The following is a 43147-nucleotide window of genomic DNA, read 5'->3' as shown; positions in this document are numbered from 1 at the left end:
CCGTCTTCCCCCCTCTTTTTCTCTTTGCTCTTCTTTTTCTTTTCTTTGTGTTGTCCCCTTTTTTGTCTCTCTCCCCTAGGGGCCGCACCCAAACTGCCCCCCCACAACGCCTCAGGGGCGGGCGTAGGCCGCCTGGGGGAGGCGGTAGGCGAGGTCGACGGCCACGTCGAGGGCCTCGTCCAGGTCCAGGCGGTGCTCCGCCACCAGCCGCGCCAGGTAGCCGGCATCGACGCGGCGGGCCAGGTCGTGCCGCGCGGGGATGGAGCAGAAGGCGCGGGTGTCGTCGACGAAGCCGCTCATGTTGCTGAAGCCGGCCGTCTCCGTGGCCGACTCGCGGAACCGCCGCATGGCGTCGGGGGCGTCGAGGAACCACCACGGCGCGCCGAGGCGCAGGGCCGGGTAGACGCCCGCCAGCGGCGCGAGCTCGCGCGAGTACACGTCCTCGTCCACGGTGAACGCGATGAGCCGCAGGCCCGGGTGGTGGCCGAACGCGTCGAGCACCGGGCGCAGCGAGCGCGTGAACTCGGTGACGACGGGGATGTCGTAGCCCTTGTCCGCGCCGAACGCGGCGAACGGACCGCTCGCGTGGTTGCGCAGCACGCCCGGGTGCAGCTGCATGACCAGGCCGTCCTCGGCCGACATCGCGGCCATCTGGAACAGCATGTGCCCGCTGAACGCCTGCGCCTCGGCGGCGGTGACCGTGCCGGCGAGCGCCTGGTCGAGGATGCGCCGCGCGTCGGCGTCGTCCAGGGGGGTGGTGTCGGCCGAGAGGTGGCCGTGGTCGGTGGCGCGCGCCCCCGCGGCGACGAAGCGCTCGCGCTGGGCGCGCAGCGCCTCGAGGTAGCGGTCGTACGACGTGACGTCGACGCCGGCCGCCTCGCCCAGGCGTGCGACGTCGTCGCGCCAGCCGGCGCGGTCGAGGTGCAGCAGCGGGTCGGGGCGGAACGTCGGCAGCACGCGGTCGCCGTAGCCGTCCGCGGCGAGCTTGGCGTGGGCGTCGAGCGTGGCCCAGGCGGGGTCGGTCGTGGCGATGGTCTCGATGCCGAACGCGTCCAGCAGGGCGCGGGGCCGGAAGTCCGGGTCGGCGATGCGCGCCGCGACCTGGTCGTAGAGCGCGTCGGCGGTCTCGGCCGACGGCCGCTGCGTGACGCCGAGGACCTCGACGAGCACGTGCTCCAGCCAGTAGCGCGTGGGCGTGCCGCGGAAGTGCTTCCAGCCGGCGCAGAAGCGGCGCCAGATCTCGCGCGGGTCGGTCTCGGCGTCCTCGTCGGCGGTGGACCCGACGCCGAGGCGGGGGAGCGTCTCGCCCTGGGAGACGAGCATGCGCGTGAGGTAGTGGTCGGGCACGACGACGAGCTGCGCGGGGTCGCCGAACGGCGCGTCGTCCGCGAACCACTCGACGGGCACGTGGCCGTGCATCGAGACGATCGGCAGGTCCTGCACCGCGGCGTAGATCTCGCGGGCCAGCGGCCGCGTGACCGGGTCGGCGGGCAGCGCCCGGTCGGGGTGCAGGGTCCAGGGCTCGTCCACGGGCGTCTCCCTCGTCGACATCATCGTTGGGATCGATTGCAGTCATCGTGCCGTGTTGGCCGTGCCCGGCGCAAGCCCTTGTGTCGAACGGGGGTTGACGCGTCCCGGGATCGTTTGCAGACTGACCCCGACGGGACGACGCACGAGGGAGTGACGATGGCGAACGCGCACGAGGTGGCCCGCGCGGCCGGTGTCTCCGTGTCGACCGTGTCGCGCGCGCTCACCGCGCCGGAGCAGGTCTCCGCCGCCACCCGCGAGCGGGTGCTCGAGGCCGCCGACCGCCTGGGCTACACGCCCAACCCCACTGCGCGCGGGCTGCGGCTGGGGCGCACGCACACCCTCGGCCTGCTGGTGCCGGACCTCGAGAACCCGTACTTCGCCTCGGTGACGAAGGGGGTGCAGGCCCGGGCGCGGGCGGCCGGCTACCCGGTGTTCGTCGCGGACTCCGAGGAGGACCCGTCGGCGGAGGCGGGGCTGCTCGCCCAGTTCGCGCAGCGGGTCGACGGCGTCGTCCTCGCGTCGCCGCGCTCCGACGACGAGGAGCTGCGCCGGGCCGTCGGCCAGCTCCCCGCCGTCCTCGTCAGCCGGGACCTGGCCGACCTGCCCTCGGTCGCGGTCGACGACGCGGACGGCATCGCGCAGGTGCTCGGCCACCTGCACGCGCTGGGCCACCGCCGCGTGGGCGTGGCGGCCGGGCCGACGACGTCCTGGTCGGGCGCGCGCCGGCTGGAGGGGCTGCGCGCGGCCGCCGAGCGGCTGGGCGACGTGACCCTCGTGGAGCTCGGCTCCTTCCGGCCCTACTTCTCCGGCGGCCTCGCCGCCGCCGACCACGCCGTCGCGCAGGGCGTCACCGCCGTCGCGACGTTCAACGACCTCATGGCCCTCGGCGTTCTCGACCGGCTGCGCGGCCGCGGGGTCCGGGTGCCCGAGGACATGTCCGTCGTCGGGTTCGACGACGTGGACGTCGCGACGCTCGTCTCGCCGGCGCTGACCACGGTGCGGGTGCCGCGCACCGGCCTCGGCCGCCGCGCCGTCGACCTCCTGCTCGGCCGGCTCGACGCCGGCCGCGCCGAGCCCCAGACCGTCGGGGGCGACCGGCACCGGTTGCCCGCCGAGCTCGTGATCCGCGACTCCACCGGCGTCCCGCCCGGATGATCGGTACCCCGCCGCACCGTCGACGACGCCGTCGACGCACCGTTCCCGGGCACCGTCGCCCGGGGGAAGGAAGGTAGTCATGCGACTCCACCGTTCCCACGCCGGCACCGTCGCCGTCGTCGGCGCCGCCGGCCTCGGGCTGCTGCTCGGCGCCTGCGCCCCGCCCGCCGCGGAGGGCGGCGGCGACGGCCCAGCCGTCACCGACGCGGCCGAGGTGCCCGACACGCCCTCGAAGCCCGTCGAGCTGCACATCCTCGACGTCGCGGGCAACCAGAAGCTCACCGAGCCGATGATCGACGCGTTCGTCGAGGAGCACCCGGACGTCATCTCGTCCGTCACCTGGGAGACCGGCGGCGCCCCTGACGTCACCGGCATCGTCAAGCCGCAGGTGGACTCCGGGAACCTGTCGGTGGACCTGGTCCTCACCGGCAACGACGGCCTGTCCGCCGGCATCTCGCAGGACCTGTGGGTGCCGCTGGTCGACGACTTCGGCGACCGCCTGTCCAACCAGCAGAACTACCTGGAGCCCGCCGCGGCGATGCAGGACCTGGCCGAGGGCTACGGCGTCGTCGTCACGTACTACCCGTCCGGCCCGCTGCTGCAGTTCGACCCGAAGGTCGTGACCGACCCGCCGTCGACGCCCGAGGAGCTGCTCGACTGGGCGAAGGCCAACCCCGGCAAGTTCGGGTACGCGCGCCCCGCGAACTCCGGCCCCGGCCGCACGTTCCTCATGGGCCTGCCGTACATCCTGGGCGACAAGGACCCGAAGGACCCGGAGAACGGCTGGGACAAGACCTGGGCGTACCTCAAGGAGCTGGGCGAGTACGTCGACAACTACCCGACCGGCACCGGGCAGGTCGTCACGAACATGGGCGACGGCACCTGGAGCATGATCCCGACGACCACCGGCTGGGAGATCGAGCCCCGCACCGACGGCCGGCTGCCGAACACGCTGGACGCCGCTCCGTTCGACGACTTCACCTGGGTGACGGACGCGCACTACGCGGCCATCCCGAAGGGCCAGTCCGCGGACAAGATCTCGGCGATCCTCCTGCTGCTGCAGGACATCCTCACGCCGGAGCAGAACGCCAAGGCGTACGACCACGGCTACTTCTACCCGGGCCCGGCGGTCGAGGGCGCGACGCTCGACAAGGCGCCGCAGGAGTCGCAGGACACGATCAAGGAGTACGGCCGCGACTGGTACGACGACCTCATCGAGTCGGCGCCGTCCACCACGCCGCTGGCGCCGGACGAGATGGTCAAGGCCTTCGACATCTGGGACCGCGAGATCGGTGCCGGCAAGTACACGGAGGAGTGAGACCGCGATGGCGATCACTGCCGGCACGTTCGAGTCGCTGGAGCTGCGCGACGTCGGGCGCAGCTTCGGCGGCCACCAGGCCCTGGCGGGCCTGGACCTGACGGTCCGGGCGGGCGAGTTCATCGCCCTGCTCGGCCCGTCGGGCTGCGGCAAGTCGACGGCGCTCAACTGCCTCGCGGGCCTGCTCCCGCTCACGCACGGGCAGATCCTGCTCGACGGGCGCCGCGTGGACACCGTGCCGAGCGAGAAGCGCGGGTTCGGCATGGTGTTCCAGAGCTACGCGCTGTTCCCGCACCTCACGGTGGAGAAGAACGTCGCGTTCGGGCTGCAGATGCGCGGCCTGCCCCGCGCCGAGATCTCGCGGCGGGTCGCGGAGGCGATCGCGCTGGTGAAGCTGGAGCAGCACGCGAAGAAGCTGCCCGGCCAGCTGTCGGGCGGCCAGCAGCAGCGCGTCGCGATCGCCCGCGCCGTGGTGCTGGAGCCGTCGCTGGTGCTCATGGACGAGCCGCTGTCGAACCTCGACGCCAAGCTGCGGCTCGACATGCGCACCGAGATCCGCCGCCTGCACCAGGAGCTGGGCCTCACCACGATCTACGTGACCCACGACCAGGAGGAGGCGCTGTCGCTGGCCGACCGTCTCGTCGTGCTGCGCGAGGGCCGGGTGCAGCAGATCGGCACCCCCGACGAGCTGTACGACCACCCCGGCAACTGGCACGTCGCCGACTTCATGGGCTACCGCAACATCCTCGCGGGCACCCTCGGCGACGGAGCGTCCGACGGGACGACGGTGCGCGTGGGCGGCGTGGCCCTGCACGGCCGCGCGGTCGGCGGCGTGTCCGCGGGAGACGAGGTGCGCGTGGCGGTGCGCCCGGACGACCTCACCGTCGTCGGGCCCGGGGGCGAGCCGCGCGACGGCAACGACCTGCGCGGCGAGGTCGCGGTCGTCGAGTACCACGGGCGGGAGTTCGCCGTCGTCGTGCAGACGCCGGACGGGACGATGCTGCACGTGCGCACCCCCGTGGCCCCCGCCGTGGGTGAGGCGGTGCGCCTCACCGCGCCGGCCGACCGGGTGCTCGTCTTCCCGGCCGAGCTGTCGGCCGCGCGGGCGGACGCCCGGGCGGAGGCGGTGACGGCGGCATGACCGCCGTCGCCGCCCGCCCGGCGCGCAGCACCGCCAGCCTGCGGCACCGGCTGGCGGAGCGGGGCATCGACTCGTCGTTGTGGCTCATGGTGCCCGCGCTGGTGTTCGCGCTCGCGCTGTTCGTGTACCCGTTCTCGTACGGGATCGGGCTGACGTTCCAGCCGAGCCTCGCCACCCAGCAGCAGTGGGGCGGCGGGGTCCTGGCGAACTACGTGGCGTTCTTCCGCGACCCGTTCGTCTTCGACTCGGTGTGGATCACGATGCGGCTCGCGCTGCCGGCGGCGCTGTTCAACGTGCTGGCGTCCATCCCGGTGGCGATGGTGCTGCGCCGCAAGTTCCGCTTCAAGCGGTTCATGACGTCGGTGCTGGTGCTGCCGATCACGCTCGGCACGGTCCTCACCGCGCAGGGCCTGCTGATCTTCGCCGGCCGGCAGGGGTGGCTCAACCGGTTCCTGCTCGCCACGGGCGTCGTGGACCAGCCGCTGGCCCTCGTGAACAACTACACCGGCGTGATGTTCTCGCTGATCATCACGGGCTTCCCGTTCGCGTTCCTGCTCGTCTCGTCGTACCTGTCGGGCATCGACCCGTCCCTGGACTCGGCGGCGCGGACCCTCGGCGCGGGCTGGTGGCAGCGGTTCCGGCGCATCACGCTGCCGCTGCTGGCGCCCGGCCTCGCCACCACGTTCATCCTCACGTTCGTGCTGGCGTTCTCGGTGTTCCCGTCCGCCCGCCTCGTCGGCGACGCGATGGGCTCCACCCGCGTGATGTCGCTGATGGCGTTCCGCGCGTTCGGCGAGCAGAACGACTACCCGATGGCCTCGACCATCGCCCTCATGATGGGCGTCGTCGAGCTGCTCGTCGTCGCGATCGTGCTCGCCTGGCGGTCGCTGCTCTACAAGGGATCGACGGGAGGCAAGGGATGAGCGCGCTGGACAGCCCGACGACGACGTCGGACGCGCCGCAGGACACACCGCCCCGCGCGACGGGTGCGGCGGGGCGGCCCCCGGGCGAGCGGTCGCTGGCCGCCTCGCCGTCCACCTGGTTCGTCTGGGCCGGCATGGCCGCGTTCCTGGTGTTCCTGCTGGGCATCATCGTGGCGGTGGTCGTCGACTCGTTCGGCCGGTCGTGGTTCGACAGCTGGCTGCCCGCCGAGTGGACCACCGACTGGTACGCGAGCTCCTGGGACCGGTTCGACCTGACGCACGTGGTGGGCGTGACGGTGGGCGTCGCGATCGCCGTCGTGGTGCTGTCCGTGCTGATCGGCGTGCCCGCGGCGTACCTGCTGGCCCGGCGGAACTTCCCCGGCAAGCGGCTGGTGAACGTGCTGTTCCTGCTGCCGATCCTCATGCCGCCCATCACCTTCGGCATCCCGCTCGCCACGGTGATGTACGCGTTCGGTCTGGGCCGCACGGTGGTCGCGGTGATCCTGGTGAACCTGGTGCCGTCCGTGCCGTTCGTCATCCTGACGATGACGCCGTTCATCGAGCAGATCAACCCGGCGATCGAGTCCGCCGCGCGCATGTGCGGCGCCGGCCTGCGCCAGGTGTTCACGCGCATCCTGGCGCCGCTGCTGGTGCCCGGCATCCTCGCGGCGTCGATCCTCGTCCTCGTGCGCACGGTCGGGATGTTCGAGCTGACGTTCCTCGTGTCCGGCCCGCAGTCCGACACGCTCGTCGTGGCGATCTACCGCGCCATGACGTCGGCGGGCGGCGGCGAGGCCCGCCAGCTCGTCTCCGCCATGGCGGTCATGTACACGACGACGATGCTCGTCATGCTCGTGGTCGCCCTGAGGTTCGTGAACCCCACCCAGCTGGTCGCCCAAGTGAAGGAAGCCCGTGACGACTGACCGACTCCACCGCTCCGCCCTGCCCGCGCACCTCGAGCCGCCGGCGGACCCCGAGCAGGTGGGCATCGTGCACCTGGGGATCGGCGCGTTCCACCGGGCCCACCAGGCGGTGTTCACCGAGCTGGCCGCGCGCGCCACCGGCGACCGCCGCTGGGGGATCCTCGGCGTGACGCAGCGCTCGGCGTCGGTGCGCGACCAGCTGCGGCCGCAGGGCGGGGTGTACGCGGTGCTCACGGCGGGCACGCACGAGAGCCGGCTCGACCTCGTGGGGTCCGTGCTCGACGTCGCGTGGCCCGCCGAGGAGACCGCGCGGGTGCTGGCGGCGGTCGCGGCGCCCACGACCCACGTCGTGACGCTCACCGTCACCGAGAAGGGGTACGCCCGTGCCGCCGACGGCGGGCTCGACGTCGAGCGCGTGCGCCCCGACCTCGACGCGCTCGCGGCCGAATCGGTCGGTGCGGGGCCGTCGGGCGCCGGGTCGGCCGCCGACCAGGTGGTTGTGCACGGAAAGACGCCCGAGAACGTGCAGAACCGCCTGGTCGGCGGGGACGTGGTGCCCGGGACGACGGCGGTCGGCCTGCTGGTGCGGGGCCTGGCGGCCCGGTGGCGGGCGGCGCGGGCGGCGGGCGAGCGGCACCCGATCACGGTGCTGACCTGCGACAACATGGTGGACAACGGACGCGTGCTCGAGCGGCTGGTGGGCGCGGCGGTGGACGCCGCGCTGCCGGGGGCGGACGGGGACGGGCTGCGGTCGTGGCTCGCGTCGGACGTCGCGTTCCCGTGCTCGATGGTGGACCGGATCGTGCCGGCCACCACGGCGGCCCACCGCGACGCGGTGGAGCGCGAGCTCGGCGCCCGCGACGAGGGCCTCGTGGTGGGCGAGCCGTTCCGCCAGTGGGTGATCGAGGACCGGTTCGCCGGGCCGCGCCCCGCGTGGGAGCGGGCGGGCGCCACCCTCACCTCCGACGTCGCGCCGTGGGAGCAGGCCAAGCTGCGGATGCTCAACGGCACCCACTCGCTGCTCGCGTACGCCGGGCGGCTGGCCGGGCACGCGACGCTCGCGGAGGCCGTCACCGACCCGGCGCTGCGCGAGCGGGCGCGCGCGTTCATGCTCGACGACGCCCTCCCCACGCTGACGCCGCCCGACGGCGCGGACCTGCGCGCGTACGGGGAGTCCCTGCTGGAGCGGTTCGCGAACCCCGCCACGGGGCACACCACGCTGCAGGTGTCGATGGACGGCACGCAGAAGATCCCCATCCGCTGGGGCGGGATCGTGGCCGACCGGCTCGCCGCCGGCGCCGTGCCGTCGGGAGCGGCGTTCGCGCTGGCCGCGTGGAGCGAGGTGGTGCGCCGGGAGGCGGCCGCCGGGCGGCTCGTCGACGACCCGCGCGCCGCCGAGCTCGCCGCCGTCGTCGCGCGGGCGGGCGACGGTGACCCCGCCGCGGCCGCGCCGGCGGACGTCGCCCGGGCGCTGCTCGCGCTGCCGGGGCTCCTGCCTGACGATGCCGGGTCCGACCCCCGCCTGACGGGTGCGGTCGTCGACCTGGCCGACGAGCTCGATCGCCGACGTCGTCCGAGCTGGTCGGACGCCTAGAGGAGGGACTGACGATGCTGCCATCGCGACAACGAGGTCGAGCAGCGCAGCAAGCGATTCACGACGGGAGTCGGGGGCGCCCACGATGGCCGGCGGTGCTCGCGGCGGGCGCCCTGGTGGCCGCGGCGCTCGCGCCCGTGGCCACCGTGGGGGCCGCTCAGGCGGCGCCGTCCGGATTCACCGTCTACGACGGGCGGGAGGCCGCGCCGATCCTGATGGACGCGCCCCCGTCGGGCGACGAGGGTCGACGGGACTATCAACAGGTGCGCCGCGCGACCCAGGACCTGCGCCAGGACGTCGGCATGGCGACCGGCGCGATCGACCAGCGCGAGGTCCAGGGCCTCCTCGTCGACGACGAGGAGGCGAAGGAGGCCAGGCTCGACGCCGGGGGTCGTGGCGTCCCCGAGCTGCGCACCGACGGGTCGGGCGCCCGGGCCGCCATCATCGTGGGCCAGGTCGGCCAGAGCGAGCTCGTCGACCAGATCGTCGACGACGGCAAGCTGGACGAGGCCGCGACGATCGCGGGCCGGTGGGAGGCCTACGTGACCAAGTGGGTCAAGGACCCGCTGCCGGGGGTGGACGAGGCCCTCGTGGTCGCCGGGAGCGACGCCCGCGGCACCATCTACGGCATCTACTCGGTCTCGGAGGAGATCGGCGTCTCGCCCTGGTACTGGTTCAGCGACGTGCCGGTGAAGGTGCGGGACGCGATCGTGGTCGGCACCGACGCGCGGGTGGACGACGGACCCGACGTGAAGTACCGCGGGATCTTCATCAACGACGAGGAGCGCCTCGCGCAGTGGGCGAGGTCGAAGTTCCCCACGGACCAGGGGACGCCCGACGTCAACTACTACCGGCACGTCTACGAGCTGCTGCTGCGCCTGCGGATGAACACGCTGTGGCCGGCGATGCACGCGACGTCGACGGCGTTCAACGGCGCCACCGACACCGGGATGTACGACACGGGGACACCGATCAACGCCCGTGAGGCGTCGGCGTACGGCGTGGTCGCGTCGTCGTCGCACGCGGAGCTGATGCTGCGCAGCAACGAGCACGAGTGGCGGGAGTTCTACGAGCGGAACAAGGAGGGGCTCGACATCCGCGGCGCCGACTGGCGTGCCGCGTACGACTACTCGATCAACAAGCCCGCGCTCATCGCCTACTGGCGCGAGAGGCTCGTCGCCAACGAGGAGTTCGAGAGCATCCTGCCGCTCGGCGTCCGCGGCGTGCACGACAGCGAGCCGGTGCTCACCCCCGGCAACCCCTACGGGTTCACGACCAAGGTGGAGATGGTCGGCGATGCCATCACCGAGCAGCGGAAGCTCGTCGCCGAGGTGTACGGCAGCGTCGACGCCGTCCCCCAGGTGTTCATCCCGTACAAGGAGATGAACGACCTCTACAACGCCGGCCTGAAGGACTACATCCCCGACGACGTGACCCTCATGTGGGCGGAGGACAACTACGGCTACCTGCGTCAGATGCCGACGAAGGCCGAGGCGGCCCGCTCCGGCGGCAACGGCGTCTACTACCACAACTCCTACTGGGGCGAGCCGAAGAGCTACCTGTGGCTCAACTCGACGCCCATGGCGCTGATGGTGCAGCAGCTGCACCGGGCGTGGAGCTCGGGAGCAGGGCGGTACTGGATCCTCAACGTGGGTGACATCAAGCCGGGCGAGATCAAGCTGGACCTGTTCGCCCGCCTCGCCTGGGACGTCGACGGGTATGACGACACGAACATCGAGAGCCGCTTCCTCACGGACCAGGTGCGCCGGGACTACCGGCTGACCGGGCAGCAGGCGCGGACGGTCGCCGACGCGCTGACACGGTTCGACACCCTGGAGAGCACCAAGCGTGCGGAGTTCTGGGGTGCGGTGGACGCGTCGAGCGGCAGCTCCGGGCGGATCCACACCGGCCAGGTGTACCCGTTCAGCGCGACGTCGGACGGCGACGAGCTGCAGCGCTACATCAACGAGGCGAACGCCCTGGTGACCGAGCTCGAGGATGTCTCGGCGAAGCTGGCCCCGCAGTACCGGCCCGCGTTCTACCAGCAGGTGCTCCACCGGGTGCGGGCGTACCGCGACATCGCGGAGCACATCGGCTACTTCTGGAAGAACCAGCTCGCGGCGTCGCAGGGTCGTTACGCCAGCGCGGGGAGCTACGAGCTGCTCTCGAAGCGGGCCCGCGCGCGCATCACGGCCGACGAGCGCTACTGGGACACGCTCAGCGACGGCAAGTGGGCGAAGATCATGGGCCACAGCCATCCGGAGGGCTTCCCCAACGAGGGCGCCGTCATGCTGACGAACGACCGGTACGCCAGGGTCCCGGAGGCGCACGAGGGCGTCGGCGCGGCCGCCGAGGGCAGCACGGATCCGGGCGCGGGCACGCTCCGCTTCAGCTCGGCCACGCCCGACGACGAGAGGTTCTTCGACGTCTTCTCGACGGCCGACGTCGCCGACCCGCAGGACTGGGTCGCCGAGGCGGACCAGCCGTGGATCAGCCTGTCGGCGCGCTCGGGGACGACGGCGACCGAACGACGCGTGCGCGTGTCGGTCGACGAGGGGCGCGGCACGTCGGGCGTCGTCCGGGTGTACCGGGCCGTCGACGGGGTGCGCACGGGCGAGCCCGTCGCGACCTTCGCGGTCGACGTCGAGCGGGCGCCCGACCTCAAGGACCTCGACGGGAGCGGGCACCTCGAGTCGAACGGCCGCGTGGTGCTCGAGGCGGAGCACTTCGCCGCCAACGAGCCGGGGGCGGACGGCTCCCGGTGGGCGCCGGTCCAGGGCGTGGGCCAGCGGGGCGCGTCGATGGGGTCGTACCCCGAGACCGCCCCCCGCGTCGACACCGACTTCGCGGACACGGCCCGGCTCACCTACCGCGTCTGGTTCACCTCGACCGGGCGGTTCACGGGGACGTTCTACCGGGTGCCCACCCTGAACGAGGGCACCGAGGACGACGGCACCGCACGGACGGCGCGCACGGCGATCGGCCTCGACGACGAGGTGCCCACCAGTGCGCAGCTCCGCGGCACGTCGGTGTCGGGGAACAGCCAGAGCCCGTGGGGCTTCAACATCATGCATGGGATCGAGCCGCTCGAGTTCACGGTGGACGTCCCGACCCCCGGCTGGCACGACCTGGTCGTGTATCGGTCCGACGCCGCGATCCTCTTCGACCGGATCGTCCTCGAGACCGTCGACGGTGCCGCCGGGGACGGGCTGGTCGGGCCGCCCGAGAGCCCCAACGACGTCGCCGGCGCGGCTCCGCAACGTGCCGTCGTCGCGGAGCTCCCCCGGGAGATGCCGGCGCTGCACCGGGTTCCTGACGTGCACACCACCGAGGGTGCGACGTCCACGATCGACGGGATGTCCGGGGCCGTCTCGGTGACGTCGGACAACGAGACGGCTGTCTCGGCGTCGCTCGACGGCGACGCGGTGCGGGTCACCGGTCACCGTGCGGGCACCGCCGAGGTGGCGGCGACCGCTCGTGACGGCTCCGTCACGGTGGCGACGGTGCGCGTGACGCGTGCCGTCGGCGCCCCGGTGGGGTCCTACCAGGAGGAGGCGGGTTCGATCGTGATCGACGCCGCGGACGCCCTGGAGGACGCCCCCGGGGCCCTCTCGGAGGCGAGCAACAACGGCACGCACACCTGGGCGCAGGCCCGGAACGGTGTGCAGGCCGTGCCGCCCGCCAGCGCCGCGGCGAAGGCGAACTGGATCGCGACCTCTCCGGCCCAGGCCGCGGCGCTGTTCTCCGCGGGGCCGACGGACAAGGTCAACGGCAGCATCGCGCCGGGGGCTCCGCCGCGCCTCGACTTCACGGTCGACGTCGCGGCCGGGGGCACCTACTACCTGTTCGCGAACATGAGCAACCCGAACGCCGACGCGGACTCGTACCACGTGCTCGTCGACGGGACGTGGCGCTACCACTCGGGCAAGAGCAGCCCCGAGGCCGGGTCCGAGTCCTGGTACGGGAGCACCGGCACCGCCGGCGCCGCGATCGCGCTCGCCCCGGGGGAGCACACCATCTCGCTCGCACCGCGCGAGTCGGGTCTCGTGCTGAACCAGCTCGTCCTGACCACCGACAAAGACCCGGGACTCGTGGGCTTCCAGGAGCCCAGCGCTCGGGTCGAGTGACGCCGGGCGGTCGGCAAGGGCCCTGAGCCATGGTCCGGCGGTGCTCCCCTCACCGGAGCGCCGCCGGACCTCGGGCATGCTCTCGGGCGCTCGCCGCCGGACGAGGAAGCTCCTGGCTGACACGCCCTGGGACCGGTGACCGACCGGTCAGCCAGCACTGTTAACGTGACCACCCTCACACGCAAGCCCGAGGCACCTGCCCCGGGCGACGACGTCACGACGAAGTGGGGACGGATGCGAGAGGTCACGAGACGGGAGCTCCTCGGCCTGGGGCTCGCCGGGGGAGCGGCGGCGGTGCTCGCCGGCTGCGCGACGCCGGGCACGACGTCGGTCAACGCCCAGCCGGTGGTGCCGGCGGCGGCCGGGGAGAAGGTCACGCTGACGTACTGGGCGTGGCTCAAGGACCTGCAGAAGGTCGCCGACATCTGGAACGCGAAGCACCCGGACGTCCAGGTGGAGGTGGCCTGGATCCCGGGCGGCAACTCCGGCGGCTACCAGAAGATGTACTCGGCCCTCGCGGCCGGCGGCGGGCCCGACCTCGCGCAGGTGGAGATGCGCACGGTGCCCGAGTTCATGCTGGTCAACGGCCTGGTCGACCTGGAGCGCTACGGCGTCTCCGAGCACGCCGACAAGTTCGACGAGACGCTCTGGAACCAGGTCAGCTTCGCGGGCGGCGTGTACGGCATCCCGCAGGACTCCGGGCCGGTGGGCATGTACTACCGCCCCGACCTCTTCGAGCAGGTCGGCGCCGACGTCCCCACCACGTGGGCGCAGTGGGCGCAGGTGGCGCCCGCTTTCCGCGAGGCGGGCATCTTCATCGACGCGTTCCCGCTGGACGACACGTCGGTGTTCGCCGCGCACGCGATGCAGGCCGGCGCCACGTGGTTGCGCAGCTCCGACGACGGCTGGGTCATCGACATGGCCGACGAGACGACGCTCGACGTCGCGCGGTTCTTCGACAAGGCCATCGACGACGACCTGGTGACGACATCGGCCAACCCGTACTCGCCCGGCTGGTTCGCCGCCGCCGCCGACGACAAGATCGCGTCCCTGGTGAGCGCGAGCTGGGGCGACGCCCTGCTGGAGGGCGTGAGCGGCGCCGAGGGGAAGTGGCGCGTGGCGCCTGCCCCGCGCTGGGACACGGGCTTCGGGTCGTCGTTCATCGGCGGCTCGACGTCGGCGGTGCTCGCGAACAGCAAGCACCCGAAGGAGGCGATGGAGTTCGCCGTCTGGATGAACACGGACCCCGAGGGCATCGACGCGATGATCAAGTACTCGGGCATCGGCTGGTCGCCGGCCCGCGACTACATCGGTGCCGCGCGCGAGGAGCCCAGCGAGTTCTTCGGCGGGCAGCGGTACAACACGGAGGTCTTCCAGCCCGCCACGAAGGAGCAGAACCCCGACTGGCAGTGGTGGCCCATCACGCAGCAGACGTTCAACATCCTCGGCGACGGGTTCCGGCGCAAGGCCACGGGCGGCACGCTCGTGGACGCCGTCGTCGCCGCGGAGGCGCGGACCATCGAGGTGTTCCGCCAGAAGGGCCTGACGATCCGGAAGGCGGAGGACCGATGACCACCCAGACCACCACGCCCACCACCCGGGCCCCGGGCGCGCCGGCGCCGTCGAAGACGAAGCGCGGCACGGCCGTGGGGCGCGCCCCCTGGATCCTCGTCGGGCCGTTCCTCGTGCTGTTCCTGCTGACGTTCGTGCTGCCGATCCTCGTGGCGATCGGGCAGAGCTTCACCACCGTCACGCGGGCGGGGCTGTTCGGCGAGGAGGGCGTCACCACCGGGTTCGCCTGGTTCGAGAACTACCGGATCGCGCTGGAGGACGGGAACTTCATCGCGTCGATCTGGCGGATGCTGCTGTTCGGCGTCGTGCAGGTGCCGGTGATGATCGTCGCGGCGACGGTGCTGGCCCTGCTGCTGGAGTCGGCGTCGGCGCGCTGGCCCGGCTTCTTCCGCGCCACCTACTTCATGCCGTACGGCATCCCGGGCGTCATCGCGACCATCCTCTGGTCGTTCCTGTACGTGCCGGGCCTGAGCCCGATCATCGACCTGACCGAGACGCTGTTCGGGTTCACGCCCGACTTCCTCGGCGCGGGCACGGTGCTGTGGTCGATCGCGAACATCGTCACCTGGACGTACGCGGGCTACAACATGCTCATCATCGTGGCGCAGCTCAAGGCGATCCCGCCCGAGCTGTACGAGGCGGCGCGCGTCGACGGCGCGGGCCCGTGGCGCACGGCGTGGAGCGTCCAGCTCCCGTTGATCCGGCCGGCGCTGGTGCTCACCACGGTCTTCTCCATCATCGGCACGCTGCAGCTCTTCGCGGAGCCGCAGCTGCTCAAGACGGTCTCGCCGGCGATCGACTCGCAGTACACGCCGAACCTGTCGGCCTACACGACCGCGTTCGCCTACAACGACTACAACGTCGCGGCCGCCCAGTCGGTGCTCATCGCGCTCGTCGCGTTCGCGCTGTCGTTCCTCTTCCTCCGGCTGACGAACAGGAGCTCGCGATGACCGCCACCGTGTCCACTCAGCCCGCCTCCACGCCGCCCCTCGGCACCCGCGCCGCGGCGCGGGCCGCCGCCCCGGACCGCGGGGGTCGCCGTCCGGCCACGCGGATCCTCGTCACCGGCATCCTCGTGGTCGTCGCGATCTACTTCCTGGTGCCCGTCTACTGGGTGGTGGTCGCCGCGACGAAGACGACGGACGACCTGTTCGCGACCAACGGCTTCTGGTTCGGGAGCTCGTTCGCGCTGTTCGACAACCTCGGCGCGGTCCTGACGTACGACGGCGGTGTCTTCGTGCGCTGGTTCGCCAACTCCGTGCTGTACGCCGGGGTGGGCGGGCTGATCGCCACGTACCTCGCGGCCGCGGGCGGCTACGCGCTGGCCAAGTACCAGTTCCGGGGCCGCAACCTCATCTTCGGGCTGGTGCTCGGCGGCGTGCTCGTGCCCGGCACGGCCACCGCGCTGCCGCTGTTCCTGCTGTTCAGCCAGCTCGGCCTCGCGAACAGCTACTGGAGCGTGCTGATCCCGTCGCTCGTGTCGCCGTTCGGCTTCTTCCTGTGCCGCATCTACGCCGACGCGACCGTGGACTCCTCGCTCGTCGAGGCGGCCCGCATCGACGGGGCGGGGGAGCTGCGGATCTTCCACACCATCGGCCTGCGGATCATGACGCCCGCACTGGTCACCGTGTTCCTGTTCCAGCTGGTCGGCATCTGGAACAACTACTTCCTGCCGCTGGTGATGCTGAGCGACCAGAAGCTGTACCCGATCACCCTCGGGCTCAACAACTGGCGCAGCCAGACCGACCGGCTGCCCGAGTTCTACGAGCTCACCACCGGGGGCGTGCTGCTCTCGGTGATCCCCCTCGCCATCGCCATGATCGCCCTGCAGCGGTTCTGGCGCGGCGGACTGACGGAAGGTGCTGTCAAGGCATGACCCTGCTCTCCCCGCTGCCGCACGAGTCCACCGTCCCCGCGTCGGGCCGCGTCGAGCCGCCCCGCGCGGCGCTGACCAGCGACGCGCCCCGCCGGTCCCTCGAGGGCGCCTGGGCCTTTCGGCTCCTCGCCGGCGTCCCCGGCGCCCCGGGCGCCCACGGCGTCCTGCCCGCCGGCGAGGCGCCTGCCGACTTCGCCCGCCCCGGCTACGCGACGTCGCCCGACGCCGGCTGGGGCGAGATCCCCGTCCCCGCGCACTGGGTGCTCGAGGGCGACGGCGCGTACGGCCGCCCGATCTACACGAACGTGCAGTTCCCCTTCCCGGTGGACCCGCCGCACGTGCCCGACGAGAACCCGACGGGCGACTACCGCCGCGAGGTCGACGTGCCGGCGTCGTGGACCGAGGGCGGCCGCGTGCTGCTGCGGTTCGACGGCGTGGAGTCGTTCTTCACGGTGTGGGTGAACGGCGTCGAGGTGGGGTCGGCGTCGGGCAGCCGTCTGGCGCACGAGTACGACGTCACCGAGGCCGTGCGCCCGGGCGCCAACACGGTCGCGGTGCGGGTGGTGCAGTGGTCCGCCGCGAGCTACCTCGAGGACCAGGACCAGTGGTGGCTGCCCGGCATCTTCCGCGACGTCACCCTGCTGCACCGGCCCGTCGGGGCGCTCGACGACGTGTGGCTCGACGCCGACCTCGTCCCCGGGTCCGACCCGGCCACCGGCGAGGGCACCCTCGTGCCCGAGGTGCGCGCCGACGGCGCGGCGTTCCCCGTGCGGCTGCGGGTGCCCGAGCTCGGGGTCGACGTCGTGTGGGCGACACCCGAGGACGTCGCGCCCGTCGCGGTCGGCGCCGTCGAACCCTGGTCGGCCGACGTCCCGCGCCGCTACGAGGCGACCGTGGCGTCGACGGGCGAGACCGTGAGCCTGAAGGTGGGCTTCCGGCGTGTCGAGATCGTCGGCGACCGGCTGCTCGTCAACGGGCGGCGGGTGGTCTTCTCCGGCATGAACCGGCACGAGACCCACCCGGACCGGGGCCGCGTCTTCGACGAGGAGCACGCCCGGGCCGACCTGCTGCGGATGAAGCAGCACAACGTCAACGCGATCCGCACCAGCCACTACCCGCCGCACCCGCGCGTGCTCGACCTGGCCGACGAGCTGGGCCTGTGGGTGATCCTCGAGACCGACCTCGAGACGCACGGCTTCGGCGACGGCGACTGGGTGGGCAACCCGAGCGACGACCCGGCCTGGCGCGAGGCGTACCTCGACCGCGTGCGGCGCACCGTGGAGCGCGACAAGAACCACCCGAGCGTCGTGCTGTGGTCGCTGGGCAACGAGTCGGGCACCGGCAGCAACCTCGCTGCCATGGCCGAGTGGGTGCACCACCGCGATCCGTCGCGGCCCGTGCACTACGAGGGCGACTACGCGGGCGAGTACACCGACGTCTACTCGCGGATGTACTCGACGGTCCCGGAGACGGCGTCGATCGGGAGCGGCGACCTGTCGCCGCTCCTCGGCTGCAGCGTCGCCGACTCCGCCCGCCAGCGGTCCAAGCCGTTCCTGCTGTGCGAGTACGCGCACGCCATGGGCAACGGCCCCGGCGCGCTCGACCAGTACCGCGAGCTCGTGGACACCCACCCGCGGCTGCACGGCGGGTTCGTCTGGGAGTGGCGCGACCACGGCCTGCGCACCACCGCCCCGGACGGCACCGAGTTCTTCGCCTACGGCGGCGACTTCGGCGAGGTGGTGCACGACGGCAACTTCGTCATGGACGGGATGGTGCTGTCCGACGACACCCCCAGCCCCGGGCTGACGGAGTTCGCGCACGTCGAGCGACCCGTCGTCGTGCGGCCGTCCGGCGGGCCCGCGTCGGGCAGGGTCGAGGTCTGGAACCGCCGCCACACCGCGGGCACGGGCGACCTCGTGCTGCGGTGGCGGGTCGAGCACGACGGCGCGGTCGTGGCCTCGGGCGAGACCGATGCCGGCCCGGACGGGACGCCCGTCGCCGCGGGGGAGCGGGTGGAGGTCCGGCTGCTCGACGTCGCGGCCCTGCCCACCGCGGCCCCGGGCGCCGAGGTGTTCCTCACCGTCGAGCTCGCGCTGCGCGAGGACGCGTCGTGGGCGGACGCCGGGCACGTCGTCGGGCGCGACCAGTGGCCCCTGCCGACGCGGGCGGCGAGCCGCACGGCGCGCCGGTCAGGCGTGGCGCTCGCGGACGCGCCGGTCGCGTTCCGCGGCCCCGAGCTGGTCGCCCTGGCCGGGGCGGACGTGTCCGCGCCGCGCCTCGAGCTGTGGCGGGCGCCCACGGACAACGACCGCGGCGCCGGGATGGGCAGCTACGACGCGGCCGACCCGACGGCGCTCCCGTGGCGCGGCGCGCCCGCGCCGTCGGTCGCCGACCGGTGGCGCCGCCAGGGCCTGGACCGGCTCACCCACCGCACCGTCGCCGTCGAGGAGTCGGCCGACCGGCTGCGGGTGCTGCGCAGGGTGTCCGCCGCCCAGAGCCGGCGGACGATCGACGTCGAGGAGACGTGGACCGCCGAGCGCGCCGCCGACGGCGCCGTCGAGGCCGTGCTGCGCGTGGTCCTCACGCCCGACGACCGGTGGGACGACGTGTGGCCGCGCGTCGGCGTCCACCTGGCGCTGCCGACCGACGTCGACGGCGCGGAGTGGTTCGGCCTGGGGCCGCACGACTCGTATCCGGACGTGCGCTCCTCGGTCGTGGTGGGGCGGCACCGGGCGGGCCTCGACGACCTGCGCGTGCCGTACGCGCGGCCGCAGGAGTCGGGCCACCGCTCCGAGGTGCGCGACCTGGTGCTGGCGCGCGACGGGCGCCCGTGGGTGCGGATGGCCGCCGCCCGCGACGCCCGCGGCCGCCTGCCCGGCTTCACGCTGGCCCGGCACTCCGCGCACGAGCTCGCCGCGGCCGCGCACCCGCACGAGCTGCCCGTGCCGGAGCGGCACCACCTGTACGTCGACGCCGCCCAGCACGGCCTGGGCTCGCGCGCCTGCGGCCCGGACGTCTGGCCGACGGCGATGCTGCGCCCGCAGGCCCGGACCCTCGAGCTGCGCTGGCGAGCCCTGTGACGCTGTGAGCGGGCGTTTGGCCCTGTTTCGCGACCGGGACAGGGCCAAACGCCCGCTCACAACATCAGCTGTGGCGCCCTTCCGGCGCGTCACGACCGACTAGTGATCGCCGATCGGGTGACTTTTGTCGACGATCGACGTTTCTCGCGCTAGGTTGAGCGGGCCAGATCAGCTGCGTGCGCAAAGGAGCGTCATGAGCATCCGTTTGAAGGCACCTCTCACCCGGCGCGTCGGGGCGGTCGTCGCGACCGCGGCCCTCGGCGCCAGCCTGGCGGCGGCAGCACCCGCCGTCGCCGCGGACGACGACTACAAGATCCTCGTCGTCGGCAAGACCCTCGGCTTCCGCCACTCCCACATCGACGACACCACGCACGCGCTCATCGACCTCGGCGCGGAGCACGACTTCACCGTCGACGTGTGGGACCCGCCCAACAGCTCGGCCGGCTGGTGGGGCTCGGGCTCGCCCGGCCAGCCCGACCTCACGATGTCCTCCACGCCGTTCACCAGCCCGGAGAACCTGGAGCAGTACGCGTCGATCGTCTTCGTCTCGCCCGTGGACAACACCAACAGCCTCGACCCCGCGCTGCCGCGCCTGCTCGACGACGGCGAGCTCGCCGCCCTGCAGGGCTACGTGCACGACGGCGGCGGCGTCGTCGGCATCCATGCCGCCACCGACACCATGCACACCTCCAGCTGGTTCACCCAGCTCATGGGCGGCGGCGCCCGGTTCCGGAACCACCCCGCGCAGCAGACCGCCACGATGCGGGTGGAGAACGCGGCGCACCCGTCGATGGCCGGGGTGCCGCTCGAGTGGTCGCGCTTCGACGAGTGGTACAACTACACGCTCGACCCGCGCGGTGACGTGCAGGTGCTGCAGACGCTCGACGAGTCCACGTACACCGGCGGCACGATGGGTGCGGACCACCCGATCGCGTGGTGCCAGAACTTCGAGGGCGGGCGCTCCTGGCACCAGGGCGCCGGCCACGTCGACGCCGCGTGGACCGACGACACGTTCCTCTCGATGGTGCTGAGCGGCATCGAGTGGACCGCCGGCCGCGTCAGCGGCGGCGGGGACTGCGTGACGTTCGGCGAGGTCGACGGGCTCGTGTCCGCGCTGCCCACGGCCACCACGCGCGACGCCGTCGCCGTGGCGCAGCTGACGACCCGCCTCGACGCGGCCGAGGCCGCCGCCGACGCCGGCGACCGGGGCACCGCGCTGCGGCAGCTGCGCACCGCCGAGAAGCTCGCCGGGGCGCTCGTCGCCGACGGCGACGCCGCCGACGTCCTCGCCGGCAAGATCGCCGACCTGTCCGCCTGGCAGCAGGGGATCGTCGCCGCGGGCGCCTGAGCCCGCCGGGCGCGGGGCCACGCCACGACGGCGCGGCCCCGCGCCCGTCCTCGCGTCAGGCGGTGTCCTCGACCACCCTGCCGCCGTCGAGCGCGAGGCGCCGGCCGCGGAAGCGCCCGCGCACCAGGCGGTCGTGCGAGACGAGGACGAGGGTGCCCCCGAACGCCGCGAACGCGCGCTCCAGCTCCTCGACCAGCGCCGGCGACAGGTGGTTGGTCGGCTCGTCGACCAGCAGCACGTCCGTGGTCGTCGTGACGACCCGCGCGAGCTCGAGGCGCGAGCGTTGCCCCTGGGACAGCTCGCGCACCGGGCGGGGCAGGTCGTCGGGGCGGAACAGGCCCGTCGCGAGGAGCGCCTCCGCGTGCTCCTCCAGGTCGCCGGGGCGGCCGGCGGCGAAGCCGTGCAGCACCGTGCGGCCGTCGTCCGAGGCGAACACGCCCGTCTGTCGCAGATACCCGATCGCGCCCGCGGTCCGCGCGGATCCTGCGTCGGGCAGCACGTCGCCCGCGATCACCCCCAGCAGCGTGCTCTTGCCCGCGCCGTTCGGCCCGGTCACGAGCACGTGCTCGCCGCGGTCGATCACGAGCCGGTCCACGACGAGGCGCGGCGCGGCGAGCCGACCGTGCACCACGACGTCGGTCAGGTCGACCGACGCCGAGGCCGCGTCGCCTCCCGCACCGAAGACGTCACGGGAGATGTCCGTGCCGACGACGTCCATGCCCGCGACGTCAGCGGTGGCGACGTCGGTGCGGAACTCCGCCCGGTCGGCGGGCCGCTCGGCGGGGTCCTCGGTGAGGCGGCGCACGCGCTCCTTGGCGTTGCGGACGCGGCTGGTGGCGCCGTGGGTGCGCGCTCGCGACCGGAACGCGCCCGACCCGAACGAGGCCATCGGCAGCTTGCGCGGGATCTGCTCCATCGCCTCGACGTTGGCGTCGACGAGGCGTCGCTGGCGCGCGACGTCGGCCTGCCACCGCTCGTACGCGAGCCGGAGCCGCTCGCGCTCGGTCTCCTTCGCCGCGAGGTAGCCGGCCCACCCCGTGCCGTACCGGCGCGCCCGCCCGCCGTCGAGCTCGACGAGCGTCGTGGTGAGGTCCGCGAGGAACGCCCGGTCGTGGGTGACGGCGACGACGGTCCCGTCGTGCGACCGCAGGCGCTCCGTGAGCCAGTCGAGGGCGTCGTCGTCGAGGTCGTTGGTCGGCTCGTCGAGGAGCAGCAGCTCCGGGTCCGCCGCGAGGGTCGCGGCCAGCGCGAGGCGGGAGCGCTCGCCGCCCGAGAGCGTACCGAGCGCACGGCCGCGGTCCAGGCCGGGCAGGCCCAGGCGGTGCAGCGCCACGTCGACCCGGCGGTCCGCCCCGCGCCCGTCGCGCGCGTCGAACCGCGCGGTCAGCTCCGCGTACCGGCGCAGCGCGCCGTCGAGGGCGGCGCCGTCGAGCGCGCCGAGCCCGTCCTCGAGCGCGGCGACCTCCGCCGCGAGGGCGCGGACGTCCGCCAGCACGTGGTCGATCGCCTGCGCGACCGTGCGGTCGGGCGGGAGGTCGAGCGTCTGCGGCAGGTAGCCGAGGCCGCCGGGCGCGCGCACCAGGCGCGTGCCGTTCTGCGGCTCCAGCGCGCCGGCGACCACGGCCAGCAGGGTGCTCTTGCCGGAGCCGTTGTCGCCGACCACTCCCACCCGCTCGCCGGGGGAGATGGTCAGGGAGAGGCGGTCGAGCACTACCCGGTCGGCGTAGCGCAGGGTGATGTCGGTGAGGGTGAGCTGTGACGGGTCCACGGTGGGGACTCCTTCCGTCGCCGGGGGTGGCCGTGCAGGACGGCGGACGCGCGGACGCCGGCGCGGAGCGGTGCTGTCGGACCTGCTCGACGCGTCGGCGCGGGGGTGCTCACAGGGTTCCCATCGCCGTGCACCCTACGGACCCGGCGGCCGGGCCGCGAGGTGATTTCCCGTCACGCCTCTGGGGCGGGCACGCCCTCGACGGTGACGGAGGCCCGCGCTCAGCCGACGCCGGTGGTCGACTCGCGCACGACCAGCTCGGGCTGGAACGTCACCTGCTCCACGGTGTCGTCCGGGTCGAGGAGGAGGTCCGCCGCGCGGTGGCCGAGCTGGTGGGTGGGTTGGCGCACCGACGTCAGCGGCGTGGCGAGCTCGGCGGCGAAGTCGACGTCGTCGTACCCGACCACGGCCATGCCCGACGGCACCGGCACCCCCGCCGTCCGCAGCGTGCGCAGCGCGCCCAGCGCGGTGAGGTCGTTCACGCACATGGTGGCGGTGGGCCGGTCCGCGAGGGCGAGGACCTGCTCGACGCCGGCCTGGCCGCCGTCGGCGTTGAGGGTGGCGACGGTGACCTCGACGAGCGCGTCGCCGGGGTCGAGGCCCAGCTCGACGAGCGCGTCGCGCAGGCCCTCGCTGCGGTCGGCGCACTGGCGGATCGTGTGCGGGCCGTTGAGGAAGGCGATGCGCTCGTGGCCCAGCTCCACGAGGTGGCGGGCAGCGGCCGCGGCGCCCGCGCGGTCGTCGACGGCCACCGACGACAGGGTCTCGACGGGCGACGGCCGATCGAGCAGCACCACCCGCACCCCGCGCTCGCGCAGCGTCACCAGGTGCTCGACGTCGTCCGTGGCCGGCACCACCATGACGCCCTGCACGCCGTGCTCCTCGAACAGGCGCAGGTAGCGGGCCTCGCGCTCCGGGTTCTCGTCGGAGCTGGCCAGCATGAGGGTGTGGTCCGCCTCCTCCAGCCGGTCCTCGATGCCGCGGGCGACGTCGGTGAAGAACGGGTTGGAGATGTCGAGCACGATGGCGCCCGCGGTCGTGAGAGTGCCGGCGCGCAGCTGGCGGGCCGAGCCGTTGGGCACGAAGGCCAGGTCCTCGATCGCGGCGAGGACGCGCTCGCGGGTGCCGGGGGAGACCCGGTCCGGGCGGTTGAGCACGTTGGAGACGGTGCCGACCGACACCTGGGCCTGGCGCGCGACGTCGCTGATCGACGCGCGTCGGCGGGGGGCGGTCGTCGTCATCTGCTGCTCCTCGTGGTCCGGGCGCTCGTCACGCCTGGGTCCAGCGTAGAGGCGTCCGGGTGTGGGCCGACGTTGCTACGTTCATCGTATGAACCGATTCACGGATGACGGTGCGACGACGCACGTCTGCTTCGTGTCCCGGGTGCGGCGCGACCGCCTCGACGAGTACCGGGCGGCCCATGCCGCCGTCTGGCCCGAGATGCTGGAGGCCCTCGCCGAGACCGGCTGGCACGACTACCGGTTGTTCCTCGGCGCCGACGGGCTGCTGGTCGGCGTCCTGCGCACCGACGACTACCAGCGCGCGCAGCGAGACATGGCGGCCCGCGAGGTGAACGAGCGCTGGCAGGCGGCCATGCAGGGGTTCTTCGAGCCCTCCAAGGGGCGGCCGGACGAGGGGTTCGTGCTGCTCGAGGAGGTGTTCCACCTGGAGTCGCAGCTCGACGCCGCCCGCAGCGCCGGCTGACCCGCGCAGTTGTCAGGACCAGGGTCATGGATACCTGCTCCTGGTCCTGACAGGTCGCGCGGGCGGTTGCGGGGGCGATGGCCGGTCCTGAGCGGACGGTTGACGGCGCGCCGTCGAACGCCTACGTTATGAAACGATTCAAAGCGTTACGGCACCGCGCGAGGGAGCGCGGACGAGGAGGAGACATGACGGCGACGACGCCCGTGCTCGACGCACGGCTGCGCAGGGCCCTCGGCGAGCAGACCATCGAGCTGCCCTCGTGGGCGTTCGGGAACTCGGGCACCCGGTTCAAGGTCTTCGGCACGCCCGGGACGCCGCGCGACCCCTACGAGAAGATCGCCGACGCCGCGCAGGTGCACGCCTTCACCGGCGTCGCGCCGCGCGTCTCGCTGCACGTCCCGTGGGACCTGGTCGACGACTTCGGCGACCTGGCCCGGCACGCCGAGGAGCACGGCGTGAGCATCGGGATGATCAACTCGAACCTGTTCCAGGACGACGCCTACAAGCTCGGCTCGCTCACGCACTCCGACCCGGCCGTGCGCCGCAAGGCCGTGGCCCACCACGTGCAGTGCATCGACGTCATGCGCGCCACGGGGTCCCAGGAGCTGAAGATCTGGCTGCCGGACGGCACCAACTACCCCGGGCAGGACTCCATCCGCGCCCGCCAGGACCGGCTCGCCGAGTCGCTGGCGGAGATCTACGCGGAGCTCGACGACGACCACCGCATGGTGCTCGAGTACAAGTTCTTCGAGCCGGCGTTCTACCACACGGACGTGCCGGACTGGGGCACGTCCCTGCTGCACTGCCTGGCCCTCGGGGAGAGGGCGAAGGTCGTGCTGGACACGGGCCACCACGCGCCCGGCACCAACATCGAGTTCATCGTGGCGCAGCTGCTTCGCCAGGGCCGCCTCGGCGCGTTCGACTTCAACTCCCGCTTCTACGCCGACGACGACCTCATGGCCGGCGCCGCGGACCCGTTCCAGCTCTTCCGGATCATGCACGAGATCGTGGAGGCCGACGCGCTGCGCCCGGAGTCCGGGGTGAACTTCATGCTCGACCAGTGCCACAACGTCGAGGACAAGATCCCCGGCCAGATCCGGTCGGTGATGAACGTCCAGGAGGCCACGGCCAAGGCGCTGCTCGTCGACGCCGAGGCCCTCGACGCCGCGCAGCGCGCCGGCGACGTGCTCGGCGCGCACGGCGTCCTCATGGACGCGTACAACACGGACGTCCGCGGCCTGCTCGCGGACCTGCGCGCGGAGCAGGGCCTCGACCCCGAGCCCATGCGGGCGTTCGCGGCCTCGGGCTACCTGGCGAGGATCGCCGCGGAACGCGTCGGCGGGCGGCAGGCAGGATGGGGCGCATGACGACCGACACCACCGACACGAGCACGGCGACGTCCCAGGTCACGACCGCGGACCGCGTGCTCGACGGCCCGCACGGCGACCTGCGGGTGCGGGTCTACACGCCCGGCGCCCCGACGGGCAGCACGCCGGTCGCCGGCCTCGTCTGGGCACACGGCGGCGGCTTCATGCACGGCGACCTGGACATGCCCGAGGCCGACGGTGTCGCCCGCCGTCTGGCGGAGGCCGGCGTGCTCGTGGTCAGCGTCGACTACCGGCTCGTCGCGTCGTTCGACGACGCCGCCGTCGACGGCGCGCCCGTGCGCGGGGACGGCGTGCGCTTCCCGGCGCCGTCCGAGGAGGTCGCGTTCGCGTTCGGGTGGGCCCGCGCGGCCGGCCTCGGCGTGCCCGCGGACCGCTGGTCGATCGGCGGCGCCAGCGCGGGCGGCAACCTCGCGGCCGGGGCGTCGCTGCGGCTGCGCGACGCCGGCACGCCGGTGCGCAGCACGCTGCTCGCGTACCCGGTGGCGCACCACGAGCTGCCGGCGCACTCCGCCGAGCTCGCGGCCAAGGTGGCGGCGATCCCGGGCGGCAGCTTCCCGCCCGCGCAGGTCCGGGCCATGAACGACAACTACCTGGGCCACCGCGACGGCCCGACGTCGCCGTACGCGTTCCCCGGCGGCAGCGGTCCGGACGCCCTGCGCGGGCTGGCCCCCACGTTCGTCCTCACCTCCGACCACGACGGCCTGCGTTCCATGGGCGAGGCCTACGCGGCGGAGCTGGCCGCGGCAGGCGTCGACGTCCTGCTCGTCCGCGAGGACGGCACCACCCACGGCCACCTCAACCAGCCCGAGCACCCCGGCTGCGCGCGCAGCCTCGCGCGCATGACCGCGTGGCTCACGGTGGACGCCCTCGTCGGCGCCCCGCACGAGCCGGCCCCGGGCATCCACCGAGACCTCTCCCGACCCGCACCCGGAGCACGCCGATGACCCACCCGACCGTCGCCGCCCTCGTCGCGCGCTCGAACCGCCTCGGCGCCGACCCCAGGAACACCAACTACGCCGGGGGCAACACGTCCGCGAAGGGGACCGAGCGGGACCCGGTCACCGGGCAGGACGTCGAGCTGCTGTGGGTCAAGGGCTCCGGCGGCGACCTCGGCACCCTCACCGAGAAGGGCCTCGCCGTCCTGCGCCTCGACCGGCTGCGCGCGCTCGTGGACGTGTACCCCGGGGTGGACCGCGAGGACGAGATGGTCGCCGCGTTCGACTACTGCCTGCACGGCAAGGGCGGGGCCGCCCCCAGCATCGACACGGCCATGCACGGCCTGGTCGACGCCGCGCACGTCGACCACCTGCACCCCGACGCGGGCATCGCGATCGCGACCGCGGCCGACGGCCCGGAGCTCACGCGGACGATCTTCGGTGGCAAGGTGCTGTGGGTGCCGTGGCGCCGGCCCGGCTTCCAGCTCGGCCTCGACATCGCGGAGCTCAAGGCGGCGCACCCCGACGCGATCGGCACCGTCCTCGGCGGCCACGGCATCACCGCGTGGGGCGACACGGCCGAGGAGGCCGAGGCGAGCTCGCTGTGGATCATCGAGACGGCGGCGGCCTACATCGCGGAGCACGGCGCGCCGGAGCCGTTCGGCCCCGCCCTCGACGGCTTCGCCGCCCTGCCCGAGGCGGAGCGGCGCGCCAAGGCCGCCGCGCTCGCCCCGCACCTGCGCGCCGTCGCCTCCCACGACAGACCGCAGGTGGGGCACTTCACCGACGCGGACGTCGTGCTCGACTTCCTGGCGAGCGCCGAGCACCCGCGCCTGGCGGAGCTGGGCACCAGCTGCCCCGACCACTTCCTGCGCACCAAGGTGAAGCCGCTGGTCGTGGACCTGCCGGCCACCGCGACGGTCGAGGAGATCGTGGAGCGGCTGCCCGCGCTGCACGAGGCGTACCGCGCCGACTACACCGCCTACTACGAGCGCGGCGCCGCCGAGGCCCACGCCCGGGGCGAGGAGCCGCCCGCGATGCGCGGCGCCGACCCGGCGATCGTGCTCGTGCCAGGCGTCGGCATGTTCTCCTACGGCGCGGACAAGCAGACCGCGCGCGTGGCGGGGGAGTTCTACGTCAACGCGATCAACGTCATGCGCGGCGCGGAGGCCCTGTCGACCTACGCCCCGATCGACGAGTCGGAGAAGTTCCGCATCGAGTACTGGGCGCTCGAGGAGGCGAAGCTCCGGCGCAAGCCGAAGCCGAAGCCGCTCGCCACCCGCATCGCCTTCGTCACCGGCGCGGCGTCGGGCATCGGCAAGGCCATCGCGACCCGCCTCGCCGCCGAGGGCGCGTGCGTCGTCGTGGCCGACCTCGACCTGGAGAAGTCCGAGGCGGCCGCGACTGAGATCAACGAGATGCTCGGCTCCACCGACGTCGCCGTCGGCCTGGCGGCGAACGTCGCCGACGAGGCCGCGGTGCAGGCGGCGCTGCGCGACGCCGTCCTCGCGTTCGGCGGCGTCGACATCGTCGTGAACAACGCGGGCCTGTCGCTGAGCAAGTCGCTGTTCGACACCACCGAGGCGGACTGGGACCTGCAGCACGACGTCATGGCCAAGGGCTCGTTCCTCGTGGCCAAGAACGCCGCGCGCATCCTCGTGGACCAGAAGCTCGGAGGCGACATCGTCTACATCTCGTCGAAGAACTCCGTGTTCGCGGGCCCGAACAACATCGCGTACTCGGCCACCAAGGCCGACCAGGCGCACCAGGTGCGGCTGCTGGCCGCCGAGCTCGGCGAGCACGGCATCAAGGTCAACGGCATCAACCCGGACGGCGTGGTGCGCGGGTCGGGCATCTTCGCCTCCGGCTGGGGCGCCAACCGCGCCAAGACGTACGGCATCGAGGAGCAGGACCTGGGGGCGTTCTACGCCCAGCGCACGCTGCTCAAGCGCGAGGTGCTGCCCGAGCACGTCGCGAACGCCGTCTTCGCGCTGTGCACGCCCGCCTTCTCGCACACCACCGGCCTGCACGTGCCCGTCGACGCGGGCGTGGCGCAGGCGTTCCTGCGGTGACGGCGGTGCGGACGGGGGCGGCGACGCCGGGGCCGACGCTGGCGGGCACGCTCGCCGCCGTCGACCTGGGCGCCACCAGCGGGCGCGTCATCCTGGGCCGGTTCGGCGGGCGCGAGGGGCTGCGGCTGCAGCACGTGGCGCGGTTCCCGAACGACCCGGTCCGCACCCCCGACGGGCTGCACTGGAACCTGCTGGAGCTCTACCGCCAGGTGCTGGACGGCCTGGCCGCGGCCGAGCGCGAGGCGCCGGGGGAGATCCTCGGCGTCGGGATCGACTCGTGGGCCGTGGACTACGGCCTGCTGCGCGGCGGTCGCCTGCTGGGCGTGCCGTACCACTACCGGGACGGGCGGACGGCGGACGGCGTGGAGCGCGTGCACGCGCGCGTCGACGCCGCCGCGCTGTACGCCCGCAACGGGCTGCAGCACCTGCCGTTCACCACGGTGTTCCAGCTCGCGACGGAGGGGCCGCTGCTCGACCTCGCCGACCGGCTGCTGCTGGTGCCCGACCTGCTCGCGCACTGGCTCACCGGGGCCGAGGTCGCGGAGCGCACCAACGCCTCCACGACCGGGCTGCTCGACGCGCGCACGGGGGAGTGGGACACCGGCCTCGCCCGCCTCGTCGACATCCCGGCCGGGATCCTGCCGCCCCTCGTCGACCCGGGGGCGTCGCTCGGCGCCCTGCGGCCCGACGTCGCGCAGCTGGTGGGGCGGACGCTCGAGGTCACGGCCGTCGGCTCGCACGACACGGCGTCCGCCGTCGTCGCGGTGCCGGCCACGGACCGCGACGTCGCCTACGTCTCGTGCGGCACCTGGGGGCTCGTGGGCCTCGAGCTCGACGCGCCCGTCCTGACCGAGGAGGCCCGCGTCGCCGGGTTCACCCACGAGGGCGGCGTCGACGGGCGCACGCGGTTCCTGCACAACGTCATGGGGCTGTGGCTGCTGTCCGAGTCGATCCGCACCTGGGAGCGCGAGTCCAACGCCGCCCAGCGGTCCAGCACCCTGCAGGAGCTCCTCGCCGAGGCGGCGCACGTCACCGCCCCGGTGACGATCTTCGACGTCGACGACCCGCGCTTCCTGCCACCGGGGGACATCCCCGGGCGGATCGCCGACTGGTGCCGCGAGCACGACCGGCCGGTGCCCGCCACGCGCGGCCAGTACGTGCGCAGCATCGTGGAGAGCCTGGCCCAGGCGTTCGCGGACGCCGTGACGACGGCCGCGCGGCTCGCCGGGCGCACCGTGTCGACCATCCACGTGGTCGGTGGGGGCGCGCAGAACGCCCTGCTGTGCCAGGCGACGGCGGACCGCTCCGGCCTGCCCGTCGTGGCGGGGCCGGTCGAGGCGACGGCGATCGGCAACCTGCTGGTGCAGGCCCGCGCCCGGGGCCTCGTGGACGGCGGCCTGGAGGACCTGCGCGCGCTCGTCGCCGCGGCGTTCCCGGCCGAGCGCTACACGCCGCGGTAGGCCGCCGCCGGCCACGCGTGGCCGGCGGGGGCGAGCCGACGGCCCGGCGCGTGGTTCGGGGCATGGCCGGGCAGGGCGGGCGCGGCGAACTGCGCCCACACGTGCTTCTCGGCACCCGTGCTGTACCAGCCGACGCGGTCCGCGACCGTCTCCGCGAGCCGCAGGCCGTGCCCGCCCTCGCCGGGCTCGCGGCCCTCGGGGACCACCGGGGGCGCCTCCGGGCTGTGGTCGACGACGTCGAGCACGGCGACGTCCCCGTCGCACAGCAGGCGCACGACGACGGGCGGGCGGGCGTGCTCCAGCGCGTTCGCCACCAGCTCGCTCGCGACCAGCACCATGCGCTGCGTGCCGGACAGCCCGCCCGCGGCGGACGGGGACGCGCCCACGCGAGCGGCGGGACAGTCGCACGGGAGCCGCGTCTCGAGGTCGGCGCGGACGTCGGAGAGCTCGTCGACGGTACGGAGCGTCCACGACCCGACGACGTCGAGCCGCCCGGGGGGCCAAGCCTCGACGGGGATCACCGGCGAACGCCCTGAACCATGCCGCCTCCTGTGCCGTGGGGGTGAGGACGGTGCCGTGCGGCCGCGTCCCCGGGGAAGTCCGTCGTCGACCCTACTGCCCTCGCCGCGCCGTCGCGCGCCGGTCGAGGGTGCCCGCCAGGTCGGCGTCCGCAGCGCCGACGGGACCGCCTCCGACCACCCCCAGGGCCAGCTCCGCGGCATCACGCCTCCTTGCCGGCGACCGTGACCCGGACCGGTCCGAAGGTGCCGCCGTCGCCGGGGCGCAGGTCCGCGCCGAGCGGTGCGCTCGCGAACAGGCCCACCTCGGCGCCGACCCAGTGCCCCGCGTGCGCCTGCCACCCGGGCGCGGGCTCGTGCCAGGGGGCGTCGGGGTCGGCGGCGTCGCGCCAGCCCCAGGTGACGACGCCGCCCGCGTCGACGGCGGCGCGCACCACGACCCCGCGGCGCCCGCCGGGAGCGGGCTCCTGGGCGAGGATCTCCTCGTCGCCGTGCGGCCCACCGCGGCGCACGGTGACCTCGACCCCGGCGGGGGTGCGCTCCAGGCCCGCCCAGGAGTACGCGCGGCCGAGGACGACGACGCCGGCGCGGGTGCCGGGGGCGTCGCCCGCGAGCTCGACGCGCGTCTCCCAGGCGCTCGGCTTCCTGGGGAGGTGCTGGGCGAGGACCGCGCCCTGGTCGCGCAGGTTGCCGCGCGGCGAGGGCTGCGCGGGCAGGTGCAGGGTGCCGTCGCCGTCGGCCACGGCCCAGCCCTCGGCGGGGTTCGACTGCCAGTGCCACCGCGGCGCGAGGCCCGGCGCGGCGAAGTCGTCGCTGCGGGCGGGCTCGCCGGGCTCGGCGCCCGCGACCGGGGTGGGGTGCGTGAGCACCGGTGTGCCGTCGTCGCCCATGACCGGCCAGCCGTCCTCGTCCCAGCGCACCGGCTGCAGGTGGACGACCCGCCCGAAGACGCCCCGGTCCTGGAAGTGCAGGAACCAGTCCTCGCCGTCGGGCGTGTCCACCCAGGCGCCCTGGTGCGGGCCGTTGACGGGGGTGTCGCCCTGCGCGAGGACGACGCGGTGCTCGTACGGGCCCCACACGGACCGCGACCGGAACGCCGTCTGCCAGCCGGTCGCGACGCCGCCCGCGGGCGCGAAGATCCAGTACCAGCCGTCGCGCTGGTAGAGCTTGGGCCCCTCGAGCGTACGGAAGCCGGGCAGCTCGTCGCCGTCGATCACGGTGCGCGCCGGCCTGAGGACGCGGCGCAGGCCGGGGTCCACCTCGACCACGGTGAGGCGGTTCTTCACCCCGGCCCGGCTCCCGGCCCAGCCGTGCACGAGGTACGCGCGGCCGTCGTCGTCCCACAACGGGCACGGGTCGATGAGGCCCCGGCCCCGGACCAGGCACCAGGGCTCCGACCACGGGCCGCGGGGGTCGTCCGCGGTGAGCACGAAAATCCCGTGGTCCGGGTCGGGGTACACGATCCAGAAGAGCCCGTCGTGGTGGCGCAGGCTGGGCGCCCACACGCCGGAGCCGTGCCGGGGGAGGGCGTAGTGGCCCGCCGGCGGCAGCGCGGGCAGCGCGTTGGCGACGTGCTCCCAGGACACGAGGTCGCGCGAGTGCAGCACGGGCAGCCCGGGGGCGCGGTGGAAGCTGGACGCGATCAGCCAGTAGTCCTCGCCGACGCGCACGGCGTCGGGGTCCGGCCAGTCCGCGTCGAGGACCGGGTTGCTGTAGTTCGTCATGGTCGCCTTCCGTCACGTCGCTGGGACAGACGGCGGCATCCGCGGGAACTCGGTGACCGCCGCGCGACGGTCAGCCTAGCAACCGGTTTCTAGCACCTGACCCCCGGCGTGCTGGTCGACGGGCGGGGTGGCTCACCCCGCGGCGAGCAGGTGTGACACGTAGAGCGCCAGGGCACCGACGAAGGAGACGACGCTCACCGCGAGCGCGACCCGCTGCAGGGTGCGGTTCCCGGCGCCGGAGCGGAGCCGGACGACCGCCCACACGACCACGGCCGCCGCTGCGACCGGTACGACGAACACGGTCAGGGACGCGAACGCGGCCACGACGAGCCACACGTCGGCGGCGGGGGTGCGCGGTGCCGGGGCGACGGCGCTCGGAGCGGGGGTCGGCGCAGGCGTCGACGCGGCCGCGATGGCGTCCACCGGGCCCAGCTCGTCCAGCACCCGGCGGGCGCCGGCGTCGTCCGCGCCGTGCAGGGCGAGGGACTCGGCGGCGTGCTCGCGCACGGCGGCGAGCGTCTCGGAGCGCTCGCGCGGGTCGCTCGAGGCCAGGGCGCGCTCGAGGTCGGCGAGGTACGCCTCGACCAGGGGTGGGAACGCGGGGGCTGCGGTCATCATGGCTCCAAGGTCGTGCGGACGTCGGTGGTGAACCGGGACCAGGTGGCGGCGAACGTGTCGAGTGCCGCCCGCCCCTCGGTCGTGAGCTCGTAGTACCGCCGCGGCGGGCCCACGGGCGACGCGACCTGCGTCGTCGTGACCCAGCCCTGCTGGCGCAGCCGGGAGAGCAGCGGGTAGAGCGTGCCCTCGCTGGTCAGCAGGGTGCTGGTGCCGCCGAGGCGCTCGGCCAGCTCGAGCCCGTACGCGGGCCCCGAGCGCAGGCAGGCGAGGGCGCAGTACTCCACGACTCCCTTGCGGAGCTGGGTGAGGACGGCGTCCGGTGTCGGTACCATGCCTGACAAGGTAGCAGGTCTCGTGCGGTGCAAGGTAGCGGGGTCGAGAAGAGCCCCGGACGGTCGTGCCGTCCGGGGCTCGCTGGGCCTCCCGTGCTCTCGTGAGGTCAGGCGCCCGCGTCGTCGGCGACGGCCAGCGCGAGCTCGCAGAACATGGAGTCGGCCCAGGAGAACCACGGCCGGGAGAACTCGGTCGGGTCCGAGGGGTCGAAGCTCTCGTGGACGTGTCCCGTGCCGCCGTCGGTCTCGGCGAGGACGCGTAGCAGGCGCTCGCGGTCCTTGGGCGTGCCGGTCAGCCCCTCGACGGCGAGCGCGATGGGCCACACGCGGCCGGGCAGGGTGTGCGGGCTGCCGACGCCGGCCGCCAGGGTGCCGGAGAAGAAGTACGGGTTCGCCGGGCTGAGCACGAACGCGCGCGTCGCCCGCCACACCTCGGCGTCCAGGACGTCGGGAGCGACGAGCGGCAGCGACAGCAGCGACGGCGTGTTGGCGTCGTCCATGCACAGCACGCCGCCGAGCCCGTCCACCTCGTAGGCGTAGATGCGGGTCCCGGGCTCGCCGTCGGCGTCGCTGCCGGGCGCGGGGACCACGCCGTGCGCCGCGACGCCGGCGACCAGCTCGCCGGACAGGGCGCGCGCGTCGGCGGCCAGCGCGGTGTCGGCCCAGACCTCCTCGGCGATCTCGGCCACCGCCCGCAGCGCCTGCGCGGCGAACAGGTTCGCCGGCACGTTGTAGCCGTAGGTGCAGGCGTCGTCCGACGGGCGGAAGGCGCTCCAGGTCATGCCGGTGAACCCGACCGGAGTGCCGCGGCCGTCGCGGGCCAGCGTCTCGGTGGGGATCGTGGTGTCGCGGCTGAACCGGTACGGCGAGGAGTCGTGGTGCTGCTCCGCGCGCAGCTGGTCGACGACGGTGCGCAACACGCGGTGGGCACGGTCGTCGAAGACGTCCGTGCGGCCCGTGGCCCGCCACAGGCGGTGCGCCAGGGTGACCGGGTAGGTGAGGCTGTCGACCTCGTACTTCTGCTCCCACACGTGCGGGTCGTCGCAGACGTCGTCGGGGTCGTAGTGCGCGCCGGTGGGGCCGTCGTTGAAGGCGTTGGCGTAGGGGTCGTGGTCCAGGCACGCGAGCTGGCGGCGGACGACGCCGGCGACGAGGTCCGCCAGGGGCGGGCAGTCCGCGAGGAAGCGCAGGTAGGGCGTGAGCTGGGTGGTCGAGTCGCGCAGCCACATCGCGGGGATGTCGCCGGTGATGACGAAGACGCTGCCGTCGGCGCCCACCGTCAGGGTGTCGGTGAGCGTGCGACGCAGCGCGGCGTGCACCATCGCGGCGACGCGGTCGCCGGAGGTGGCGCGCACACGGTCGGCGGCCGCGCGCAGCGTCGCCTCGATCTCCGGGTGCAGGGGTGCGGGGTCGAGGGTGGTGGTCAGCGGTCCCACGGGGTGGTGTCCTCCTGGTCGGTGACGCGCACGGTGGCGGCGCCGGCGGGCTCGTCGAGGTCGGGGGTGCACCACGCGCCGACGGTCATGGGCGCTGCGACCGGCTCGCCGGTCGCCCAGGAGCCGAGCGCGTCGAGGCCGAGGTCGAACGTCAGGGACGTCGTCGCGCCGGCCGCGAGCGTGGCGCGCTGCACGCCCAGGAGCGTACGTCGCCGGGGCCGGATCCCGAGCTCGTGCCGGCGGCCGTAGAGCGGCACCGACACCTCGGCGGCGGGACCGGCGTTGGCCACTTCGACGGTGAGCGCCACGGTGGCCCCGGCGGCGAGGTCGTCCGCGCGGACGGCGGCGGCGGGCGTGCGCACGGTCGTCGTGACGCCCGGCGCGTGCGCGGCGCCGAACGGCAGCCCCCGCACCACGGGGTGGCCGAGGTAGCCGCGGGCGGTCTCGAGGCGCTCGTCGTGCGCCACGGGCACCACGCCGTCGGCGACGGGGAACGTCGCCGGGAGGCGCCCGGACGCGGCGCCGGTGAGCAGCACCTCGGCGATCGCGGCGCCGCCCGTCGGCCCGGGGAACGGGACCACGAGGAGAGCGTCGACGAGCGACGCGAGGTCGGTGAGCACCCGCGGGCGACCGTCCACGACGACGCCGACGACGGGCCGTCCGGCCGCCCGCGCGGCGCGCGCGACGTCGAGCTGGGCCTCCGGCAGCGCGACCGAGGAGAGGTCCACGCCCTCGCCGTTCGTCGTGTCCGCGGCGGGCCCCTCGACGGCGCCGTTGTCGGCGAACTCGTCGTCGTAGCTGCGGCGGCTGGTGCCGCCGAGCACCACCACGGCGACGTCGGCGCCCGCGCAGGCCGCACGCACGGCGTCGAGGGCGGCGGGGTCCTCCAGCGGGCCGCGCAGGCGGCTGCCGGCGGCGTGCCGCACGCGGTCCGCGCCGAGCCGGTCCGCCAGCGCCGAGCGCACGGTGGACGCGCCCGGGTCCTCGGCGGGGCGCGGCGGGGTGTAGTCGCCGAGCTGGGCGTCGAGGTCGTCGGCGTTGGGGCCAACGACGGCGACCGTGGCGTGGGGGCTCAGGGGCAGCACGCCGTGGTCGTGCACGAGGACGACGGCCTGCCGCGCCGCGCGCTCGACGAGCGCGACGACGTCGCGTGCGGGAGCCGGCGCCGCGGTCGTGGTCGTGGCGGGCACGGCCGGCTCCGCGGGCACGGCCGGCGCGTCGCCGAGCAGCCCGAGCCGGTGCTTGAGGGCGAGGACACGGTCGACGGCGCGGTCGAGCACCGCCTCGGCGACGAGCCCGCGGTCCAGCGCCTCCTCGACGTGCGTGAACGCCTCGTCCCAGAGGCTGAGGTCGACGCCCGCCTGCAGCGCGAGCGCCGCGGCCGAGGCCGGGTCGGGGGAGCTGTCGCGCAGTCGGTCGATCGCGGTGCCGTCGGCCATGACGAGGCCGCGCCAGCCCCAACGGTCGCGGATGGTGCCGGTGAGCAGCTCCTCGTTGGCGCTGCACGGCACGCCGTCGACGTCGTTGTACGCGGCCATGTAGCCGGCGACGCCCGCGCGGGCCGCGGCGTACGCCGGGCGCAGGTGCAGCTCGCCGAGCTCGCGGCGCCCGATCGGGGCGCCGGAGCCGTTGCGGCCGCCGATGCCCGCGCCCTGGCCGGCGAGGTGCTTGGCCACGACCGCGACGTGGCCGCCGTCGATCGCGTCGTCGCACGACGTCGTGCCCTGCATCCCGCGGACCGTCGCCTCGACGAGCGCCGCGGCGAGGGCCGGGTCCTCCGAGAAGCACTCCTCGGCGCGGCCCCAGCGGGGGTCGCGCAGCACGTCCAGCCCGGACACGAGCGCGACGTGCGTGCCGCGGGCGCGCGCCTCGGCGGCCACGGCGGCAGCGAGCTCCTCGGCCAGCCCCGCGTCCATGCCGGCGCCGAGGGCGAGGTTGACGGGCAGCGTCGTGCCGCCGAGCGCCATGAGGCCGTGCGGGGCCTCCTCGACGAACAGCACGGGCAGCCCGTCGCCGTACCGGGTGACGTGCTCCTGGACGGCGGCGTACGCCTCGGCGCTGCGCTCGGGCGGCACGCCGTTCTCCCAGCGCACCGCGGACCAGGGGTCCGCGCGCAGCACGCCGTACAGGGCGCCGAGGCCGCCCCAGCGGTCGACCTCGGCGCGCAGGACGTCGGTGACGCGCGGCGCGCCGTCGACCCAGCGGACCGCCTCCCAGCCCTTGAGGCGCTGGTTGACCTGGCCGATGCGGGTGCGCAGGGGCAGCGACGCCGCGCGGACGGGGGTGCCGGGCGTGACGGAATCGGGGAGGGTCATCCCTTGACCGCGCCCGACAGCAGCGCACGCTGCATCTGGCGCTGCAGCACCGTGTAGACGAGGTAGACGGGCAGCAGGGTGAACAGCGTGCCGGCCATGAGGACGCCGTAGTCGGTGCCGGCGTCGACCTTGAGGGTCGGCAGGGCGACCTGGATGGTGCGCTGCGCGGTGTCCGGCCCGATGAGGATCAGCGGGTACAGGTAGGCGTTCCAGAACGCGAGGAAGTTGAGCAGCAGGACGGTCGCGATGCCGGGGACGCAGATCGGCAGGTAGACCTGGCGCAGCACCTGCAGCGACGTCGCCCCGTCCATGGAGGCGGCCTCCTCGAGCTCGCGCGGGATGGTCCGCATGAAAGACGTGAGGATGACGACCGACAGCGGCAGCGCCGTCGCGGGCAGCAGCAGCACGATGAAGGTGCGGGTGTGGAACAGCCCCATGGCCGCGGCGAGCAGGAACGTCGGGAACAGCGCCGCGAACGACGGGATGAGGAAGCCGAGGGCGAAGACGCTCTCGACGACCTTGCCGGCGCGGCCGGTGGCGCGGGCCAGCGCGAACGACGCGGGCAGGGCCAGCACCAGCGTGAGCACCAGGGCGCCGACGGTGGTCAGCACCGAGTTGGCGATCGCGAGGCCGAGGTCGGCCTGCTGGATGGCGGTGGTGAAGTTCGAGAGGTCCCAGCTGCTGGGCAGCGCGAGGGGCGACTCGAAGATCTGCTCGTTGTCCTTGAACGACGAGACGATGAAGTAGTAGAAGGGCACGAGGAGCAGGGCGGCGTAGATCCACGCGAGCGTGCCGCTCGTGATCGAGCCGATGCGGTCCCGCACCCGAAGGGCGGCGGTCTGCCGGGCCATGACGGTTCTCCTAGGGCGAGGTCGGGGATCAGTGGGTGGCGCGCAGCACGCGGCGGATGACGCCCATGCCGACCAGGCCGATCACGAAGAGGACGACGCCGACGGCCTGGCTGTAGCCGAGGTCCGCCTCGACGAACGCCTTCTGGTAGATGAGGTAGGCGAGCGTCGTCGTCGAGGTGCCCGGGCCGCCCTGCGTCAGCAGCAGCACGTTCTGCGCGGAGTTGAACAGCATCGACAGGAACTGCAGCATCGTCACGACGCCGATGAAGTCCCGCGCGATCGGCCAGTACATGCGCCAGGCGACGCGCCAGTCGCCGGCGCCGTCGATGCGCGCGGCCTGCACGATCTCGGTGTCCACGCCGTCGAGCCGGGAGGCGATGAGCACGGCGGAGTAGCCGATGCCGCTCCACAGCTCGACGGCGATGATCGCGCCGAGCGCGGTGCTCGGGTCGGCGAGCCAGGCGGTGCCGTCGAACCCGAGGGGGCGCAGCACGCCGTTGACGAGGCCGTCCGGGTTGAGCATGGCGTAGAAGACCATGGCGGTGGCGGGCGCGGAGATGAGTGCCGGGATGAAGAGCAGGTAGCGCAGCACGCGGTGCCCGCGCGGCTTCTGCACCACGTAGAACGCGAGCAGGAACGCGAGCACGATCATGATCGGCAGCCCGATGACGATCTGCACGGCCGAGTTGCGCACGGCCGCCCAGAACGTCGGGTCGGCGAAGACGGCGGTGAAGTTGCCGAGGCCGGCGAACGTCGGCGTGGCGAGCATGCCCGGCCAGGAGAGGAACGCGATGACGAACATCGCGACCACGGGGCCGATCATGAAGATCGCGTACCAGACGAGGGCGGGCAGGGCGAGGCCCGGGAACCGTTCGCGCAGCGGCGCGCGGCGGCGGGTCCCGGCGGGGGAGCCGGGCGCCGGGGCACGGGTGGCGGTCGGGGGGCCGGCGGCGACGAGCGTGGCCATGGGGAGTCCTTTCGTGGCGCCGGCGGTCAGGCCGCCTGGTAGGCCTTCTCGAACGTGTCGACGATCTGCTCGGCGGACGCGGTGCCGTAGGCCATCGCGGTCGCCTTGACCATCGGTTCGAAGACGGCGTCGGGGATGAGCAGGTCGGGCAGCATGACGGGCGTGACGTCGTCGTCCGTGAGCCGGGAGGCCTGCGCGACCAGCGGGAAGTCCTTGCTGACGGTGTCCGTGATCCGGTTCATGTCGCGGCCGGAGCCGAGGATGAAGTCGTCGACGACCTCGTCGGAGTACAGGTACTGCACGAACGGCTTGATGAGGTCGAGCTTCTTCGCGCCGTTCTCGCTGATCCAGATGCCGTGCCCGTTGTAGCTCTTGATGACGCTGGGGCGGGTCAGCACGCCGCCGGACGACGGCATCGGCCAGCCGCCGACGGTGACCTCCTTGGCCCGCTCGCCCGGGACGAGCGCGAGCGCGGAGGACATCGCCGGGACGATGGCGGCCTTGCGGGTGTTGAACTGGGTCAGCTCGGAGTCCGAGGTGTAGCCCTGCACGTCGTCGACGAAGACGCCCGCGTCGCGCAGCTGGACGAAGTGCTCGACGCCCTGGAGGGCCGCGGCGCTCTCGGAGAGCTTGCCGGAGGAGAACACGGTGCGCGCCTCGTCCTGGGTGAGGAAGCCCTGCAGGACCTGCAGGAACATCTTCTGGCCGCTCCAGTCGGAGCCGCCCACGGTGACCGGGCCGATGCCCTTGGAACGCAGCTTGTCGGCGACGTCGATCAGCTCGTCGGAGGTGGTCGGGATGTCGACGCCGGCCTCCTCGAGCAGCCCGGTGTTGTACGACACCGGCCAGTTGGTGCGCGTGAACGGGAACGCGCGCAGCCGACCCTGCGGGTCGGTCCACTCGGTGAGCGCCTCGGGGAAGATCTTGTCCCGCAGGTCCCAGTCGTCGAGCAGGTCGGTCACCGGGATGGTGGCGCCGAGCCGCGTCCACGACAGGGTGCGGCCCATCATGTTGACGATCGCGACGTCGGCCGCCTTGCCGGCCAGCGTGCTCGTCTCGAAGACGATCGGCAGGTCCGAGCCGTTCTTGAGCTGAGCGACGGTGCGCCCGGTGCTGCGCTGGTAGGCGGCGACGACGTCCGCGAACACCTGGGCCCCGGCGACGGCGCCGCTGAGCTGGGTGTGCACGGAGATCGACCGCGGCCCGCTGCCCGCGGGGGAGAGGGCGCCGCAGGCCGCGAGCAGCGGGGTCAGCACCCCGCCGCCGATGGCCGCCTTCAGCACGGTGCGCCTGTTGACGCCGTGGGTCACTGGTCCTCCCTGAGAGCTACGGTGCGTCGTTCGGGGGGCGGAGAACAGCCTCCGCCACCGCTTTCTTGTAAAGCGGTACACATCAAGTGGCGTGCAACGTATACCGCTTTACAGAGCACGGTCAACCCCCTACTCTCGGACGCACCATGACTGCCACGAGCCCGAAACGCGTGACGATCGCCGACGTCGCCAAGCACGCCGGCGTCTCGCCCTCGGCGGTGTCCCACGCCTTCAACGGACGCCCCAACGTCTCCGAGGCCACGGCCGCCCGGATCCGGGCCGCGGCCGACGAGCTGAACTGGCGCCCGAACTACGCCAGCCGCAAGGTCTCCGGCCAGGGCGGCCGCAGCCTGGGCCTCGTCATCGCCCGCTCCCGAGAGACGTTCGGCCGCGACCCGTTCTTCATGCGTCTGCTGGCCGGCCTCACCGAGCCGCTCGCCGACATCGGCTGGTCCCTGTCGCTGACCCTCGTCCACGCGGACGAGGAGGAGCAGGTCTACCGCCAGTGGTGGGGCGAGCAGCGTGTCGACGCGTTCCTGCTGGTCGACGTGCGCAACGACGACCCGCGCCTCGCGCTCGTCGAGCAGCTCGGCGCCCCCGCGGCGCTCCTCGGCGCGCCGGTGGACGACGCCGTGCCCGCAGTGACGGTACAGGACGACACCGCCGTCGCGACCGTCCTCGGGCACCTCGCCGACCTCGGCCACCGCCGCGTCGCCCGCGTCACCGACGCCCCCGGCCTCGCGCACACCCGGGCTCGCGACGCGCGGTTCTCCCGCGCCGCCGGCGAGCTGGGCATGGACGCCTCCTTCGCCGCGTGGGACCCGGCGGCCGACGACCCGGTGGCCGACCTGCTCGGCCGGCTCGGCGCCGTCACCGCCGTCGTCGTCGACAACGAGACCGTCGCGGCCGAGATCGTCGCGCACGCGCCCGAGGTCGGCGTGCAGGTGCCGGAGCAGCTGTCCGTCGTGGCCTGGGAGGACTCCTGGGTCTCGACGCTCGTGCGCCCCCGCCTCACCGCCCTCGACGCCCCCGTGGAGGAGAGCGCCCGCACCGCCGTCGCCCTCCTCGAGCAGCTCGTGCGCGGCGAGGACGTCACCTCCCGGACCGTCAGCGGACGGCGGCTGGTCGTGCGAGAGTCCACGGCCCCGGCGCCCCGGTGACCAGCCCAGCACCACGAGAACTCAGCACCACGAGACAGCAGCAACACCGACACAGCAGCAACACCGACACAGCGAGGATGCTCCCTTGACTTCGACCGTGCCGCGCTTCGGCGTCAACTACACCCCGTCCCGCGACTGGATGTTCCAGTGGATGGCCGTCGACCCCGACGTCGTCCGCGCGGACTTCGAGGCGATCGCCGGCCTCGGCGTGGACCACGTGCGCGTCTTCCCGCTGTGGCCCGTGCTGCAGCCCAACCGCACCCTGATCCGCCGCCGCGCCCTCGACGACATCGCCCTCGTCACCGACGTCGCCGCCGAGTTCGGGCTGGACGTCGCGGTCGACGTCGTCCAGGGGCACATGTCCGGGTTCGACTTCGTGCCCGCGTGGCTCGTGAACTGGCACGACGGCAACATGTTCGCCGACCAGCCCGCCGTCGACGCGCAGGCCGCCCTCGTCGCCGCCGTCTACGACGCGGTGCGCGACCGCCCCAACTTCATGGGCCTGACGCTCGGCAACGAGCTCAACCAGTTCCTGGAGCCGAACCCCGCGGCCATGCCCGCCACCGTGGAGCAGGTGACGCACTGGCTGACCTCGCTGCTCGGGGCGCCGCGCGACCGGGACCCGCGCCACGTCGTCGTGCACAGCGAGAACGACCACCTCTGGTACTGGGACGACCACTCGTTCCTGCCCGAGCACGCCTCGCGCCTCGGCGACATGACCACCGTGCACTCGTGGATCTTCAACGGCACGGCCGCGACGTACGGCGCGCTGTCGCCGCAGTCCGTGCGGCACGCCGAGTGGATGATCGAGCTGTCGAAGGCGTTCGCGACCGACCCGTCGCGCCAGGTGTGGCTCCAGGAGGTGGGCGCCCCCTCGATGAACCTCGCCGAGGCCGAGATGCCCGAGTTCGCCACCCGCACCCTCGAGGCGGCCCTCACGACGCAGGACCTGTACGCCGTCACCTGGTGGTGCTCGCACGACGTGACCCGCGACCTCGCCGACTACAAGGACCTCGAGTACTCGCTCGGCCTGCTCGACACCGAGAACCGGGTCAAGCCGCTCGGCCGCCGGTTCGCCGAGGTCGTCGCGGAGGCCCGCCGCGGCGCGCTGCCGCTCGCGCAGCCGCGCACCGTGGGTGTCGTCGTCGACGTCGACGGCGCGGACCTGCCGCTCTCGCGGCCCTCGCTCGGCCCCGGCGGCGCCGTGTTCGAGCTGTGGCACGACCTGCGCGAGCGGGGCGCCGCCGTCACCGCCGTGACCAGCGCGACGGCCGCCGACCCCGCGGCGCTCGAGGCCCGCGGGATCACCGAGCTCGCGCGCGCCGAGGTACGCCCGGCCTGACCCGCTCCATGGATGCCGAACAGGCGGTTGCGCACGTTCTGAACGCTCAGAAGGTGCACAACCGCCTGTTCGGCGGACGGGGCGGGTTCGCTGGGCGTGCATCGAGCGTCGAGGTCAGCTCGCCGCCTGGCGCACCAGCGCGGCGAGCCGCTCCTCGAACGCGGGCGTCCAGGCGAGCACGGCGAACGCCGTCGGCCAGAAGTCGCCGTCGTCGAGGTGCGCGGCGAAGTCGAAGCCGACCGTGGCGTAGCGGGTCTTGAACTTCACGGCGGGCTGCATGAACACCACCATCTTGCCGTCGCCGTTCGCGAAGCCCGGCATGCCGTAGTACGTCTTCGGCACGAGGTGGGGCGCCACCTGGGAGACCACCCGGTACATCCCCTCGGCGATGTCCCGGTCGGTGCCCTCGAGCGGGTCGATCGCCGCGCGCACGGCCTTCTCGCCCGCGGCGCGGTTCTTGCCCGCCTTCTCCTGCTCACGGAGCTCCTTGGCGCGCTGCTTCACCGCGGCGCGCTCGTCGGCGCTGAGACCCTCGGACGTGGCCATGTCGTTCCTCCCGGCTGGTGGGGGGGGGGGGGCAGGCGGGCCCCACCCCCCCCCCCCCAAAGACGACCCGCTCCCCCCCCTCCTCCCCCCCCCCCCCCCCCCCCCCCCCACCCC

The 43147-nt window shown here is 73.7% G+C and carries 32 protein-coding genes; 19 read left to right on the top strand and 13 right to left on the bottom strand.

Going from position 1 to position 43147, the window contains the following annotated elements; translation table 11 throughout:
* Window positions 1–111: 111 nt before the first annotated feature.
* The gene (gene uxaC, locus ACWF41_RS06265) at window positions 112–1530 is read right to left on the bottom strand and encodes a glucuronate isomerase (protein WP_380321914.1); all 1419 of its coding nucleotides are present in this window, start codon (window positions 1528–1530) and stop codon (window positions 112–114) included.
* 156 nt (window positions 1531–1686) lie between these two features.
* On the opposite strand from uxaC, the gene ACWF41_RS06260 reads away from it, so the two are divergent.
* The 12 genes from ACWF41_RS06260 (at window position 1687) to ACWF41_RS06205 (ending at window position 20587) form a co-directional block, all read left to right on the top strand.
* Entirely contained in the window at window positions 1687–2685 is a 999-nt protein-coding gene (locus ACWF41_RS06260) for a LacI family DNA-binding transcriptional regulator (protein ID WP_380321911.1), read from the top strand.
* Window positions 2686–2764: 79 nt separating this feature from the next.
* Window positions 2765–4003 (top strand): extracellular solute-binding protein, encoded by a 1239-nt coding sequence (locus ACWF41_RS06255; RefSeq protein WP_380321908.1) that lies wholly within the window; start codon window positions 2765–2767, stop codon window positions 4001–4003.
* Window positions 4004–4010: 7 nt separating this feature from the next.
* Window positions 4011–5144, top strand: coding sequence for an ABC transporter ATP-binding protein (locus ACWF41_RS06250; protein ID WP_380321905.1), 1134 nt, complete (start codon window positions 4011–4013; stop codon window positions 5142–5144).
* Entirely contained in the window at window positions 5141–6067 is a 927-nt protein-coding gene (locus tag ACWF41_RS06245) for an ABC transporter permease (RefSeq protein WP_380321902.1), read from the top strand. Before ACWF41_RS06250 ends, ACWF41_RS06245 begins: the two co-directional genes overlap by 4 nt.
* A complete protein-coding gene (locus ACWF41_RS06240; RefSeq protein ID WP_380321899.1) occupies window positions 6064–6990 on the top strand; it encodes an ABC transporter permease in 927 nt (308 codons plus the stop codon). Before ACWF41_RS06245 ends, ACWF41_RS06240 begins: the two co-directional genes overlap by 4 nt.
* Entirely contained in the window at window positions 6980–8584 is a 1605-nt protein-coding gene (locus tag ACWF41_RS06235) for a mannitol dehydrogenase family protein (protein WP_380321896.1), read from the top strand. Before ACWF41_RS06240 ends, ACWF41_RS06235 begins: the two co-directional genes overlap by 11 nt.
* A 95-nt stretch (window positions 8585–8679) precedes the next feature.
* Window positions 8680–12711: a glycosyl hydrolase 115 family protein gene (locus tag ACWF41_RS06230; protein ID WP_380321893.1), complete on the top strand. Its 4032-nt coding sequence runs from the start codon at window positions 8680–8682 to the stop codon at window positions 12709–12711.
* Window positions 12712–12945: 234 nt separating this feature from the next.
* The gene (locus tag ACWF41_RS06225; protein ID WP_380321917.1) at window positions 12946–14283 is read left to right on the top strand and encodes an extracellular solute-binding protein; all 1338 of its coding nucleotides are present in this window, start codon (window positions 12946–12948) and stop codon (window positions 14281–14283) included.
* Window positions 14280–15233 (top strand): carbohydrate ABC transporter permease, encoded by a 954-nt coding sequence (locus tag ACWF41_RS06220; RefSeq protein ID WP_380321889.1) that lies wholly within the window; start codon window positions 14280–14282, stop codon window positions 15231–15233. Before ACWF41_RS06225 ends, ACWF41_RS06220 begins: the two co-directional genes overlap by 4 nt.
* On the top strand, window positions 15230–16159 hold the full coding sequence (locus tag ACWF41_RS06215) for a carbohydrate ABC transporter permease (protein WP_380321886.1): 930 nt from the start codon (window positions 15230–15232) through the stop codon (window positions 16157–16159). The genes ACWF41_RS06220 and ACWF41_RS06215 overlap by 4 nt, the downstream gene beginning before the upstream one ends.
* Window positions 16156–19239, top strand: coding sequence for a glycoside hydrolase family 2 TIM barrel-domain containing protein (locus ACWF41_RS06210; protein ID WP_380321883.1), 3084 nt, complete (start codon window positions 16156–16158; stop codon window positions 19237–19239). Before ACWF41_RS06215 ends, ACWF41_RS06210 begins: the two co-directional genes overlap by 4 nt.
* A gap of 193 nt (window positions 19240–19432) precedes the next feature.
* Entirely contained in the window at window positions 19433–20587 is a 1155-nt protein-coding gene (locus tag ACWF41_RS06205; protein ID WP_380327177.1) for a ThuA domain-containing protein, read from the top strand.
* Window positions 20588–20642: 55 nt separating this feature from the next.
* Here the strand turns inward: ACWF41_RS06205 and ACWF41_RS06200 are convergent, their stop codons facing one another.
* Window positions 20643–22355, bottom strand: coding sequence for an ABC-F family ATP-binding cassette domain-containing protein (locus ACWF41_RS06200; RefSeq protein ID WP_380320861.1), 1713 nt, complete (start codon window positions 22353–22355; stop codon window positions 20643–20645).
* A 221-nt stretch (window positions 22356–22576) separates the two neighbouring features.
* Window positions 22577–23596: a LacI family DNA-binding transcriptional regulator gene (locus ACWF41_RS06195; RefSeq protein ID WP_380320864.1), complete on the bottom strand. Its 1020-nt coding sequence runs from the start codon at window positions 23594–23596 to the stop codon at window positions 22577–22579.
* A gap of 88 nt (window positions 23597–23684) precedes the next feature.
* Between ACWF41_RS06195 and ACWF41_RS06190 the strand changes: the two genes are divergently transcribed.
* From ACWF41_RS06190 to ACWF41_RS06170, 5 genes are all read left to right on the top strand, one after another.
* Window positions 23685–24059, top strand: coding sequence for an L-rhamnose mutarotase (locus ACWF41_RS06190; protein ID WP_380320867.1), 375 nt, complete (start codon window positions 23685–23687; stop codon window positions 24057–24059).
* A gap of 185 nt (window positions 24060–24244) precedes the next feature.
* The gene (gene rhaI, locus ACWF41_RS06185; RefSeq protein ID WP_380320870.1) at window positions 24245–25426 is read left to right on the top strand and encodes an L-rhamnose isomerase; all 1182 of its coding nucleotides are present in this window, start codon (window positions 24245–24247) and stop codon (window positions 25424–25426) included.
* Window positions 25423–26391, top strand: a complete 969-nt coding sequence (locus tag ACWF41_RS06180; protein WP_380320873.1) for an alpha/beta hydrolase fold domain-containing protein — start codon at window positions 25423–25425, stop codon at window positions 26389–26391. Before rhaI ends, ACWF41_RS06180 begins: the two co-directional genes overlap by 4 nt.
* Window positions 26388–28454, top strand: a complete 2067-nt coding sequence (locus ACWF41_RS06175) for a bifunctional aldolase/short-chain dehydrogenase (protein WP_380320876.1) — start codon at window positions 26388–26390, stop codon at window positions 28452–28454. The genes ACWF41_RS06180 and ACWF41_RS06175 overlap by 4 nt, the downstream gene beginning before the upstream one ends.
* A gap of 5 nt (window positions 28455–28459) precedes the next feature.
* A complete protein-coding gene (locus ACWF41_RS06170) occupies window positions 28460–29914 on the top strand; it encodes a rhamnulokinase (protein WP_380320879.1) in 1455 nt (484 codons plus the stop codon).
* Here ACWF41_RS06170 and ACWF41_RS06165 read toward each other — a convergent pair.
* The 9 genes from ACWF41_RS06165 to ACWF41_RS06125 all read right to left on the bottom strand — a co-directional run bounded on the left by ACWF41_RS06165 (window position 29899) and on the right by ACWF41_RS06125 (window position 39985).
* Window positions 29899–30435, bottom strand: coding sequence for an ATP-binding protein (locus tag ACWF41_RS06165; protein WP_380320882.1), 537 nt, complete (start codon window positions 30433–30435; stop codon window positions 29899–29901). The two genes, ACWF41_RS06170 and ACWF41_RS06165, sit on opposite strands and share 16 nt — an antisense overlap.
* A 200-nt stretch (window positions 30436–30635) precedes the next feature.
* Window positions 30636–32156, bottom strand: a complete 1521-nt coding sequence (locus ACWF41_RS06160; protein ID WP_380320885.1) for a glycoside hydrolase family 43 protein — start codon at window positions 32154–32156, stop codon at window positions 30636–30638.
* Between the two features lie 132 nt (window positions 32157–32288).
* Window positions 32289–32774: an HAAS signaling domain-containing protein gene (locus ACWF41_RS06155; protein WP_380347058.1), complete on the bottom strand. Its 486-nt coding sequence runs from the start codon at window positions 32772–32774 to the stop codon at window positions 32289–32291.
* A complete protein-coding gene (locus ACWF41_RS06150) occupies window positions 32771–33106 on the bottom strand; it encodes a PadR family transcriptional regulator (protein ID WP_380320891.1) in 336 nt (111 codons plus the stop codon). Before ACWF41_RS06150 ends, ACWF41_RS06155 begins: the two co-directional genes overlap by 4 nt.
* Window positions 33107–33213: 107 nt before the next feature.
* On the bottom strand, window positions 33214–34542 hold the full coding sequence (locus ACWF41_RS06145) for a glycoside hydrolase family 125 protein (protein WP_380320894.1): 1329 nt from the start codon (window positions 34540–34542) through the stop codon (window positions 33214–33216).
* A complete protein-coding gene (locus tag ACWF41_RS06140; RefSeq protein ID WP_380320897.1) occupies window positions 34530–36857 on the bottom strand; it encodes a glycoside hydrolase family 3 N-terminal domain-containing protein in 2328 nt (775 codons plus the stop codon). The genes ACWF41_RS06145 and ACWF41_RS06140 overlap by 13 nt, the downstream gene beginning before the upstream one ends.
* On the bottom strand, window positions 36854–37708 hold the full coding sequence (locus tag ACWF41_RS06135) for a carbohydrate ABC transporter permease (RefSeq protein WP_380320900.1): 855 nt from the start codon (window positions 37706–37708) through the stop codon (window positions 36854–36856). The genes ACWF41_RS06140 and ACWF41_RS06135 overlap by 4 nt, the downstream gene beginning before the upstream one ends.
* Before the next feature lie 28 nt (window positions 37709–37736).
* Window positions 37737–38675, bottom strand: coding sequence for a carbohydrate ABC transporter permease (locus tag ACWF41_RS06130; protein ID WP_380320903.1), 939 nt, complete (start codon window positions 38673–38675; stop codon window positions 37737–37739).
* Window positions 38676–38701: 26 nt separating this feature from the next.
* Window positions 38702–39985: an ABC transporter substrate-binding protein gene (locus tag ACWF41_RS06125; protein WP_380320906.1), complete on the bottom strand. Its 1284-nt coding sequence runs from the start codon at window positions 39983–39985 to the stop codon at window positions 38702–38704.
* 146 nt (window positions 39986–40131) lie between these two features.
* On the opposite strand from ACWF41_RS06125, the gene ACWF41_RS06120 reads away from it, so the two are divergent.
* Together ACWF41_RS06120 and ACWF41_RS06115 are read left to right on the top strand one after the other, a co-directional pair.
* On the top strand, window positions 40132–41145 hold the full coding sequence (locus ACWF41_RS06120) for a LacI family DNA-binding transcriptional regulator (RefSeq protein WP_380320909.1): 1014 nt from the start codon (window positions 40132–40134) through the stop codon (window positions 41143–41145).
* Between the two features lie 85 nt (window positions 41146–41230).
* Window positions 41231–42487 (top strand): glycoside hydrolase 5 family protein, encoded by a 1257-nt coding sequence (locus ACWF41_RS06115; protein ID WP_380320912.1) that lies wholly within the window; start codon window positions 41231–41233, stop codon window positions 42485–42487.
* Window positions 42488–42601: 114 nt separating this feature from the next.
* Here ACWF41_RS06115 and ACWF41_RS06110 read toward each other — a convergent pair whose 3' ends face one another.
* Window positions 42602–43033: a hypothetical protein gene (locus ACWF41_RS06110; RefSeq protein ID WP_380320915.1), complete on the bottom strand. Its 432-nt coding sequence runs from the start codon at window positions 43031–43033 to the stop codon at window positions 42602–42604.
* Window positions 43034–43147: the final 114 nt, after the last annotated feature.

Source organism: Isoptericola sp. NPDC055063 (assembly GCF_053608125.1).
Note: the sequence above shows the minus strand (reverse complement) of the source record. Positions and strands in the feature narration are given on the sequence as shown.

What these genes read in the sequence shown, in the direction of transcription:
- ACWF41_RS06260 (WP_380321911.1), top strand. Translation starts at nt 1,687, where the DNA reads ATGGCGAACGCGCACGAGGTGGCCCGCGCGGCCGGTGTCTCCGTGTCG.
- ACWF41_RS06255 (WP_380321908.1), top strand. Translation starts at nt 2,765, where the DNA reads ATGCGACTCCACCGTTCCCACGCCGGCACCGTCGCCGTCGTCGGCGCC.
- ACWF41_RS06250 (WP_380321905.1), top strand. Translation starts at nt 4,011, where the DNA reads ATGGCGATCACTGCCGGCACGTTCGAGTCGCTGGAGCTGCGCGACGTC.
- ACWF41_RS06245 (WP_380321902.1), top strand. Translation starts at nt 5,141, where the DNA reads ATGACCGCCGTCGCCGCCCGCCCGGCGCGCAGCACCGCCAGCCTGCGG.
- ACWF41_RS06240 (WP_380321899.1), top strand. Translation starts at nt 6,064, where the DNA reads ATGAGCGCGCTGGACAGCCCGACGACGACGTCGGACGCGCCGCAGGAC.
- ACWF41_RS06225 (WP_380321917.1), top strand. Translation starts at nt 12,946, where the DNA reads ATGCGAGAGGTCACGAGACGGGAGCTCCTCGGCCTGGGGCTCGCCGGG.
- ACWF41_RS06220 (WP_380321889.1), top strand. Translation starts at nt 14,280, where the DNA reads ATGACCACCCAGACCACCACGCCCACCACCCGGGCCCCGGGCGCGCCG.
- ACWF41_RS06215 (WP_380321886.1), top strand. Translation starts at nt 15,230, where the DNA reads ATGACCGCCACCGTGTCCACTCAGCCCGCCTCCACGCCGCCCCTCGGC.
- ACWF41_RS06210 (WP_380321883.1), top strand. Translation starts at nt 16,156, where the DNA reads ATGACCCTGCTCTCCCCGCTGCCGCACGAGTCCACCGTCCCCGCGTCG.
- ACWF41_RS06205 (WP_380327177.1), top strand. Translation starts at nt 19,433, where the DNA reads ATGAGCATCCGTTTGAAGGCACCTCTCACCCGGCGCGTCGGGGCGGTC.
- ACWF41_RS06195 (WP_380320864.1), bottom strand. Translation starts at nt 23,596, where the DNA reads ATGACGACGACCGCCCCCCGCCGACGCGCGTCGATCAGCGACGTCGCG.
- ACWF41_RS06190 (WP_380320867.1), top strand. Translation starts at nt 23,685, where the DNA reads ATGAACCGATTCACGGATGACGGTGCGACGACGCACGTCTGCTTCGTG.
- rhaI (WP_380320870.1), top strand. Translation starts at nt 24,245, where the DNA reads ATGACGGCGACGACGCCCGTGCTCGACGCACGGCTGCGCAGGGCCCTC.
- ACWF41_RS06180 (WP_380320873.1), top strand. Translation starts at nt 25,423, where the DNA reads ATGACGACCGACACCACCGACACGAGCACGGCGACGTCCCAGGTCACG.
- ACWF41_RS06175 (WP_380320876.1), top strand. Translation starts at nt 26,388, where the DNA reads ATGACCCACCCGACCGTCGCCGCCCTCGTCGCGCGCTCGAACCGCCTC.
- ACWF41_RS06160 (WP_380320885.1), bottom strand. Translation starts at nt 32,156, where the DNA reads ATGACGAACTACAGCAACCCGGTCCTCGACGCGGACTGGCCGGACCCC.
- ACWF41_RS06155 (WP_380347058.1), bottom strand. Translation starts at nt 32,774, where the DNA reads ATGATGACCGCAGCCCCCGCGTTCCCACCCCTGGTCGAGGCGTACCTC.
- ACWF41_RS06150 (WP_380320891.1), bottom strand. Translation starts at nt 33,106, where the DNA reads ATGGTACCGACACCGGACGCCGTCCTCACCCAGCTCCGCAAGGGAGTC.
- ACWF41_RS06140 (WP_380320897.1), bottom strand. Translation starts at nt 36,857, where the DNA reads ATGACCCTCCCCGATTCCGTCACGCCCGGCACCCCCGTCCGCGCGGCG.
- ACWF41_RS06135 (WP_380320900.1), bottom strand. Translation starts at nt 37,708, where the DNA reads ATGGCCCGGCAGACCGCCGCCCTTCGGGTGCGGGACCGCATCGGCTCG.
- ACWF41_RS06130 (WP_380320903.1), bottom strand. Translation starts at nt 38,675, where the DNA reads ATGGCCACGCTCGTCGCCGCCGGCCCCCCGACCGCCACCCGTGCCCCG.
- ACWF41_RS06120 (WP_380320909.1), top strand. Translation starts at nt 40,132, where the DNA reads ATGACTGCCACGAGCCCGAAACGCGTGACGATCGCCGACGTCGCCAAG.
- ACWF41_RS06110 (WP_380320915.1), bottom strand. Translation starts at nt 43,033, where the DNA reads ATGGCCACGTCCGAGGGTCTCAGCGCCGACGAGCGCGCCGCGGTGAAG.